The following is a 45,280-nucleotide window of genomic DNA, read 5'->3' as shown; positions in this document are numbered from 1 at the left end:
GCGACAAAGCTCCCCCGTTTGGGGGGGGGGGCGCCGGGGGGGGGGGGGGTTTTTTTTTTTTTGTCGGGGGGGGGGGGTTCCTTTTTTTTTTGTTTGGTTCGGTGCACCCCCGGGGCCCCGCCCCCCACCCAGGAAGCGTCGTCGCGGCATCGAGCGGTGGCGGTGCCGTGTGGCTTCGGCGCCGCGCCGCGTGGACGCGATGCCGCTACGGGGTCATCTCGTAGGCGCCGGAGAGCGCCTCGACGTGCTCCCAGACGCGCGCCGCCCGGGCTTCGTCCACGACCGGGCGCCGGACCGCGCCGAGCGCCCAGGTCTGCTGCTGCGGTGTGGCCGAGTCCTTGCCGTGCAACTCGACCGCGTGTGCGGAGAAGTCCCGGACGAGGACGGCGAACAGCTCGTCGAGCACGTCCTGGTCCAGGTCCGTGAGACGCGCCTGCTCCAGGATCAGCTGGCCGTGCACGACGAGCGCGAAGAGCTGGCCGACGGCGAGGAGGAAGTCGAGGTCGCGGCTCTGCTCCTCGCCGGGTGCTGCCGTGGTGACGAACTCGCACAGGGCGTCGGCCTGCTCCCTGAAGCGAGCCACGTTCGGCACGTGCGCGTATCCGTCGTAGGCGGGCCGCCAGTCGTGGAACCGCACGGATCCGAGGCCGCGGGCGGGACCCTGGCGGAAGAGGAAGTCGTCGTCGGCCGCGTCCAGCCGGGTCGGCACGGGCTCGTACTCGGCGGGGTTCAGCAGGTGGTTGCCCATGAACTTGAGGATCAGCGCCAGGTTGACGTGGACGGTTCCCTCCAGCTTGGGCAGCCCGCGGATCTCGGATGCCGCCTGGGCGAAGTAGGTGTCCTTCTCGAAGCCCTTGGCCGCGATGACGTCCCACATCAGGTCGATGACCTTCTCGCCCTCGGTGGTCACCTTCATCTTCGTCATCGGATTGAAGAGGAGGTAGCGGCGGTCGTCGGGACCCGCGGAGCGGAAGTAGTCGACGGCCCGGTCGCTGAACAACTTCATGCCGACCAGACGGACGTAGGCGTCGGCCAGTTCCCGGCGCACGTGCGGGAAGGCGGTCACCGGGCGACCGTAGAGGACGCGGTTGTGCGCGTGCGTCACGGCCTCGTACATCGCGTGCTCACAGATGCCGATCGAGGCCGTGCAGAGGTTGAACTTGCCGACGTTGACGGTGTTCAGTGCGGCGTCGAAGGCGGCTCGGCCGGTGTGCAGGACGTCGTCCGGGGCGACCGGGTAGCCGTCGAGGCGGAACTCGCTCACGTACTTCGAGGAGTCGACGACGTTCTTCACCAGGTGGTAGTTCGGGTGGCTGCTGTCCGCCGCGAAGAAGACGTAGCCGTCAGGCCCTTCGACGTCGGTGCGACGGCCGAAGACCGAGACCAGTCCGGCGGTGTTGCCGTTGCCGATGTAGTACTTGGAACCGCTGGCCAGGAACCCGCCGTTGCCGTCGGGCTCGAGCAGCATGTCGGTGGAGTAGATGTCGGCGCCGTGGGCCTTCTCCGACAGGCCGAAGGCGAACACCTCACCCTGGATGAGGAGTTCGGCCGCACGGGCGCGGGCCGCCGCGTTGTCGCTCTGCCAGACCGGGCCGAGACCGAGGATGGTGACCTGCCAGGCGTACCAGTAGTCGAGCCCGTAGAAACCGAAGATCTCGTTGAGTGCGGCGATACGCGCGGTGTCCCAGCGCTGGTCGTCGTCGCCCGCGGCGGCGGACGGGGTCAGGAACGTGGCGAAGAGCCCCTCCTTCGCGGAGAAGTCGAGGAACTCCGCCAGCCAGGCGCGCGAGCGGTAGTCCTCGATCAGCTTGCGCTTGCCGCGCTCCTCGAACCAGTCGACGGTGGCGCGCAGCAGCCTCCGGGTCTCGGCGTCGAAGTGCGCGGGGTCGTAGGTGCGCGGGTTGAACAGCAGCGGGACGGCCATGGGTGTCGCCTTCCGAGGGGTCGGGGTTGACGGTTCGGGGGTCGGTGGGTGGCGGAAGCGGATCAGGCAGACGGGTGCGACGCGCCCAGGCGGTGCAGCGTGGCGAGCACGTCGTCCAGCCAGGCGATCGTCATCCGCTCGTACGCGATGCCACCGCGCAGCACGACGTGCTGTAGTTCCTGACCGGCATCGAGCGGAACCGGGGCACCGGGCCCGGTGAAGTCACGCGCCTCGCCGCCGAGGTAGCGCGCGAGCCGGTCCTCGTGCGCCCTGCGGTGCCGCTGGACCTCTCGGATCAGGGCGGAGGGTTCGTCGAAGGCCGCACCGCGGATCTTCACGGCCAATTCGTGCCGGACGCTCTCCGGTTCGATCGGCTCGTGCAGCCACCGTGAGAGCTCGGCGCGGCCTGGCTCCGCGACCGAGTACACCTTCTTGTCGGGCCGGCCTTGCTGCGGCACGTCTCGCACGTCAAGCAGCCCCTCGCCCTCCATCCGCTTCAGGACGCGGTAGATCTGCTGGTGGGTGGCGGTCCAGAAGTAGCCGATGGACCGCTCGAACCGCCGGGCCAGCTCGTAACCGGAGCCCGGCTTCTCCAACAGGGAGACGAGGATCGCGTGGTCGAGCGCCATACCGTCGATCCTTCTATGCAACTCGTTGCATAGACAAGAGGCAGTGCCGCGATGAGACGGGGCTCACCCCGACGTCCGTCGAGAGCTCACGGCGCCGCGCACCCGGCACGGCGTCGCCGCACGGGGCTACGCTGCGGACCCTCCCCCATGGGCGGCGGCCGTTCAGGCGCCCGGTGCGTCCTGAGCAGCGGCGACCGGTTGCCGCAGCGCCCGGAGGGCAGCGCTCCGCGACCGCCTCGCCGCCCCGCGTCGGACGGTCACGAAACTGCTCGCCCCCCTGAAGACTTCCCTCCCTGACGTGCCGACCCGCACCCCGAGCCTGCCGGGGTCATCCGGCCCGGCACCCGTGGCGCGGGCGTCGCGTCCGGGCCGGTGCGGCCGGACGCACCGGCCGACTCACTGCCCCAGCTTCGCAATGGCGGTCACGAGAGCGTGGGCCGCTCTCCGCGCCCGCAGGACGGTCAACGGCACGGCATCCCCCTCGTGGTCCTCACCCTGCTCTTCCTGTCCGTGTCATGCGGCTCGCCCGGCTCCACTTCCCGAGCCGCCTGGATGTTGTGTCCGCCCCCCCCGGCGCGCGACGGCGGGCAGGGGTCATCGGGAGGCGTACGGGATCAAGGCCATCTCGCGGGCGTTCTTGACGGCACGGGCGATCTGGCGCTGCTGCTGGAGCGTCACGTGGGTCACCCGGTGGCTGCGGATCTTCCCCCGGTCGGAGATGAACTTCCTCAGCACTTCCGTGTTCTTGTAGTCGACCGCGGTGATGCCGGCGGCGTCCAGGGGGTTGGCGCGGCTGCGCCTCGGGACCTGACGGCGGGCTGGGCGACGGGACACTGTGGGACCTTTCGTGGAACGTACGGGTCGGGTCGGGGGAACGCCCGGAACACGGGGGCGACCACCGGGGAATCGGCGCGGGCGGGACTGCGATCAGGCAACCTGGTCGAGCAGGCCGTGGAAGGCACTCGGCAGCGCTTTCCACGCTTCCGGCCCCGCGGCGTACTCAGCCTCGGTGAGCAGACAGCCGTCAAGGAGCGCCAACAGACCGTCCCGGTCCAGATCGGGAGAGGTGAACGCGAGGTACTGACAGCGGTCGCCGTGATCCGGGTGCCAGTCCAGCGACGCCGCCACCCGGCGTTCGGCGGGCACCATCTCCCAGGCGGCGTCCGGGAGCGCGGCCAGCCAGGGGCCCGCCGACTCGACGCACAACGCGCCACCGGCGGCATCCCACGACAGCAGGGTGTCGGGCCGGTCTGCCAGCCAGAAGCGGCCGCGACTGCGCGCGGCGGCACACGTCAGGTCCTCGAGCGCCGCGTAGAGGCGTTCCGGGTGGAAGGGCCGGTCGCGTCGCCACGCCAGGGTGGTCACTCCGTGCTCTTCGGCTTCCTGGGGCAACAGTGCACAGGAGGGGTGCTGACGGGCGGCTGCGGCACCGATGTCGAATCCGGCCGTCAGGGCGGTGCCGAGCGTCCCCTCCCCGATGCGCACCTGACGTGCGGCAGGGGTGAGTTGGCCGAGCAGCGCGCGGTCGCCGTCATCGGCGGACTCGCCCGCGGCCCCGGGGCCCGCCACGGCGATCACCGTCGGGTACTCCACTTGGCGGGCGAAGGTGTCGGCGACCGTCCGCTGGTCCGTCGGAGCCGCCGCGAGCCCGGCGTCCACCAGGTCGTCGCCGTTGGACAGGCTCGGCAGGACGAGTGCCGGTTCGACGGCCACCGCCACCCCGCTCAGCACCAGAGGTGCGCCCCGGGCCGCGATCACCGCCGCCATGGCCTGCGGCTCGACCGAATCCCACAGTTCCACCAACGCCAGCCGGTGGTCACCGCCTTCCGCCAGGCGCACCAGCTCCGGCACGAGGTCTTCGCGCAGCGCGCAGCACGCGCAGTCGTTGACCAGGGGTGCGTCACCGCGGGAGAGAAGGCCGCGGGTGTCCCGTACGGTGCGGTGCACGGCACCGTCCGCCGCGGCGGACAGATCGTGGTGCAGCACGACGGAGCCGGGGACGGTGCGCAGGACCTCTTCGACGGCCGCCTGCCGCGCGGCGGCGTGCAGGCCGGCGACGATCGCTACGGGAAGCCGTGCCGCTTCGGTGTTCATCGCCCCCTCCCTCCGTATCGCTGTTCGAAGCGCTCCACACGGCCCGCGGTGTCCAGCACCCGCTGGCGTCCGGTGAAGAACGGATGGCTCGCCGAGGAGACCTCGACGTCGATGACCGGGTAGCTGTGGCCGTCCTCCCATACGACGGTGTGGTCACTGGTGGCCGTCGAGCGAGTGAGGAAGGCGTGACCGGCGGCCCGGTCACGGAAGACGAGCGGCCGGTACTCGGGGTGGATTCCGGGCTTCACGGAGGTCAGCGCTCCTCACGGAAGTCGACGTGCCGGCCGGCGACCGGGTCGTACTTGCGGAGAGTCATCCGATCGGGATCGTTCCGGCGGTTCTTCCGGGTCACATAGGTGTAGCCGGTCCCCGCGGTGGACCTCAGCTTGATGATCGGGCGGAGTTCGTTGCGTGCCATGGCCACAGCATACACGGAAGTGGTTTTCATTTTCATCTAGCTGATACGGTGCACCTCCGACGCCCCACCGAGACAACGGAGGAACCGTGTCCGCGCAGTGCCAACTCACCGGCAGGAAACCCGGCTTCGGCCACCGCATCTCCCACGCGCACCGACGCAGCAAGCGGCGCTTCGATCCCAACGTCCAGCGCCGGCGGTACTGGCTCCCGAGCGAGCGGCGCCACGTCCGGCTCACCCTGAGCACCAAGGGCATCAGGACCGTCGACGCCATCGGCATCGAGGCGGCCGTTGCGCGCATTCGCGCGCGGGGAGGCACGATCTGATGGCGAAGAAGAGCAAGATCGCCAAGAACGAGCAGCGGCGTGCGGTCGTCGAGCGCTACGCCCGGCGCCGCGCGGAACTGAAAGCGGTCATCGCATCACCCCACGCATCGGCCGGCGAACGCGACGCCGCGCAGAAGGAATTGCAGCGACAGCCCCGGGACGCCAGCCCCACCCGGGTGCGCAACCGCGACTGCGTGGACGGACGACCGCGCGGCCATCTGCGTGCCTTCGGCCTGTCCCGCATCCGCCTGCGCTCCATGGCCCACGCCGGTGAACTCCCCGGTGTCACCAAGAGCAGTTGGTAATGCGACCGGTTCGCCGGGGCCCGGGAACGGTGCCCCGGCGGCCGGTTCCCGTCACAACGGCACCGGGCGGGATCCGTTGCGGGTGACGCCGCGGCCCGGCCGGCCCCTTCCCGTAGCCCGTGGGGCGCCGGTGTGCCGCGCGGATGCTGCCGGACCGCCGGGCAACGGAGCACGAGGTGCCCGTGCACCCGGCGCCACCGGCTCCGGTGCGAGCGGACGACCGACGTCGCGGGGCTGTCCCCAGCACCGCACGGTCTCGCGACGGCTGTCGGCCACGCCCCGCGCCGCGCCGCGCCGCCCGAAGGCGAGGCACCCTCCGGCCATCCAGTCACCCGGAAATCGACGGCCGACCGGTCAATCCTGGGAGAATCGGGCCGCGGTGGGACGCCTCGGCACCCGCTCGGGCGCAGCCTGCCGGAAGTCCGGCGGCACGTTCGCGCGGAGAGGCAACCCGGCGAACCGCGGCCAACGAGCGATCATGGCTGGTGCACTGATCGCACCGACCGAAGCGGAGGAATGGACGGATGCCGAACGAGCGCGCGGGACGACCGGCGCAGCCGGAAGACCTCATCGACGTGTCCCGGCTGGTGACGGCGTACTACGCCTTGCACCCCGATCCGGCGGATCCCACCCAACGCGTCGCCTTCGGCACGTCGGGACACCGGGGGTCCTCCCTCCGCACCGCCTTCAACGAAGATCACATCGCCGGGGTGAGCCAGGCGATCTGCGAGTACCGGGCCCAGCAGGGCACGGACGGGCCGCTGTTCCTCGGGGCCGACACGCATGCACTGTCCGAACCGGCCAAGGTGACCGCCGTCGAGGTCTTCGCCGCGAACGGGGTCACCGTCCTCGTCGACGACGCAGACGGCTACACGCCCACCCCGGCCGTTTCGCACGCCATCCTCACCCACAACCGCGGGCGCTCCTCCGGGCTCGCCGACGGCGTGGTGGTGACACCGTCGCACAACCCGCCGGCCGACGGCGGGTTCAAGTACAACCCGCCGAACGGCGGGCCGGCCGGCTCCGAGGCCACCGGCTGGATCCAGGACCGTGCCAACGAGATCATCACCGGCGGTCTGAAGGACGTCCGGCGGGTCCCGTACTCAAGGGCTCTGGCTGCGCCCACCACCGGTCGTTACGACTTCCTCGGGTCCTATGTGCGCGACCTTCCGTCCGTACTCGACCTGGACGCCGTACGCAACGCGGGCGTGCGCATCGGCGCCGATCCGCTGGGGGGCGCGTCCGTCGCGTACTGGGGCCGGATCGCCGAGGAACACCGCCTGGACCTGACCGTCGTCAATCCGTACACGGATCCCACGTGGCGCTTCATGACGCTCGACTGGGACGGCAAGATCCGGATGGACTGCTCCTCCCCTTACGCGATGGCGTCCCTGATCGAGCAGCGCGACCGCTACCGGATCGCCACCGGCAACGACGCCGACGCCGACCGGCACGGCATCGTCACGCCGGACGGCGGGCTGATGAACCCCAACCACTACCTCGCCACGGCGATCGCCTACCTCTACGGCCACCGCGCCCAGTGGCCCGCCGACGCCGGGATCGGCAAGACGCTCGTGTCATCGAGCATGATCGACCGGGTGGCGGATGACCTCGGCCGGGAACTGGTCGAAGTCCCGGTCGGCTTCAAGTGGTTCGTGGACGGGCTGGCCGGCGGCACGCTCGGGTTCGGCGGTGAGGAGTCGGCCGGGGCGTCCTTCCTGCGCCGCGACGGTTCGGTGTGGACCACCGACAAGGACGGGATCCTGCTGGCGCTGCTGGCGTCGGAGATCCTCGCCGTGACCGAGCGGACGCCGAGCCAGCACTACGCCTCGCTCACCGAGCGGTTCGGCGAACCCGCCTACGCCCGCGTCGACGCCCCCGCGACCCGCGAGGAGAAGGCCGTGCTGGGCCGGCTCTCCCCCGAGCAGGTGACGGCGGACACGCTCGCCGACGAACGGATCACCTCGGTGCTCACCCACGCCCCGGGCAACGGGGCACCCGTCGGCGGCATCAAGGTGTCCACCGACAACGCCTGGTTCGCCGCGCGCCCCTCCGGCACGGAGGATGTCTACAAGATCTACGCCGAGTCCTTCCTCGGTCCGAACCACCTGGCACGGGTGCAGGAGGAGGCGCGTTCCGTCGTAGCGGCCGCACTGAGCGGCTGATCTGCGCCGTTCCGCCGTCTGTGGAACGCCTCGACGGCCACGCGGGTTCTGCTGGTTCCTCGGCGGGTCCTCGGAAGGGTCTGCGAGGCGTGCCGTGTCCGCCGTCCGGCCCGGGCTGACGGCGGAACGGCGGCGTCCGGCCCGGATGTCGGCACCGGGTGTCCGTCCACGGACCCGCCGTCGAAGAGGTCCGTGCAGTCGCCGCGGCATCGGCTCGGCGATGTCGAGGAGCCGAGTGGGCGGTGCAGTGCAGCAGTCGTACGCCCGTCGCCTTCCGCAGCTCCGCACCGGGGACGTCAGACCGGCGCATCCCTCGGGTGTTCCTCCCGTGTGCAACCCCTACGCAACGTCCCGCGGAGTTGGCTCGGACGACTGCCCCGACGCCGGGTGCCGGCCGGCTCGGGCGGCGGTCCGGCCGGGGAGAGGGAGGAGAGCACGATGCTCGAGCCGAGTACGGGTGCCGCCGGGCACCCGCGCGTGGAACTGACTCCTGCCGCCGCCGAGCTGGTGCGGCGGCTGCGCGACGTCCACGGTCCTCTGATGTTCCATCAGTCCGGTGGCTGCTGCGACGGCAGTGCGCCGATGTGCTACCCGGAGGGCGAGTTCCGGACGGGTGGTTCCGACGTGCTGTTGGCGACGCTGTCCGTCGAAGGAGTGGCAGAGCCCGTGACTTTCTGGATGTCGGCGAGCCAGTACGAGGTGTGGCGTCACACCCGTCTTATCGTCGACGTCGTCGAGGGCCGTGGCAGCGGCTTCTCGCTGGAGGCGCCGGAAGGCGTCCGTTTTCTGATCCGTTCCCGGCTGGTCGGTCCCTAGCTTCCCGCGTCTGGTCAACTCTCCGGTGAATGAACGGAGTCGACCAGACGACTGGGGACGATATGACGATCGGTCAAGCTCGCTTCCGGTGTGTGCTCAGCGTCATCCTGGCGTGGTGCGCCCTGGCCGTGACGGGACTCGCGTCGGCCGGCACGGCGACCGCGGCGACGACGTGGACGCGCGTCTCGGCCGGCGTGGTGTACCGGTGGTTCGACATCACCGCGGCCAAGGGCACGGCACGGGCCCACCTACTCTCCGTGGACCTTCGCGACCCCCGGGTCTCGGTCGGCCTGCTGTACCCGGGAGCGGTCGGCGCCAGAGCACCCGTTTCCGTACTCGCCGACCGCGCACACGCCGTCGCCGGGGTCAACGGTGACTTCTTCAACATCACGGAGACACAGCACCCCGGGGTCGCGGCGACAGGCGCCGCGGTCGGTCCCGCGGTCGTCGACGGGCAGGAACTCAAGGCGGCCGTACCGAACGGGCAGCGGTTCGGCCCCGCCCTGCCGCCCGGAACCACCACCCGTGACGTGCTCGGCGTCGGCCGCGACGGCACGGCACGGCTCGGACGACTGGCCCTGGACGGCACGGTGACGACGCCCACGGGCCGGATGCCGCTCGGTGGGCTGAACCAGTACGCGATCCCCGTGGGGTCGGTCGGGGCGTTCACCTCGGTGTGGGGCACGGTCTCCCGGCTCCGTGCGACATGCGGCACGGACACCGACAGAGCGGCGCCGTGCAGCACGGACACCCATGAGGTGACGGTGCGGGGCGGCCGCGTCGTCGCGTCGACCGGAGCACCGGGGAAGGGCGCGATCGCGGCGGACTCGGAGGTGCTGGTCGGCCGGGAGGCGGGTGCGGCAGCGCTGCGGTCGCTCCGCATCGGCGACGCCGTGACCGTGCGGCACCAGCTCGTCGAAGGGCGTTCACGCACCCCCTACCGCTTCGCGGTGGGCGGCTACCCGATCATGCGCGGCGGCACGCCCCTGTCCGGTCTCGACGTCGTCACCTCAGCGGTGCGCACGGCCGCCGGGATCGCCGACGACGGCCACGCGCTCCTGCTCCTGGCACTGGACGGGGACGGGGAGTTCCGCTCGGGCCTGACGGTCGCCGAGGTCGCGTCCGTGCTGAGGCAGGCAGGGGCCGTCGACGCGGTCAACCTGGACGGCGGCGGCTCCTCGACGCTGGTCACCCGGGCCAACGGCGCTCGCACCGTGACCGTGCGCAACCATCCCAGCGGTGGGACGGAACGCGCGGTCGCGAACGGCATCGGTGTCTTCTACGGAGGCTGATTCGCGGGTCGCCGAGCGGGTGGGCGCCCCGCTGGCTAGCGTGGCACCGAGGACCCTGCGGGGCGCCGGACAGCCGCTCCCGAGGCGGTCCTCGGACACTTCCGTACCGAGGAAAGAGTCACAGTCATGGCCGCACAACCTGAAGGAACCCCAATCTGGGCGGACGCGATGTTCTCCGACCTGGAAGGAGCGAAGAGCTTCTACTCCGCAGTCCTGGGGTGGACGTTCGGCGAGGCCACGTCGGAGTACGGCAACTACACGCAGGCGTATGCGGACGGCAAGGCCGTCGCCGCGGTCGTCCCGCCGATGCCCGGCCAGGAGGGCTCGTCGCAGTGGTGCCTGTACCTGGCGTCACCCGATGCCGCGGCGACCGCCGAGAAGATCAAGCAGAACGGCGGCACGGTCCTCATGGAGCCGATGCAGGTCGGTGACTTCGGATCGATGTGCCTGGCGCGGGACCCGAGCGGGGTGGCCTTCGGCGTCTGGCAGCCCGGCACCCACGAGGGGTTCGAGAAAACGGGCGAGCCCGGCTCCTTCGCGTGGGCCGAGGTGTTCACGCGCGAACCCGAGAAGTCCGACGCCTTCTTCCCCGCGGTGTTCCCGTACGGGACCCAGCGCATGGAGGACGAGCACATCGACTACCGGATCTTCAACCTGGGCGCGGATCGGCCCGTCCTCGGTCGGATGAAGATGTCCGAGGAGGAGTTCCCGCAGGAGGCCCGGCCGTGCGTCCAGGTGTTCTGGGCAGTCCCGAACTGCGATGAGGCGGTCTCCGCAGCGCAGGAACTGAACGGGAGGCTGGTCTTCGGCCCGATGGACAGCCCCTTCGGGCGCTTCGCAGCCCTGGTCGACCCGCAGGGAGCGGGGTTCGCGGTCATCGACATGTCGACTACGTCGGGGGCCGTGCCGAAGATGGTCTGACGCACCCCACGCGGGCCCGGAGCTGTGTGGGAGCTGCTCCGGGCACCCGCACGTCCGGGGCCCCTCCCCGGGCACACGGCCCACGAGGGTGCGCGTCGCCCGGCTGGTGAGCAACTCCACCGCGTCCGCCCGCACCGCTGCCCTGCCCAGGGCGGGCCTGGTCGGCACGATCCCCGTGGGTGCGCGGGTGCTGCGCCGACGGATCGCGCTCAGGACCGTGCCGTCCCCGGACGGGCCTCGCGGAGGCTCCCCGCGGCCTCCTCGTCCTCGTCGCGTACGGCGACGATGCCGTTGAAGACCCCCGCGTAGAGCGTGCCGTCCGGGCCGATGGTGATCGGGGCCCAATTGTTGTCGTAGCGCAGTCCGGTGCCCGTGAGACGGCTCCAGCGGCGTTCCCCTGTGCGGAAGTCGACGGCGGTGACGTACCAGGCGTCGATCCCCAGCGGGTGCGGCGGCTTTTCGTAGAAGTACACCAGGCCGTTCGCGGTGGAGAGTTTGGGGACGGTGGAGGGCGAGCGCACGTCGCTCTGCCAGACGGTGTCGCAGCCGCTGCCGTCCGCCCGCACGTCGATGCGGGTGGCACCACCCACCACGCTGCGGCCGAAGACGAGGGACGTCAGGTTCTCGTAGCCGTAGTTGTTCTCCACCACCAGGCTGTTCCCCCAGCTGATCAGGGAGTTGTCGGTGGTCGAGGCACCGCTGCCGAAGACGGGGACCTTGCAGACGAGTCGCCGCTTCGCGGGGACGTCCGTGCCGCGCCGGAAGACCAGGACGTTCATTCGGTCGTCCGCGTTGTCGGTGATCGCGACGTAGTCGTCGCCCTGGCCGAACAGGTCGGGCGTGGTGCCCGAACCCTGGTTCACCGAGCCGGGTTTGCTTCCCGTGCCCCGGTCGTACGTCTGCCGCCACTGGACGCGGGGGGTGCCTCCGGCGTCCCCGAGGAAGCCGTAGAGGGCGTGGTCGGAGACGACGAAGACGCCGTCCTCGGCGACGGAGAAGGAGTTCTGTATCTCTTCGCCGTCGATGCGTACCGAGCGGACGGTCCCGGTGGCGGGATCGACGGTGCCGACCCGGCCGAGACGTGTCACCCACCAGATCCGGCCGTTCCAGTCGGGCATCACGGAGGTGACGGGGTCGCAGGTGCCGCTCGGGAAGAGGTTGGTCCAGCTGATGCAGTCGTGCGGCACGTGCGCCGTCAGATCCCAGTCGTCCTCCACGGCGAACCGCCAGGAGCCGTCCGCCGCCCGTGCGTGCGCGATGCGCAGGACGTGCTGGCGGGAGTCGGCGAGGACGACGCGGTCCTGGTCGTCGAGGTAGAAGTAGGCTCCGCCGGAGGTGTCCTTGAAGATCTTCGAGAAGTCGAGGCGGGTGATGGCTTCGACGGTGGAGGAGCGCTGGGGCAACCGGTATTCGGCGAGGGTTCCGAGGGTACGTGGATCGAGGAGCTTGAGGAGGAAACCGGAGAAGGTTCCGCAGACGGTGAGGAGACGGCCGGCCGAGTCGAAGGTGGCCGTGGCGCATTCGCCGCCGATCGGGGCGATCTTCTCGCTGGTCACGGAGGGGCGGACACCGAGGGGACCCGAGTAGGGGTGGGTGCCGCTGCCCGCGGCGTCCGCGTGCATGCCGCTGCGCCCGTTCGTCGCGAGGTGGGGGTTCTGGGGCAGAGGCAGGCCCGGCACGGGACGTGGGGTCGCGGGTGCCCCGTCGTAGGGGCTGACGAGGCGGTGTCCGGGTGCTCGGGGGATCTCCTCGGCCCGCGCGGCAGTCGGGGGGACGACCGCGTAGGCGCAGAGGGCGAGCACCAGGGGCAGTGCGCGGGCGAGCGCTCTTCGGGACACTGCTGCTCCTCGTCGGACGTCACGTGGGTCGCACCGGGGCCCGACGCTAGGGCCGTTGGCGTCACGTGTCCATGCAGATGCCCGTGGTTTCGCGGTCACTTCAGCAGCGGCCGGCGGCGCGCCCCGCTCACCTGCGCGTGAAGGTACCGAGACCGTTCTCGTCGAGGTATTCGACGCGGAAGCTGCGGGAGGTCCCTTCGTGAGGGGAGAAGGTGACGCCGGTCAGGCCGACCGCGTTCTCCCCCTTCGTCCGGAAGCTGAAGGTGTCCCCGCTGTAGTGGGTGAGTCGGAACTTCTGCGGCGCGGGACCCAGTTCGAGGACGAGGCCGCCGCCGTCCTCGGTGACGACGGCCTTCCCGTAGTACGGGCTGTCGTACGTCCCGGTGTACGCGCGGTCGTCGCGGGCGGGCCGGGCGTTCGCGGGTGGCCGGGCGTAGTTCGTGCGGGAACCGTCCTGCTCGTCCATCTGCTCGTACAGTCCGGAGAAGAAGGACAGCCAGTCGATGGTCGGTCTGCCGTACTGGGCGGTGTCGAAGAAGTCGAGGGCGACGGCGTCGGCCAGCCCGACGGGCTGGCCGTTGGTGAGCACGACGATGCCGAGCCGTTCGCCGGGGAGCATCGTGACGTTGGTGTTGGCTCCGAGCTCGAAGGCACCGGAATGGCTGAGCCGCAGCCGGCCCTGGTCGTCGTACCCCACGTTCCACCCGATGCCGTAGAAGCCGGTGCGCCCGGCTGGTGCGCGGGGCGGCTGGGAGGGGATCTCGGGCAGGTGGGTGTGCTCCAGGCTCTGCGCGTCGACGAGTTGCCTCCCGTCGAGCTTCCCGTCGGCGAGCTGCAGGCGCAGCCAGCGCATCATGTCCCTCGCGGTCGAGCTGGCGCCACCGGCGGGTGCCTGGGCGTCCGCGTCCCGGACGTACTTCGCCTGCCAGCTGCCGTCCGCGGTCCGGACGTGGGTGACGGCCTTGTTCGCCGCCTTCTCGTAGTCGGCGAAGGCGGAGCTGGTGGCTTCCATGCCGGCCGGCTCGTAGAGGATGTCCTCGCTGAGCTTCTCCCAGCTGACGCCCTTCGCGCGGGCGACTGCCTCGGCTGCCGCGGTGAAGCCGAAGTTGGTGTACGCATAGGAGGCGCGGAACGGGGCGAGCGGCTCGTACCGCAGGTGGCTCAGGACGTAGTTCTGGTCGTAGCCGAGGTCTTCGAGCAGGTCGCCTGCGTGGTCCGGGAGCCCGCTGCGGTGCGAGAGCAGGTCCGTGATCGTGGCGTGACGGGTCACCCAAGGGTCCTTGAGTGCGAAGCCGGGCAGGTGCTCGGCGACCGTCGTGTTCCAGTCGACGGTCTTGTCGCCGACGGCCCCGGCGATCACGGTCGATGCGATCGGCTTCGACAGCGAGGCGAGCTGGAAGACGGTGTCGGGCCCCACCGCCTCCGGCTCCCCGACCTTCCGCTCGCCGAAGCCCTTGAGGTGGATCACGCGGTCCTTGTACACCACGCCGACGGCGACTCCGGGCACGCCCGTGCGCTTCCTCATGGTCTCGACGGTGCTGTCGAGCCTCGCGACGGCACGGTCCACGTCGGCCTGGGTGAGTTGCGGCGGCGGCTGTGGCGGCGGCGCCTCGGGGGTGGGCGACGCCGGGGGCGCTGCAGGATCTGGTGACCGGTCCGCTGGAGCGGCAGCCGACGTCAGCGCGATGATCACGGCGAGCGAAGCGGCCGTGCCGGTCGCGGCGTGGCGTGCACGGTTCAGTCGTACGCCCTTCGCACCACCCATACCGTCCATTCAACGCTCGTGGCGGGGTGTTGTCTCCCGCAGTCGCGGGCCGCATGCGGTCCGGGGCCGTACCCGGCCTTGGCCCGCGGCCCGGGGCGGCTTCCGCCGGCCCACCGCGACTACGCCGGGCGGTGACGTGAGCGCGGGTGTGCACTCGACGTCCACGCCCGGCACGGCGGGCGCCTGCTCGGAGCCCTCAGGGGTGCAGGCGCCCGACCACGTCTGCGGTTGCGGAAACACCGTCGTTGATGGTGGGTGCCATGTTCGTGCCCGCGAGGAAGAACCCGAGCAGGGCGCACACCAGCGCATGCGACAGCTTGAGCCCGCCGTTGCGGAGGAAAATCACCGCGAGGACGAGCAGCAGAAGCACCACCGAAATCGAAACCACCATGGTCGGCCTCCCTCCGCCGCACCCGGGAATGTGCGGCATTCGGGCGTCAGTGTGGCGGAGACGGGGCGCCGAACGGCCGACTGGCGTGGCCGCCGATCGGGTGGTCGTCGCGCTGCCGGTTGACCGGACCCGTGCACAACCGGCCGTCGGGTCCGTGCCGGATGCATCACGAGCCCGTGGGACCGCGGATGTCGGCGGGGTCGACCGGCGGCGGGAGTCGCTCGGGTGCGGCCGCCGGTGCGGCGCCCGCCGGGGGCGCCGCACCGGGCACGTTTCACCGGGGTGCGGGCAGCGAGACCAGGTCCGCCAGCAGTTCCTTGTGGCGCCCCGGGGTACCGAGCGCGATCTCGTCCGCCTTCGCCCGCTTCAGGCGGAGGTGGGCGGGGTGTTCCCAGGTCATGCCGATCCCCGCGTGCATCTGGATGCACTCCTCCGCGGCGTGCACGGCGACGCGCGAGCAGTAGGCCTGCGCGACGGACACGGCGAGCGGTACTTCCGCGCTCTCCGTCGCGAGTGCGTCCGCGGCGTTCCGTGCGGCCGCACGCGCGTGCGCGACCTCCAGCCACAGCTGCGCCAAACGGTGCTTCAACGCCTGGAAGGAGCCGACGGGCCGGTTGAACTGGTGCCTTTCCCGGGTGTACCGGACGGTCTCCTCCAAACACCACTCGGCCAGTCCGAGCTGCTCGGATGCGAGAAGCCCGGCTCCGGCGAGGAGTCCGCGGCGCACGGCCGTGCGTGATGTCTCCGCGTCGGCGAGTCGCACCCCGGGGGTGCCTTCGACGGTGACCGAGGCGAGTGGTCGGGTCAGGTCGAAGGAGGTGAGCGGTTCGACCCGTGCGTCCTCTCGCTGCACCATGCGGAGGCCGTCCGACCCCGGCACGAGCAGGACGTCCGCGATCGCGGCGTCCGCGACGGCGGTGGCTCCGCCTTCGGGGAGCGACGCACCGGGCGCGGTGGCGAGCGGGAGGGCGAGCACCGCGACGGTGCGGCCGGCGGCCAGATCTCCGAGGAGTGCGGTGACGGCGTCGCTCCGGTCGGCGAGCCCCAACAGGGTCTCGGTCGCGATGACGGAGCTCGTGAGGTACGGAGCGGGTGCGGCGGCTCGGCCCAGCTCCTCCAGGACCACGGCGGCCTCCCGGTGGGTGGCCCCCTGACCGCCCAGCTTCTCCGGAACGAGGAGGCCCGCGGCACCGATGTCCGTGGCGAGGGACGTCCAGAGCGCAGGGTCGTAGGGGTCGCCGGTCTCGATGCGGGCGAGCAGGCCGCGGGTGTCGGTGCGGTCGGCGAGCAGCGAACGCACCGCGGACCGGAGGTGGTCCTCGGTGTCGGTGTAGAGGAGGTCGGGCTGTGCGGTCATCGTGCGAGGTCCTTCCAGGCGACGTCCGTGTCGTTGCGCGGCTCGGCCGGCAGTCCGAGCACCCGTTCGGCGACGATGTTGAGCAACACCTCGCTGGTGCCGCCCTCGATGGAGTTGCCTTTCGACCGGAGGTAGCGGTATCCGGCGTCCCGTCCGGTGAAGTCGACGAGTTCCGGTCGGCGCATGGTCCAGTCGTCGTACAACAGACCCTCCTCGCCGCGGAGTTCCACTTCCAGGCCGCTGATCTGCTGGTTGAGCCGCGCGAAGGCGAGCTTCATCCCGGAGCCCTCCGGGCCCGGTTGGCCCGCCGCGAGTTGCTGACGGAGGCGTTCGCCGGTGAGCCGGGCCACCTCGGCCTCCACCCAGAGGGCGAGCAGGCGCTGGTGCAGTTCGTGGGTGCGGAGTTCGGGTCGGTCGCGCCAGGTGCGTGCGACGGGGCCGATCATGCCGCCTTCCCGCGGCAGGCGCATGCCTCCGATCGAGACGCGTTCGTTCATGAGCGTCGTCCTGGCGACGCTCCAGCCGTCTCCCACGGCGCCCAGGCGGTGTGCGTCGGGGATGCGCACCCCGCTGAGGAATACCTCGTTGAACTCCGCCTCGCCGGTGATCTGGCGCAGCGGCCTGACCTCGACCCCGGGGTCGGTCATGTCGCAGACGAAGTAGGTGATGCCGCGGTGCTTGGGGACGTCCGGGTCGGTGCGGGCGATGAGGATGGCCCACCGGGCGAGGTGGGCACTGGACGTCCACACCTTCTGGCCGTCGACGGTCCACGCGTCGCCGTCACGGACGGCTCGGGTCCCGAGCGCAGCCAGGTCTGAGCCCGCACCCGGCTCGCTGAACAGCTGGCACCACACCTCCTCGCCGGTCCACAACGGCCGCAGGAAGCGCCGCTTCTGTTCCTCGGTGCCGTACGCGAGGATCGTGGGTGCCGCCATGCCGAGACCGATGCCGATGCGGCGGGGGTCGTTGTCGGGTGCGCCGGCGGCTTCGAGTTCCGCGTCCACGACCGCCTGGAGCGAGCGGGGTGCGTCGAGGCCGCCGAGTCCGGCGGGGTAGTGCACCCAGGCGAGACCGGCGTCGAAGCGGGCGGTGAGGAAGTCCTCGCGGCTGGTGGTGGTCGGCGGGTGTGCGGCGAGCAGGTCCCGCGTCCGGGCCCGCAGTTCAGCGGCGTCGGTCATGCGGTGGCTCCTTCCGGGAGGATGACGAGTCGACCGGTCGTGGTGCCGTCGATCACGCGCTGCACGGCGCCGGCGGCGTCCTCCAGGCCGGCCCGTTCGCTGATGAGCGGTTTGACGAGGCCCTTGGCCGCGTAGTCGGTCAGGATCTCGTGGCAGCGCAGGACCGATTTCGGATCCTTGACGTTGTACAGGCCCCAGTGCAGGCCGACGATCGAGTAGTTCTTGACCAGCGCGTGGTTGAGTGCGGGGGTGGGGATGCTGCCGCTGGCGAAGCCGACGACCAGGATGCGGCCTTCGAAGGCCACGCATTTGGCGGACTGGGCGTAGGCGTCGCCCCCGACGGGATCGTAGATCACGTCGGCGCCGCGGCCGCCGGTGACGTCCTTCACCGCTGCGACGACGTCGTCGGTGCGCCGGTCGATGACGACGTCACAGCCCAGCTCGCGGGCGACGGCCGCCTTGTGCGGCCCGCCGACGACGCCGATGACCCGGGCACCCGCGGCTTTGCCGAGTTGGACGGCGGCGCTGCCCACGCCGCCGGCCGCGGCGTGCACCAGCAGGGTCTCGCCTTCCTGGAGGTGGGCCCGGCGATGGAGCCCGAACCATCCGGTCTGGTAGCCGATGTGCAGGGCGGCCGCTTCGGCGTCGTCCAGGGCTTCCGGGGCCGGCAGCACCGCGGCCGCCTCGGCCACGGCGTACTCGGCGAAGCCTCCGTGGGGCAGCGCGGCGGTGGCGATGACGCGCCTGCCGTCCTCGGTCCGGCCGCAGAACTCGACCCCCGGGGTGAACGGCAGGGGCGGGGTGATCTGGTACTGGCCCCGGCACAGCAGCGCGTCGGGGAAGTTGACGTTCGCCGCCCGCACCTCGATCAGGACCTGTCCCTCGCCCGGCTCCGGCATGTCGACCTCTTCGAGGTGCATCACCTCCCTCGGCTCGCCGTTCCGGTGGACTCGCCATGCCTGCATTGGGGCCTCCACAAAGACTCGACCGGTACCGAACGATCGCATACTAAGCGGTCGCTTGCCCCTAGGGGAACCACCCGCCCGGTCCACTTCGCCGGCAGGGGCTCCGCCCCGCCCCGGCTCCCGTGCCCCATTCTCAGGACGAGGCCATGGGGACCGGCCGCCGCACCCGGTCTCCCGCCCGCCCGGGCCGTGCCGACGCCCGCTCACACCGCAGTGCGAGGGAGGCCGCTCCGTCCGTGTGTCCCAGGTCGGTCAGCGGAGGGTCTTCCCCTCGCACCTGCCGCCCGCAAAACCGAAGGCGACGGGCCGGGGCGCGTTCGACGGGCCGCGCGGACGGGCGCCCCTCAGCGGCCGAACAGTTCGAAGCCCACGGCCGGACGCCCGCCGAACCGCTCCGCCAGCGCCTGGACGGTGCCGGTCAGGAAGGTACGGCAGTACGTCTCCGGCGGCTCGTCCGTCAGCGCCTCGAGGTACGTGCGGTGCGCCAGCAACGACCGGACGGCGCGCTCCAACCCCGGGGCCGCGTCCACGGCGTGGGTGGGCGTGGCGGAACCCGCCACGGCGACCCAACGCACCCCGTTCCACGGTTCGAGGCCCTGCTCGGTGAACAGTTCGGGGAAGATCCACCGGTTGCCGGCATCGGCGGCCGCATCGAAGACGGCTCGACCGACCGCGCGGTGATCGGGGGTGTTCCACGCACCTCCCACCGCGGGCCCCCAGGTGTCCCGGTGGTTGAGCGTGACAACCAGTTCGGGGCGGTGGCGCCGGATCACGGCGGCAATGTCCCGACGTAGCCCGAGCCCGTACTCGATCGCGCCGTCCCTGTGGTCGAGGAACTCGACCACGGACACTCCCACGACCGCGGCACCGGACCGCTGCTCGCGCTCCCGCAGCGGTCCGCAGACCGCCGGCTCGACGGTGTCGATCCCTGCCTCGCCACGACTCGCGAGCAGGTACACGACCTCCTTCCCGGCGTCCGTCCAGGAGGCCACGGCCGCGGCACACCCGTACTCGAGGTCGTCGGGGTGGGCCACGACGGCGAGACAGCGGGCCCAATCCTCTGGCATGGGCGCAAGCCGGGTTTCGGTCATGTCCGAGCCCTTCCCCGGCCGCACTACACCTCGTCGCGTACGAGGGCGAGCAGCCGGTCCAGCACCCGTGGACCGGAGGTGCGGACGCCGTCGTGCTCGAACTCGTCGGTCACCCAGGTGCGCAGTCCACGGATGGCCCGTGCCGTCGCGAGGGAGTGGCCGGTGTCGACGTACATGTCGTCGTGGTAGATCGCGGCGGCCACCGGGACCTCGTTGGCCGCGAGGCGCTCGGCGTCGTACAGCGCGGGCCAGTCAGTACGTGCGGCGAGGACGGCGGCGGCCTCCCGCAGTGGCCGCAGCGCCGGGTCGACCTCGAAGTGCCACGGGTGAACGGATTCGCCGGTGAACAGCAGTGGTGCGTCCCCGGCCAGTGTCTTGGCGGCGTCGAACTGCGGGAACTCGGCACGCACGCGCTCGGCCGCCCAGTCCGTCGGCGCCTCCCCTTGGGCGTAGATCGCCTCGTGAAGCACGGCGTACAGCGGATGCGCTGCGTACGACAGGGACGTGAGAACGCCTTCCCGGAAGGCGTCGGAGAGTTCGTTCCCGCCCGCCGTACGGACGAAGGTGTTCTCCAGCAGGTAGTGCAGTTGGTGGCTGCCGTCCCCGGTGCCGAGTTGGATCCCGAGCGACTGGAACGCCTCAGGGGTGAGGACGTATCCGCCGGGGAGCACGGTCCGGTGCTCGGCGAGGTGCTCGACGACGCGGCGGGCGCGTTCGACGTCCTGCGGGTAGCGCGCGTAGTGGGCTCGGTTCCTGCGCTCGATCCGCGGGTACGCGGCTCGGTAGACGTCTTCCGCGCCGGCGCGGAGCGACGGGAGCCCGCCCGTGATCAGAACGGTCCGCAGGCCCTCGGGGGCGGTCGAGAGGTAGTGGGTCGCGCAGAAGCCGCCGAAGCTCTGGCCCAGCACGGTCCAGCGCGCCCCGCCGGTCAGCTGGCGCCGCACGGCTTCACAGTCGCGGACGATGCCGTCCGCGCGGAAGCGGGCCAGGTAGCGGGCCTGCTCTTCCGGTCCGCCGCGCATGGGCAGGGTCTGGCGGTTGGCCGGGGTGGACAGCCCGGTCCCTCGCTGGTCGAGCATCAGCACCCGGTACTCCTGCACGGCACGCCCGAGCCAGGCATGCTTGCCCGGAAAGCGGCGCGCGCCGAAGCCCGGCCCGCCCTCCAGGTAGACCAACCAAGGCAGGTCGGATCCGGCACGGGCGCTCGAGACGATCTCCCGGCCGTAGAGTGCTATCTGCTCCCCCGCGGGGTCGGAGTGGTCGAGGGGGACGGTGAAGTGGCGGTCCGTGAGGACCAGGCCAGGTTGCCGGTAGCTGGTCAAAGCTGCTCCTGAAACCCTCGACGGCCGGTGGGCTGGTGTGCGCCCGCTTGGGCCCAGTGCACCACACGGGCGGGCGGCGGGCGCACCAAGAGGGCGGGGCCGTCCGAAACGACCCCGCCGGGTGCCCGGGCGAACGCGCCGCCAGGACCCGACGGGCGGGCCCTGGCGGCGGACGGCGGGCATGGGCTGTTCGGCGTAGAAGTGGCGGCCGGTGGAGTCCGCCACGGCCGGCGTAGAAGTGGCGGCCGGTGGGTCCCTCACGGCCGGTGGATGCGCGTCAAGCGGGAGATCGCTCGTCGTCCTCGCGAACCACGCACAGGGCCCAGATGACGGCGATGCAGAGCGCGATCGCCACCAGGGACCACAGTGGGTAGTAGGGCAGGGAGAGGAAGTTGGCGATCAGCAGCAGCCCCGCGATGACGATGCCCGCGACCCGGGTCCACGTGGCGGGCCGGAAGAGGCTGAAACCCACCACGATGGCGATGACTCCGAATATCAGGTGGATCCAGCCCCATGCCGTGAGGTCGAAGCGGAAGACGTAGAGGGGCGTTGCGACGAAGACGTTGTCCTTGGCGATGCCCATGATCCCCCGGAAGAGATCGAGGATCCCTGCGACGATGAGTATCACTGCGGCGAAGGTCACGAACCCGCCGGCGACGGCATCGCGCCCGGAACGTACGTGGGTTGTCTGCTGCGTCATTGGTGTCACCTCGTGCTGCCGGTCGGCCCGCGCTTCGGCTCAGCGCAGGAGCTTCTGCTTGGCCTGCTGGAATTCCTCGTCGCTGAGGTCTCCCTTGGCCTTGAGTTCGGACAGTCTGGCCAGTTCGTCGGTGGTTCCGGAGCCCTTCGCGGTCTGCCGGATGTAGTCGTTGAAGGCCTCCTGCTGTTCCCGGGCCTGCTGGACCTCGCGCTTCCCCATGTCCCGGCCGCGCACGATCACGTACACGAGGACGCCGAGGAACGGGACGATCAGCACGAAGAGCAGCCAGGCCGCCTTGGCCCAGCCGTTCATCTCGTGGTCGCGGAAGAGGTCCATGATGACCCGGAAGAGCAGGATCAACCACATGACCCAGAGGAAGATCCACATCACGGTCCAGAACGCGCCCAGAACCGGATAGTCGTACGCGAGGTAGACAGTGCCGCCCATCGCCGTCCTCCTGCCGTTTCGTTTCGGACGTCAGCCGTCCGCTCGCCGCCAGTGTGGGACGGCTGAACGGCGGTTCCCTCACCCCCCACGGGTGAATCGGCCCCGGGTGCCGACCCCCGTACGACGGTCGGGAGCCCGCGTGTCGGTGGTGTGACGCGCAGCCCGGTGACCGAGGATGAACGCTCCGTGACTTCGCACATCCGGTGGGTGAGGCATGTCAGACAAGCGAGGCGCCGGAGGCGACCGGTCGGACGACGGCGTCCCCAGCGGTCCGCGGCACGGCGCCGCTGGGCCGGGCGAACGACCGTGAGCGGAGGGAACGCCTGGACGGGCGTGGCCGTCGCGGCGGTCACCGCGGGCTATGCGCTCGTCTCGAAGCGGATCACGGTCACGCCGGTCACCGCCGCAATGGTCTTCACCGGCTGCGGCGTGCTGATCGGTCCCGCCGGCATCGATGTCCTCGACCTCGCGCGCAACGCGGGTCCCGTGCTGGTACTGGCCGAAGCCGCACTCGCCCTGGTGCTCTTCACCGACGCAATGGCGGTACGCGGCCGGGACCTGCACCACGGAGGCTTCCTGCCGGCCCGGCTCGCCGCCGTCGCCCTCCCGCTGATGATCGGGGCCGGGTGGCTGCTGGCGTGGCCGCTGCTGCCGGGGCTCTCCCTGTGGGAGCTGGCGCTCGTCGCCACGATCCTGGCGCCCACCGACGCAGCGGTCGCCCGGGCGGCGATCAGCAACCCTCGGCTTCCGCTGCTCGTGCGCAACGGACTCAACGTGGAGTGCGGCGTCAACGACGGCGTGGTCCTCCCCTTCTTCATCCTCTTCCTCACCGCACTTCCCGGTACGGCGGCGGCCGAGCAGGGTCTCGTGGGCATCTTCTGGCGCTCGCTGGTCCTCAGCGCGGCGATGGGTCTGGTGATCGGACGGGGTGGCGGCTGGCTGCTGCGCCGGGCAGGGGCGGCCGACTGGGTGGGTCGCGAGGGGAGCCAGCTGACGATGCTGTCCGCCGCACTGGCCGCGTACGCCGCGGCGGTAGGCATCGGAGGCAGTGGATTCATCGCCGCGTGGACGGCCGGGTTCGCCTTCGCGGCGCACCTGCGCCTGGGGATGCTGCCCGGTGAGCGGAACGGGGACGCGTACGGCGGGCGGCCCCACGAGTTCGCCGAGAACCTCGCCTCGCTGCTCGCTGCGATGACGTTCCTCGCGTTCGGTGCGGTGTTGCTCGGGCCGGCGCTGGCGCACCTGGACTGGCGGGTCGTCCTGTACGCGCTCCTGAGCCTCACCGCGGTCCGCATGGTGCCGGTCGCGCTCGCACTGGTCGGCAGCGGGCTACGCCTCCCCACCGTGGCGTACGTGGGCTGGTTCGGCCCGCGAGGTCTCGCATCGCTGGTCCTCGGGCTGATCGCGGTGGAGGAGCACGTCCCGGGGGCGGGGGTACTGGGCGAGGTCGTCGCCGTCACCGTGGGGCTCAGCGTCCTGCTGCACGGGGCGTCCGCGGTGTGGCTGAGCGAGCGCTACGGCGCGTGGTTCGAGCGGACCGTCCGGCGCAACCCCCACCTGCGCGAGGCAGGACCGGCCGCGGTCGGCTCCGGCTGACCGCATCACCTTAGGCGCCCGTCAGTCGGGCAACCGGCGCAGCTCCACGACGTGCAGGCCGAGGTCCTGGAAACGCAACAGCAGCCCGTAGAGGTGTGCTTCGTCGGTGACGGGACCGAACAGGACGGTCTCCTCGTGCACCATCGCCTCGTCCAGCTCAGGGAACGCGCCGGCGAGTGCCGGGGACAGGTGACCGGAGACACGGAACTCGTATCGCATGCGCGTACTCCCCCGTGGGCTAGGGGCTCCCCTTCCCCGAGGGCGAGGGGCTCTTGCACCATGCTCCACGGCGCGGGACCCGCCGCGCATCACCCGGAGGAGGTGACCCCGCCGGCCACGTGCCGGGGGCACCGGCGCGGCCGGGAGCGGCCGTCAGATCAGTCCGGCGTCCCGGGCACGCCGTACCGCCTCGTTGCGACGGGACACCGACAGTTTCCGGTAGATGCTCTTCAGGTGCGTCTTGACGGTGTTGACGGACACGAACATCTCCGCCGCGATCTCTTCCGTCGACATCATCTGCGCGGCACACCGCAGGACATCGCATTCGCGCGGACTCAGGTGTTCGACGAGGAGCGGTGGGTTTTCGCTTGCCGCCGTGGAGCCGTGCCGGCCACCGGAATCCGTGCCGCGTTCGGTCAACCAGGTGTGCGCGGAGCTGAGTTCGGGCGCGCGCGCGAGCAGGTGGCGGAGCCATGGGCCGGCTTCGGAGAACGGCTCGCGCAGTTGCTGCGGGCGTGCGGTGCGCAGCGCTCGGCCGAGGAGCACCACCGCACGGGCTGTGTCCTCCTCGGTCGTCGCGGCCCGGGCCTCGACGAGCTGCGCGCGGACCCGATCGCCAGGACCGATTCCTTCGTGATCCAGCCGGGCCAGCAGACGGCGTGCCCTTTCCGGGTCGCCGCCAGCCAAGTGGGCGCCCGCCGAGGCGATGACGTGGGCGGGCCCCCGGCCGGGGGCGTGGCGCAGCGCGGCACGGGCGGCGTCCGCGTCACCCCGGGCGAGGTGTACGACGGAGCGGGCGACGGCGACCCGGCGTGCGGCTTCGCCCCCGCCGTACGGCGCGCCGGGGGCGACCGGCACGTCCTCCAGCGCTGTCAGAGCGGCTTCCGTCCGTCCGTGCGCCAGTTCGAGACGGGAGCGGAGGACCGCCCCTTCGGCCGCGGCCAGCGGATCCTGGGCCGTGCCTCCCGCGGCCTCGAGGTGCCGACGTGCGCCCTGGAGGTCGCCCCGGCCCGAGGCGACGGTCGCGAGCGCAAGATGGCACAGGGCCGTGCGGTGACCGACCGGAATGCCGTGTTCCTCCGCGGTCTTCAACCCCTCACCGGCGTGTGCAGCGGCCTCCTGGAGCAGGCCGTCCACGGCTTCGGCCAGGCCGAGGGCGCCCAAACAGTGATAACGGACCGTCAGGGTCCGGGCATCCGTGGCCGCGGCCAGGGCCTCGTCGAATGCCTGCCGCGCCTCGCCCCGTCGGCCCGCCGCCAGGAAGGCCCGGGCCCTGCCGTAGCGGCACAGCGCTTCGATCTCGGGGTGCTGCGCGAGCCGGGTTCCGGAGACGCGCGACATGGCCGCGCGCGCCTCGCGGTCGGGATGGTCCGCGGGGCAGGGACCGGTGTCGCCCGACGCCTCGGTGCCCGGTTCGGCCGGCGCGCCGGCGAGCAGTCGGAGCAGTGCCCGGGTCAGCGACCGTTCGGGGACCTCTTCGGTGTCGTCGTCAGGGCCGGACGGAGCGGTCTGGGCGCCGTCGAGCTGCTTGCGGCCCTCCTCGACGTCACCGCAGGCGAGGGCACACGCGGCGGCGGCGAGTGCCGGGGCGGCCCCGGACACGCCGACGGGCATACCGCTGAAGAGCCGTTCCAGGCGGTGACTGTCCGGCCCGGTGAGCAGGCGGCCGACGGCGAGCCGGTCGACGAGGAGGGCCGCGGCGTACTCCCAGTCCTCCGCCGCCGCGGCGTGTTCGAGGGCGTCCGTCAACCTGTCGTGACGGGCGAGCCAGTGTGCCGCTTCCCGGTGCATACGGGTGCCGAGCGAAGGGGACCGGCTGCGCAGATGGGCGCGCAGGACTTCGGCGAACAGGGGGTGGCAGCGGTACCAGGGGGTGTCACCGATCGGCTCGACGAACGCGTTCTCGCGCGCGAGCCGGGCCAGGACGGGCCCGGAGTCCTCCCGTCCCGTGAGTGCGTCGGCAAGTCGTGGGTGGATGTGCGAGAGGACGCTGGTGCGCACGAGCAGGTCCTGGGTCTCGGCCGACTGGGCATCGAGCACCTCCGCCATCAGGTAGTCGGCCACGGCGTTCTGCGACGCGGCGAACGACCGGGCGAAGTCCTCGGTGTCCTCGGCCCGTTGCATGGCCAGGGCGCACAGCCGGAGTCCCGCCGCCCAGCCCTGGGTGCGGTCGGTGAGCACGCCGACGTCCTCCTGCGGGGGCGTCAGTCCGTGGCGGCGCAGCAGTTGGGCGGCCTCACGAGGTGTGAAGGCCAGCTCGGATCTCCGGACCTCGCAGATCCGGGCTTCCGCACGGTAGCGGTGCAGCGGGAGCGCAGGATCGACCCGGCCGGTGAGGACGAGCCTCAGGGACGGCCCGGCATGGGCCAGGACGAACTCCAGATCGGTCGCCACGCCCGCGGCTGCTGCGTGTTCGAGGCCGTCGAGGACGAGGACGACGGGCTCGGGCTGCTCCGCCAACGCGGCTGCGAGCCGGACGATCAGCGCGTGGTCGACGTCGTCCGCCCTGGCGGGACTGCCGATGCCCCCGGGCAGCGGGACCCGGTGGTAGCGGAAGGCCCCGAGGACGTACGCCCAGAAGACTCCGGGGGCGTTGTCCCCCCTCTCGACGGTGAGCCAGACCACGGGGCCCGGCGCCGCCTCCGCCTGCGCCCACGAGGACGCGAGCGTCGTCTTGCCCGCACCGGCCGGGCCGGTGATCACGGTCAACGGACCCCGTGTGCCCTCGGTGAGCCGGTCCACCAGGCGCTGCCTCGCCACGAAGGTCTGCGGTACGGCGGGCATCGCGAACTTCGCGGCCAGCAACGGGTCCCCGCTCGGATTCAGCTCGGCTTCCTCAGCCATGGGTCCCACCGTTGTGCGTCGGTCAGGACCCTCATGATCGCAGCGCCCCGTCAAGATCGCCATCGGGTGCCGCCCGGAGAGTGGGTGCCGCCCGGGGAGGCGGGCCGGCCCCACCGGTTGTGCAATGGCCGTAGGGAGACCGGAGGTGACATGGACGGCAAAGGCCAGCCGGCCCGCACGGTCCGCACACAGCGCCGGTGGGCACTCCTCGCCCTCGTCGCCGCCACGGCCGCGATCACGCTGCTCCTGGTGGGCGGCGGGCTTCGGGGAGTCGGCCTGATGCTGGTCGGGCTTGCGGGGGCAGCCGTCACCGCGGCCGCCGTGTGGTGGGCGCTGACCCGGCGCGGCCCCGCGCGGGGGTGCGCTGCGGCGCTCGCACTGGCGGTGCCCGGCGTCGTGATCTGGCTGAACGTCCGCTCGGGGCTGTTGTGGGTGGTCGTGCTCTGCCTGCTACTGGGGGCACTGGCCACCTGCGCCGGCTGGGAGGCACTGGCCGCCGACGTACGCCGAACGGGTCGGCCGGCGGTCACGGCACCCGCTCCCGAACGCCCCTTCCTGATCATGAATCCTCGTTCCGGAGGCGGCAAGGTCGAGCGCTTCGGCCTGCAGGAGAAGGCGGAACGCGCCGGGGCCAGGACCGCGCTCCTCGATCCGGCCCGGCACACCGACGTCGCTGCGCTGGCCCGCGAAGCCGTGGCCAACGGTGCGGACCTGCTCGGCGTGGCAGGAGGCGACGGCACGCAGGCCCTCGTCGCCGCCGTGGCGGCCGAGCACGGTGTCCCCTTCATGGTGATTCCCGCGGGAACCAGGAACCACTTCGCCCTGGACCTCGGGCTCGACCGCACCGACCCGGCGACGAGCCTGGACGCCCTCACCGACGGCGTCGAGCTCACGGTCGACCTGGGACTCATCGGCGAGCGGGTGTTCGTGAACAACGCGTCGTTCGGTGCCTACGCCTCCGTGGTGCGCAGCGACGCCTATCGCGACGACAAGCTGCGCACGGCCCTCCAGCTCTTCCCGGACGTGTTGACGCACCGAGCCGGACCGGTGCTGACCGTACGGGCCGCGGGCACCACGCTCGCCTCGCCGCAAGCCGTGCTGGTGAGCAACAACCCCTACCGGATGGGGGACCGGACCGCCGTCGCACGCCGTGACCGACTGGATTCCGGGTTGCTCGGCGTCGTGGGCATCACCGTCGACAGTGCGGCGCAGGCGGCGCAGTTGTTGGGCGGCGAGCGGTCGTCCGGTCTCACCGTGTTCACCGCCCGGGAAGTCGTCGTCGACACCGACGGGCCCGTGGTCCACGTGGGCGTGGACGGTGAGGCCCTCACCCTGCCCGCACCGGTGCACTGCCTCATCAGACCGGCTGCGCTGCGGGTCCGGGTACCGCGCACCCGCCCCGGAGTGCCGAGGCCGCGGCCGCGGTTGGACTGGCACCGGCTGATGGTGCTCGCGCTCGCCCGCTGACGCCGGGCGTCCTGCTCGGGGACGCGTGCGGCGTCAGTCCCCGGCAGTGCGCGTCCTGTTCTGTCGACCGACGGCGGCACGGTCCGCTACCCACCCTCCGTCCCCGGCGCGAGGATCCCGCTCCCCCCGGCCGGGGCGACGATGCGGCGCCCCGCCTCACACGAGTGCAGCCGTCCGGCCGTCGGCTCCCGGCAGTGCCTGCTCGGTCCAGATGGTCTTGCCCGAGCGGCCGTAGCGCGTCCCCCAGCGCTGGACGAGCCGGGCGACGATGAACAGCCCCCGGCCGCCTTCGTCGTCGGCGGCGCTGTGGCGCAGATGGGGTGAGGTGTGACCGGCGTCCGCCACCTCGCACACGAGCGTACGGTCGTGGATGAGGCGCAGGGACAGCGGGCCCTCCGCGTACCTGACGGCGTTGGTGACCAGCTCGCTGACGATCAGTTCGGTGGAGAACACCAGCTCCTCCAGCCCCCAGTCGCGCAACCGTTCGGCCGCGACCTCGCGGGCGTGGCCGACCGCGACCGGCTCGGCGGGAAGGCCCCAGGTGGCGACGCGGTGGCCGTCGAGCTCACGGGTGCGGACCACCAGCAACGCCGTGTCGTCGGTCGTCATGCCTTCCGGCAGCAGTTCGGCGACGATGCGGTCGCAGATGTCCGCCAGGGACCCCCGGCCGTCGCCGAGCACCGCCTTCAGGGTTTCGAGACCCAGGTCGACGTCCCGGTCGCGGTTCTCCACGAGACCGTCGGTGAACATCGCCACCAGGCTGCCGACCGGTAGCTCGATCTCCAGTGATTCGAACGGCGCACCACCGACCCCGAGCGGCGGGCCGACGGGGAGGTCCGGGAAGACGAGTCCGCCGTCGGGGTGGACGATCGCCGGGGGCAGATGGCCCGCACGCGCCATGGTGCAGCGCCGTGACACGGGGTCGTAGACCACGTAGAGGCAGGTGGCCCCGGTCGCCACGTCGTCGACGCCTTCGGCCGGCGCCCCTGCGGCGCCCGTGCGGTCCTCCGCCGCCTGCCCCACCAGGTCGTCGAGGCGCTTGAGGAGTTCGTCCGGAGGCAGGTCCATGGGGGCGAGCGCCCGCACGGTCGTGCGCAACCGTCCCATGGTGGCCGCGGCGTGCAGCCCGTGGCCCACCACGTCCCCGACGACGAGCCCCACCCGCGTCCCCGACAGGGGGATGACGTCGTACCAGTCGCCTCCCACTCCCGTCACGTCGTCCGTGGGGAGGTACCGATGGGCAAGGTCCACCGCCGAGTGGGACGGGAGGTGCTGCGGTAGGAGCTGCCGCTGGAGGGCCAGTGCCGCCGCCCTCTCACGGGTGAACCGGCGCCCGTTGTCGATGCAGACCGCGGCCCTCGTGACGAGTTCGTCCGCGAGGGCGACGGCGCTGCGGTCGAACACGGCCGCCGACCCGCCGACCCGCACGAAGGTGACGAGTCCGAGCGCGTGTCCCCCGGCCCGCAACGGCACCACCATGGTGTCGTCGTCGCGGACGAGCCCGCCGGAGGCGAGGCTGCGGTGCTGTGGCGATCCGACCGGATACACCACCGTCCGGTCCTGCCGGAACAGCGGCCCGGCGGTCTCCGTTCCCGGCCCGGTGGTCGCCGTCGAACGGCGGGCCGTCCGGATGAGCTCCAGTCCCTCCTCCCCTGCGCCACTGGGAAGTTCACCGTCCAGTACCGCCGCCGCGATGTCGACCTCCACGGTGTCGGCGAACCCGGGCACCGCCACCCGGGCCAGCTCCTGCGTCGTCATGACGACGTCCAGGGTCGTCCCGATGTGACGGCCGGCTTCGACCAGCAGGTTCAACTGCCGTTGCGCCTCGTACCGGTCGGAGATGTCGAATGCGTCCTCGCAGACGCCGAACACGTAGCCGCCGGGGTCCTGCAACCGGTAGTAGGAACAGGACCACAGGTGGTCCGTGCCGGGGTCGCTCGGCTGCTCGCCCAGGAAGTGCAGGTCGAGGAACGGCTCACCGGTCTCCAGCACGTGCCGGATGACCGCGTCGAGCGTTTCGGGGTACCCCGGCGTGACGAACCTGCCGCCGGGGTAGAGCTCGTCGCCCCGCATGCCCCGGAACGCCGAGAACGGCCGCCCGATCTCCTCCTCGTAGGCGGCGTTGCACCAGGTGAGCCGGAGGTCGGTGTCGTGGATGGCGAGGCCGACGGGCGACTGGGTGGCCAGACCGTGCAGCATGGCGAGCCGGGACTCCCACAGGATGAGCCCCTCGCGCTCGGTCGCCACCAGCACGCGTCCGGCCACTCCCCCGCCGGCCAGCGGACAGACGGCGACGGCGAGCAGCAGCCGGTGCCCGTCACGGTGGACGGCCACGTACACGTCGCTCTCCTCGACGAGCGACGGAACCACTGCTTCCGGGCGACCGCGACGGCCCGCGGGCCGGGAAGCGGGTTCCAGGATGGTTCCGACCGGTCGCCCGATGACCTCCTGGGGCCCGTAGCCCAGGAGACGCTCCGCAGCGGCGCTCCAGCCGATGACCACACCCTGGCCGTCGAGCACCACGGTAGCCGCCCTGGTGACGTCCAGGGGGCTTCGGAACTCGCCGTCCCCGGCGGCCTTCCCTGGACTCATGGCGCCTCACCGGCCCGTTTCATCACGTTCCAGAATCCGCCCGCCACCCGCCCGGCGCAACAGCGGCGGAGGCCCCGGAGCGGCCCCGAGACGGTGCGGTTCGCCTGGCTGACGGTCCACCGGGACGCGGGGTCACAGCCGGACGACGACGAGCGCGATGTCGTCCCCCGCACCGCCGCTGACGCCCAGTCGCGCGAGGACCGCGTCGGCGAGCCGCTCCGCCCCCAGCCGGCGGTTCGCCGACAGTGCGTCGGTGAGTCGGCGGATCCCTACGTCGATGTCCTCGCCACGACGCTCCACCAACCCGTCGGTATAGAGGACGAGCGCGGCGTCGCGAGCGTAGCTTCGGGCGGTCTGGGGTCTGGCGACGTGATGGGGCCGTGCGCCGAGCGGGGGGTCGGTGGCCCGGTCCAGGAGTTCGCAGCCGCCGTCAGGACGGACCAGGACGGGCGGCGGGTGTCCGGCACTGCTGTAGGTGATCACCCGGTGCTCGGTGTCGATCACCGCTTGGGCCGCCGTGGCGGCCAGGGCCCCTTCCACGGACCGCGCGTACAGGCCGAGCACCTCCAGCGCCTTCGCGGGTCCCTCGCCGGACCGGGTGGCGGCGCTCAGCGCGCTGCGCAGCATTCCCATCACCGTGGCCGCCTCCAGTCCGTGGCCGACGACGTCGCCGACCGCGACGGCGAAACTGCCGTCCGGGAGGTCGGCGACGTCGTACCAGTCGCCGCAGACGTTCAAGGAACCGACGGCGGGCAGGTAGCGCACGGCGACGTCGCGGTGCCTGTCCAGGTCGGGCGCGTGGAGCATGGCCTCCTGCAGGGTGACGGCGACCTCGCGTTCCCGGGCGTGCGCGTCGCGGAGTTCCTCGTTGAGCCGCTGCAGCTCGCGGGCCCGGACGTAGAGTTCGGCCTCCATCTCCTCCTCCCGTTCACTGCGTCCGGCTCGCGCGTTGCGGGAACGGATGAAGGCCGTCACGTCCTCGACCCTGTGGATGATCCACGCCACGCTGCCGTCCGCACCGTGCACGGGGGTGTTGATCGTCGACCACCACCGCTCCTCGAACTCTCCGGGCCGGTCCACGAGGGGGATGTCGTAGCGCTGCAGGGCCATGGACTCGGCCTCCCCGGAGGAGAGCACGCGCTGGAGGGAGGAGGTGAGGTTCGACACCCCCTCGATGTCGGGGGTCGCGGGGTTGTCGGGGAACGCCTCGAAGACGTACTTCCCGACCAGGTCCGCGCGGGTACGCAGCGTCGCCAGCAGGTAGGCACGGTTGACGTCGACGATGACGAAGTCCGTGTCGAGCACGAGGTAGGGGCTCGGGGTGGCGGCGAATAGCGCTGCGTAGTCGAGGTTCATGCCATCACGCGCCTACCGTTCGTGCGGTTCCACGGCCCCGCTCCCTGATCAATCTACGAGGCTTCGGGCTCTCCCGCGCGGGGGGTCAGTCGGCGGCGACGACCTTGTTCAGCACCGCGCCGTCGAAGTCGGCGGCGAGGTATCCCGTCCCGCCGTAGTCGTCGATGCGGTAGACGTTCACGGTCGGCACCCGTTCGAACAAGGGCGGGCGCACGATCACGTAGCGCATCGTCGCCTCGGGGACGCCCAGCTCCTCCTCGGCCTTCTTCAGCAGCGCCGGGAGGGTGTCCCACTTGATCTTGCTGACGTCGACCGGCCCGGCGTCCGATCCGATGACCGTTCCCCCGGGGCCGTCCTTCGAGGCGTAACCGTTGCGGTACACGTACCGGTCGTACTTCTTCTGACTGCCGCGGACCGGCACGCTCGCGATCGCGTACTCCTCGTACACGGTGAACTCGAGGAACTCGGTGGTGTGCGCGGTGTCCTGCATGGCTTCGATCACCTCCCGCACGTTCTTCGGCGTGAGGAGGTCCTTGGTCTCCTTGGACGGCGGCAGCGTCGTCCCGGTCGACCGTCCCGCGTCCGTGTCCGCTCCGGTCCCCCGGCCACTCCCGCCCTCCACGGCCCCGCTGGTGGCGGTGGCCTCGTCCTTCGCCTTCCCGTCCGCCGTGCCGCCGGGGAACGGCAGGACGTCCAGGGCGAGGAGCGACACCACGGTGATCGCCAGGGCCACGGCCACCGCGATCGCGGGCTTCTTCCGGGACTTCCGCTGCGGCTCCTGCCGGTGCGGCGGCGGAAAACCGGGTACCTGGGCGTCCGGGACGGTGCCGGGCGCCGGCGGCGGGCCGAATCCGGGAGGCGGGGTCGGGGGCAGGTGGGCGGGCGGCACGCCGTACGGCCCCGGGGCCTGCTGCGGCACCGTCACACCGCGCGCCGCTCCGGGACTTGCTGCGGGCCCGGCAGCCGGGAGCGGGGAAGCCGCGGGTGCAGGCGTCGCGGGGGGTACGGCGTCGCGCCCGGCCTCGTCGAGCATCCGCTCCAACTGCGCGGCATCCGGACGCGCCGCCGTGTCCCGTACCAGCACGGCGTTGAGCAGGGGGGTGAGCGGTCCGGAGCGCAGCGGCGGCGGAACGGGTTCGTCGAGCACCGCGACCAGCGTCGCCATGGTCGTGCTGCGCCGCAGGGGGTGTGCCCCTTCCAGTGCGACGTAGAGCAGCATGCCGAGAGACCACAGGTCGGAGGCCGGGTTCCCCTCCTCGCCGCGGATGCGTTCCGGGGCGATGTACTCGGGAGAACCGATGAGGTCGCCTGTGGCGGTGAGGTGGGTGGACCCGCGCAGTGCGGCGATGCCGAAGTCCGTCAGCACCGGACTGCCGTCCGGTCGGAGGAGCACATTGGCGGGCTTGACGTCGCGGTGCTGGATCCCCTCCGCGTGGGCCGCCCGAAGGGCCGCGAGCACGCCGCTGCCCACCCGGAGCGCCTCCTGGACGGTCAACGGCCCGTCTGCGAGCCGGTCGTGGAGCGACTGCCCGCGGACCAGCTCCATGACGATCCAGGGGTGGGGGCCGTCCGAGCCCTCCACGATGTGGTGGATGGTGACCACATGGGGATGCGCGAGCCGGGCGAGCGCCCGCGCCTCACGCAGCACGCGCTCGCTGAGCATCCGCGAGCGGGTGGGATCCGCCTCCTGCATCGCGGGATCCGACGGCCGCACCTCCTTCAGCGCCACTTCGCGCTGCAGCATGATGTCCCGGGCCCGCCACACCGTGCCCATGCCGCCGCTGCCGAGCCGCCCCAGCAGCTCGAAACGTCCGTCGATGAGGCGTCTGTCAGCCCCCCTGGTATCCATAGCGGGTCAGCTTACGAGGGTCCCCGGGACTCGTGCGCAGCGGACCGCCCCGGTGGTTGTGGCGGGTGCCGGGCGACGCAGTCCGAGGTCGGCCCGATCTCACCCTCCCTGGTGCGTTCCGGAACGTTCCGGCCACTCCGTGTCACGGAAGGCGTCCTGGCCAGCGCGGAAGGGAGGCAGCCGAGCGTCGCCGACGGGTGGCAGGAGCCCTCCGGACGGACGCAGCCCGCCGATGTCCGCACAATGGATGACGACGGCGTGTGAGACCCGTGCCGCGCGGTGCCGTGGCCGGTTCGGGGCGGTGCGCGCCCGGGGCGAAGGAGGCCTACGGTGCCGACGGACCGGTCGGGCGGTGAGCTGGCTCCCGGCCCATTGTGGTCGGAGCCCGGTTCCCTGCTCGAACGCGTGCCCGTGGCGGTCTTTGGCATCGACGGCGACGACCGGATCTGCTACTGGGGGCCCGGGGCGGAGCGCCTCTTCGGGCACGACGCCACGACCGCCCTCGCCAGCCCCGCCGGTGTCCTCTTCGCGGACCCGACGGGAGGCGGCCTGGACACGGCTGCCCGTCTGGCCGAACGGGGCCGCTCTCTCGGCTACTGGCGCGGTCGTCTGTCGGCACGACACCGCAGCGGAGCGGTCTTCCACTGCGGCTTCCGGGTCTTCCCACTGGCCGGGACGGACGAACGGTCGGTGGTCCTGGCCCTGGCCAGCAGGAGCGACGAACTCGACCGGGTCAAGGACAACCTGGCCTTCCTCGACTCGATCTTCGAAACGTGTCCCATCGGTCTGGTGATGCTCGACGAGGACCTGCGGTACGTCCACCTGAACCAGGCCCTCGCCGACATGGACGGCCTCCCGATCGAGGCCCACCTCGGGCGACGGGTGGACGAGATCATGCTCACGTCCGACGAGGGCGAGTACGAGCGGATGCTGCGCACGGTCGCCGCGGAAGGACGGCCCGTCGTGGGCGCGTTGGTGGGCATGCGCACGGCCGGCCACCCCGACCGGGACCAGGTGCGGTCGGTGAGCTTCTTCCCGCTCAGCGAGGCGGTCGGCACCCGTTCCGGGCTGGGCGGGCTGGTGGTGGACGTGACGGACCGGGAGCGGGCCATCATGGAAGCCACCGCCGGTCGCCGGCGCCTGGCACTGCTCGACCGGGCCGCCGCCCGGATCGGCACCACACTGGAGGTGGAGAAGACCGCCCGGGAGCTGGTCGGCGTCGCGGTTCCCGACTTCTCCGACGCCTCGGTCGTGGAAATCGTGGAGTGGATGGACGAGTCCGCGGCGTTCGACCCGAAACTGCCGCTGTTCACCCGGCGGATCGCCTCGGGGACCGTGCTGAACCCGACCGCCACCGAGCTGGTCGGCAGGCTGGAGAAGGTGACCTACCCGCCGGGTTCCGCCATCCACCGGATGCTGCTGTCCGGCCGCCCGATCAGCGTCCCGGTCAACGACGAGTTCATCGCCCGCACCGTGGTGGACCACGAACGCGCCCGACTCCTCTCGGACAGCGGCTTGGCCTACATCCTCATTGCTCCCCTCGTCGCCCGGGGCACGGTCCAGGGCATCGCCATGTTCGGGCGCTCGGCGGCCCGGCCCGCCTACACCGAGGACGACCTCAGCCTTGCCGGCGAGCTCGCCTCCCGCGCGGCGCTCTGCCTGGACAACGCACGCCTGTACAACCGGGTCCAGGACATCGCCCTCACCCTGCAGCGCGCCCTGCTGCCCAGCGTGCTGGCCACGAACCCGTACGTGGAGGTGGCCCACCGCTACGTCCCCGGCAGCCGCATCACCGAGGTCGGCGGCGACTGGTACGACGTGATCAATCTGCCCGACGACCGGGTCGCCCTGGTCGTCGGTGATGTGATGGGGCACGGGGTGCCCGCCGCCGCGGCGATGGGACGGCTGCGCATCACCACGAAGGCGGTCGCGAGGCACAGCCTGGAACCCGAGGACCTGCTCGCCGAACTCGATGCCTGTGCCCTCGAAGCGGGCATCGAACTCGCGACCTGCCTCTACGTGCGGTACGACCCGTCGACCGGGCGCGCCCGCATCGCCAGTGCCGGTCACCCTCCGCCGCTGGTACGCCGTCCGAGCGGAAGGGTCGTCACCCTCAGCGACGTCCTCGGGGTCCCACTCGGGATCGGCGGCCACGCCTTCACGACGATGGAGACGGAACTCCCCGAAGGATCCGTCCTCGCGCTCTACACCGACGGCCTCGTGGAGGCGCGCGGCCGGGACATCGAGGACGGGCTGGACGGCGTGCGGGACGAACTGCGCGGCATGGGAAGCTCGTTGGACGCGACTGCGGACCGCATCCTCGCCCGTCTGTTGCCGGACCCCCCTGACGACGACACGGTCCTCGTACTGGCCCGCGTGCTTCGCCGCCCCGGCCCCCCGGGAGCATGAGCGAGCCGGCGCCCGGGCCTGCGCCCAGCCACTCCGAACTCGACTACTCCGGGCTCAACTACTCCGTGGGAGTGTGGGTGCGCGGCTCGAGTCGAGCCGGCTTGCACGCCTTCTCGAACTCCTCCGGTGTTCCGGGCTCGATCCGCAGCGTCGCGACCCGGACGTACGCCACGTGCACCAGTCGCCTCCTCTGCCGGGCCCTCAAGTGGTGAGCAGACGGCTGAAGAACCCCCGGTACCTCTGCAGGGCCATGCGGAGTTCCTCCGTGCCGACCGTATCCCCGCGGTTCCACTCCCCTTCCAGGGCACGCTTGTGTTCGGCGAACGTCGTGGCCGGCGTCTGGATCACGGCGGCCACAAGGGTGTCGGCCGATCGGACGCCGGAAGGAGGGGTGCCCCCACGTGCGCCCGCCGCCTCGCCGCCGCTCCCGGATCCGGGGCTGGCGCGCGCGGGCGCGCGCTCACCAGTAGTGGCGACGGCCGCCGACGGCGTGCCCCACCATCCCGAGGACCCACAGGATGAGTCCGATCACGACCAGAATGATGCCGATGGTCCACAGGATCCCAATGTCGGCCACGGCTCCGACGACGAGCAGGATGAGTCCTAGAATGATCATGTTTCCCTCCGGGGTGCGGAGTGATCCCCCACCGGGAAGCTCCCCAATTCCTTGAGGGGCAAACTACGTGTGTCGGACATTACGCCCCCGCTGGGGAGACGGTCCGTTGCCACCGTTCATCCCGCCCGGAAGGCCCGGCAGGCCGGTCACCGCACGGCCGGTCACTGCACGGCCGGTCACTTCCCCACAAGGACGGCCGCTCCGGTGACGCGTCCTGCGGCCAGGTCTTCCAGCTCCCGGCCGGCCCGGGCCATGGGGTAGCGCGTCACCCGCACACTGGGCCGCAGTTTCGCCGCTTCACGGAGGAACGAACGGCCGTCCTCGCGCGTGTTCGCCGTAACGCTCCGCACCGTCCGCTCCTGGAACAGGTGCCGAACGTAGTCGAGGGGCGGGATGGCGCTCAGATGGATACCGGCGACGGCGAGCGTGCCGCCGCGGTCCAGGGCCTCCAGGGCCGTCGGAACGAGGCTGCCGGCAGGGGCGAACAGGATCGCGCTGTCCAACGCGACCGGGGGTTCGCCGGACCCCGCCGACGCCGCCCCCAGTTCCCGCGCCAGCTCCTGGGCCCGCGGTGACCGGGTGACGACATGGACCTCGGCGCCGCGGGCGACGGCGAGTTGGGCGGTCAGGTGGGCCGCTGCGCCGAAGCCGTAGATCCCGAGTCGCCCGCCCGACGGGAGGTCCGCCCGCCGCAGCGCCCGGTAGCCGATGATGCCCGCGCACAACAGCGGCGCGGCGTCCTCGTCGCTCCACCCGTCCGGAAGTCGGTAGGCGTACCTGGCGTCGACGACGACGTAGTCGGCGTACCCACCGTCCGCGTCCCAGCCCGTGTAGCGGGATTTCGGACACAGGTTCTCCCGTCCGGTGCGGCAGTGGCGGCAGTGGCCGCAGGTCCCCGCCAGCCAGGCGGCACCCACCCGGTCACCGACGACGAAGCCGCTGACGGCCGGTCCTGCGGCCGTCACCTCTCCGACCACTTCGTGGCCCGGCGTACAGAGCGCCCGGTGCGGCGGCAGGTCCCCCTCAGCCAGGTGCAGGTCGGTCCGACAGACCCCGCACGCCCGGACGCGGAGCAGCACGTCGTGCGGGCCTGGTTGCGGCGTTGCGCGCTCGAGCAGCCGCAGCGGCGCGGTGGTGATCGGGCCCGGTGTCCCGACGACCCAGGCGCGCATCGCGTCCGGCGTGGCCGTCATGGCCCGGCCGTCGGTGCGGTGACCTCCACCCGTGCGGGACGCAGCAGGTGGTCGCCGCCCCGGTAGCCCAGGCGCAGGACCGCGGGCCTCGGCGGACAGCAAGCAGGAGAACGTTCGACGCGGTCCGACTCTCGGTACGAGTCGGCCTCGTGCACGACCGGGTCGAAACACTCCCCCAACCCGCTGACGGCTTCCGGCCCGAGCGATGCGAGTTCCGCGTCCAGCAACCGGGCCACGTGCCCGAACCCACCAGTGACTTCGCCCTGCTCGTCAGCACCCGCGAGTGCGTCGAGCACCGGGAGGAACCGGCGGAGCACGTTCGCCACGGCGATCTCGCGCACGGCCTGGCGATCGCGGCGCACCCGCTTGCGGTCGTTGTCGTACTCGGCCTTCAACCGTTGTAGATCGGCGGTGAGTTCCGCGGTGCGCTCGCGCTCGTGCTCATGCAGTTCCTCCTGAGGTCCGGCTCCCCGGATCCGGACCGGCCCGCGCGCACGCCCCGACGGTGCGTCATCCGGTGGGTCGCCCCGGCCCCGCCCGCCGTGGGCGCGCTCGGCCCCGGGGTCCGGCCGGCGCTCGCCGGGCCGGTCGGGGACGAGCGTCAGGAACGGTTGCCCGCACCCATGGGCTCCGGTCGGCCGGTTCATGTCGCGCCGCCCTTCTGGTCCTTCTCGTCGTCGACGATCTCGGCGTCGACGACGTCGTCGTCGGCCTTCGCATGGGAGGCGCCGGCCTCACCGGCACCGCCCGCGGCCTGCGCGTCGGCGTACATCGCCTGACCGAGCTTCTGGGAGACGGCCGCGACCTTCTCGGTGGCGGTGCGGATCTCCGCGGTGTCCTCGCCCTCCAGCTTCTCCTTGAGCTCGTTCACCGCCGTCTCCACCTCGGTCTTCACCTCGGCGGGCACCTTGTCCTCGTTGTCCTTGAGGAACTTGTCCGTCTGGTAGACGAGCTGCTCGGCCTGGTTGCGGGTCTCGGCGGCCTCGCGGCGGCGGTGGTCCTCCTCCGCGTACTGCTCGGCCTCCTGACGCATCCGGTCGACCTCGTCCTTCGGCAGCGACGAGCCGCCGGTGACGGTCATCTTCTGCTCCTTGCCCGTGCCCAGGTCCTTGGCGGTCACGTGCATGATGCCGTTGGCGTCGATGTCGAAGGACACCTCGATCTGCGGCACGCCGCGCGGCGCCGGCGGAAGACCCGTCAGCTCGAACATCCCGAGCTTCTTGTTGTACGCCGCGATCTCACGCTCGCCCTGGTAGACCTGGATCTGCACCGACGGCTGGTTGTCCTCGGCCGTCGTGAAGACCTCGGACCGCTTGGTCGGGATCGTGGTGTTGCGCTCGATCAGCTTGGTCATGATGCCGCCCTTGGTCTCGATGCCGAGGGACAGCGGGGTCACGTCGAGGAGCAGGACGTCCTTGACCTCACCCTTGAGGACACCGGCCTGGAGCGTCGCACCGATGGCAACGACCTCATCCGGGTTCACACCGCGGTGCGGGTCCCTGCCCGTGAGGTCCTTCACCAGCTCGGTCACCGCGGGCATCCGGGTCGAACCGCCCACCAGGATCACGTGGTCGACATCGGACACCTCGGTTCCGGCATCGTGGATCGCCTGGTGGAACGGGGTCTTGCAGCGCTCCAGGAGGTCCGCGGTCAGCTGCTGGAACTGGGCGCGCGTGAGCTTCTCGTCCAGGTGCAGCGGGCCCTCGGCGGAGGCCGTGATGTAGGGCAGGTTGATCGTCGTCTCCGTCGAGGACGACAGCTCGATCTTCGCCTTCTCCGCGGCCTCGCGCAGCCGTTGGGTCGCCATCTTGTCCTGGGACAGGTCGACGCCGTACGCGCTCCTGAACTGCTTCACCAGGTGGTCGACGACGCGCTGGTCCCAGTCGTCACCACCGAGGTGGGTGTCGCCGTTGGTGGCCTTCACCTCGACGACGCCGTCACCGATCTCCAGCAGCGAGACGTCGAAGGTGCCGCCACCGAGGTCGAAGACGAGGATCGTCTGGTCGTCCTTGTCGAGGCCGTAGGCGAGCGCCGCTGCCGTCGGCTCGTTGACGATGCGCAGGACGTTGAGGCCCGCGATCTTCCCGGCCTCCTTGGTGGCGGTGCGCTGCGCGTCGTTGAAGTACGCCGGAACGGTGATCACGGCATCGGTCACGTCTTCGCCCAGGTACGACTCGGCGTCACGCTTGAGCTTCTGCAGCACTCGCGCGGAGATCTCCTGTGCGGTGTACCTCCGCCCGTCGATGTCCCCCCGGTCGGGGAAACGCCAGTCCGATTCGCCCATACGGCGTTTGACCGACCGGGCGGTGCGCTCGACGTTGGTGACGGCCTGCCGCTTGGCGACCTCGCCGACAAGTACGTCACCGCTCTTGGCGAAGCCCACCACCGACGGGGTGGTCCTGGCGCCCTCGGTGTTGGTGATGACGGTCGGTTCACCGGCTTCCAGAACGGAGACGACGGAGTTCGTCGTTCCGAGGTCGATACCCACTGCACGTGGCATGGTCTTCTCCTCAGCTCGCGGTCGCTCCCACAGCGGGACGGGCCACTCGGCTCAGCCGACAGACCAGCTCCCTCACACCGCGCTCACCTGCCGTTATGGGGCAGACCTCGCTCACTCTCCGGGATAGAACGCGGCCGTACGCCTGTCAAGGCGGCACCATGCGTGCCGCCCGTTGCGCCCCGTGCACACGTGCACCGCGGCCGGTCCGGCTGTTCAGTGCGACAGGTGGTCGAGGAGGGCCGGAAGGTCGGCGAACGAATCGAGGACGTGGTCCGGGGTGCCCGAGGCGGACTGATGGGTCTCGGGCAGGTACTTGCCCGTCCGCACCAGGGCCCCGGTGAGCCCGTGCCGCTGGGCGGCCAACACGTCGGACTCGATGTCGTCGCCGACCATCAGGGCCTGCGCGGCATCGGCGCCGAGGTGGGCCAGCGCTGCGTCGAAGAACGGCCCCGCCGGCTTGCCGACCACCTCGGCCTGGGTGCGGGCCGCGCGCTCCAGACCCAGCAGGAAGGCGCCGGTGTCCAGCTGCAGCCCGGAATCCGTCCGCCAGTAGAGGTTGCGGTGCATGGCGACCAGGCGGGCGCCCCGCTGGAGGTGGGCGAAGGCGCGGTTGAGCGCTTCGTAGCCGAATTCCGGTCCCGCGCCCCCCACGACGACTACGTCCGGCTCGGTATCGGGCCCCACGAGGTCGACCCCCGCGAGGTCCTCGCGGATGTCCCCGCTGTTGAGCAGCAGGCAGCGGGCTCCCGGGAAGTGCTGCCGGAGGTACGCCGCCGTCACGGCCGGGGCGGTGAAGACGTCCTCGGCCCCGACGGGGAATCCCGCACCGGCCAGGAGCCCCGCGACGGACGACCGGCTGCGCGAGGTGGTGTTCGTCACCAGTGCCAGCGGAACCCCCTCGGCCCGCAGTCGTCCGAACGCCTCGAGCGCGCCCGGCAGAGGCTTCCAGGACACGGTGAGGACCCCGTCGATATCGATCAGGACGGCGTCGAACCGTTGCATGTACCGACCGTATCGAGTGCCGGCAAGGGGACCAACCCGGACGCCGGCGGAGCTCCCGGGCCCGGTGCGGCGCTGCCACCCCGTCGCCGACGGGCACCGGGCTGCCCCCTGCGCCCCGCCCGTGGGGCCCGGCGGTCCAGGCCGGGGATCCGGGGATTTCGAGGGTTTCGCGAAGGGCCCGCCCGCCACACGGATCAGAGCCGCTCGGTGCGGGCCGAGGTGCGGTATCCAGGGTGCATGGGATCCGGACGACTCCGCTGGGAACGACCCCACGGGACGGAACGCGCACTGCTGGCGGTGCCGCTCGCACTGATCGCGGTCGTGACGGTGGTCGACGTGCTGGCCCCACCGGAGGTCCATCTCGGGCCCTTCCTGGTCGCCGCCCCTGCGATCACGGCGTCCTTCGCCGGGGCGCGCACGACGGCGCTCGTCGGCGCAGCCGCGGTGCTCGCCCAGGCGCTGGTCGGCATGGTGCGCACGAACCTCACCGACCTGAACCACACCTTCCAGCTCATCGCGCTGATCCTGATCTCGGTGATCGTCACCTTCTTCGCGCATCGGCGGGAACGCCACGAGAAGGAACTGACACAGCTGAGGTCGGTGGCGGACGCGGCGCAACAGGTGGTGTTGCGACCCCTGCCCCACCGGATCGGGCCGCTGCACATCGCGTCCGTGTACCTGGCGGCCGAGGCCGAAGCGCAGATCGGCGGCGACCTCTACGCCGCCGCCCGCACGACGCACGGGACCAGACTGATCATCGGTGACGTACGGGGAAAGGGCTTGGAAGCCATCGGGGACGCAGCCCTCCTCCTCGGCGCGTTCCGGGCCGCGGCGCACCGCCAGGCCGAGCTGCCGCTGCTCGTGGCCTACCTGGAAGGCACCGTCTCATCGGACCTGACGGACCCGGGGGCGCTCGGCGGTGCACCGGCGGACGGCGAGGACCCCGGCGAGGCCTTCACCACCGCGGCCGTCCTGGACGTGCCCGACGACGAGTCCGCCGTCCACCTGGTCAACTGCGGCCACCCGCCACCGTTGCTGCTGCGCCGTGGCCGCGTCGTCCCGCTCGAGGTGGAGCACCTGGCGCCGCCCCTGGGACTCACCCAGTTCATGGGGTCCCCATTTCCTCCCGAGACCTTCCCCTTCGAGACCGGGGACATCGTGCTGCTGTACACGGACGGTGTCATCGAGGCCCGCGACGGATCCGGCTCCTTCTATCCCCTGGCCGAACGGGTGTCCGCCTGGTCGGGCAGCGGCCCTCACGCCCTCCTCGCACACCTGTGCAGCGACCTGCTCCGCCACGCAGGCGGACACCTGGGCGACGACGCCGCCATGGTGGCGATCGAGCGCGTGCCGTTGGACACGCGGAGCGCTCCCGCCGGCGGACGGTCCGGTTCCGTCAGGGCAGGACCGACCGATCATTCGAACACACGATCTGACGGGTCATGAGCAAAGCGGCGCGAAACACCGGCGCCAGGGCCGAAACCGCCAAGGAGCAATCACCACCCCATCGATGGTCCTCCCCGGTCACGGAAGCAGCCCCGGAGGGTCACTGCTCCCTCACCCGGACGGGCTAGCAAGCGCTGTAGGGCCCGTGCCCCGATTGGGCTCCGTCCGGGCCGGAGTTGCGGGGCACCGACAGCCATGAGTCGGTTGGAGAGGTGCTCTACCAGCTCTCACCCCTAGGAGGAGACATGAGCGCTGAGAAGAACGGCCGTTCGGCCGACAAGCTGTCCGTCGTGTACGCCGTCAAGGTCATCGAAGGCGGCGAACAAGGCTTCCTGGACATGTACGAGCGCATCCGAAAGTCCGTCGCTCGCGTCCCCGGACATCTGATCGACCGACTGGGAGAACCCGTCGACGACTCCCGTCAGTGGGTAATCACCAGCGAGTGGGAGACCCCCGAACACTTCTTCGCCTGGCAGCAGAGCGAGGACCACCGCGAACTCGTGGCCCCGCTGCGCCAGTGGGTCGAGGGGACCCAGTCGCTGCGGTACCGGGTCATCCAGGAGACCGTGGGGGTGAGCGCATGACGCGCCCCGACGGCCCCGTCGCCGTTCTCGGCCTCGGCACGATGGGCTCTGGCCTGGCCGCCCGGCTCCTCGCCCAGGGCGTCGAAGTCCGGGTCTGGAACCGCTCGCCGGAACGGACCGAACCGCTTGCCCGCGCCGGCGCCCACCCCGCAGCGCACCCCGCCGAGGCGGTGGCGGGCACGAGTGCCGCCATCTGCACCGTGGCCGATGCCGACGCCCTCGGGACCGTGCTCCGCGGCCCCGACGGGATCCTGGCACGGAGCCCCTATCCCGGCGCACTGGTGTGCGCCAGCACGGTCGCTCCTGAAGAGGTCGTCCGGCTGACCGACGACGTGCCGTCCGTGATGGACGTCGGCATGCTGGGCAACCGCGAGCACGCACGGACCGGTGAGCTGCGACTCTTCGTCGGCGGTGAAGAACACGTGTTCACCGCCGGACGGCCGCTCCTCGACCTGATCGGCAAGGAGGTCGTCCACCTCGGCGGGCTCGGTTCCGGGATGCGGATGAAGCTGCTCCTCAACCTCCTGATGGGGATAGAGGTGCAGGCACTGGCCGAGGCCGTCGAATTGGCCGACGCCTCAGGACTCGACCGGGGCCGGGTCCTCAGCACCATCGCCGGCAGCGGCTTCGCCTCACCCGTCATGGCGTTCAAGGCGAAGCGGCTGGCCTCCGGGCACTTCGACGAGCCGGACTTCCGGCTCCGTCTGATGGCCAAGGACCTGCGTCTGGTCGCGGACCAGGCGGCAGCGGCCGGACTGCGACTCCCGCTCGCCTCTGCGAGCGCGAAGACCCATGCCCGCGCCACCGAGCTGGGACTCGGTGACAAGGACTGCGTCGCGGTCGCCCGCGCACTCTCACCCAAGCGGGGAGCCGACGCATGATCATCGACATCCACGGGCACCTCTCACCGCCGGAAGCCGCCCAACGCTTCCCGATGCCCCCCAGCCTGACCGACGTGGACGGCATGCTCACCGCCCGGGCCGAGGCCGGGATCGACCTCACCATCATCGGCAGTCCGGTCGGTGCCGGCGCCATGGCACGCGTCCCGGGTGTCGACAACTTCGCACAGCCGCGCGATCGGCTGCGCCGCTTCCACGACTGGATGTCGGGCCTGATCGCATCCTTCCCGGACCAGCTGCGCGGTTATGTCTACGCCAACCCGTTCGGCGACGACGATCACCTGGACGGAGTCAGGGAGACTCTGGCGGACCCCGGCTTCGTCGGTCTGATCACCCCGTCGAGCGTCCACGGGGAGCTGCTCGGCTCCCCACGGGCCGACTCCTTCTTCGCGCTGGCCGCCGAGGCGGGGGTGCCCGTCCTCGTGCACGCCCCGGCCGAACCCATCGGCACGGAGCAGGTCGACGAGATCGGGTTCGTCGAGCAGATCGGCCGGTTCGGCGACGTCACCATGGGCATGGCCATGGTCGCGTTCGCAGGCTGGCTGGACAAGTACCCCGACCTGCGGCTGATCGGTGCCACGGGCGGCGGAGCACTCGCTTTGCTGCCCGAACGCCTGCAGACCGCCGCGGGGCCCCCCCCCCTGGGGGGGGGGGGGGAAACACCCCCCCCCCCGGCACACGGACGTTGCGCACCCGTACCGCGGCGAGCAGCGCGGCGCTCACGGCGAAGCTCGCCCCGTCGAGGACGAACGCCCAGCCGGGCCCGG

Annotated in this window: 40 protein-coding genes; 13 read left to right on the top strand and 27 right to left on the bottom strand. The window is 71.5% G+C overall.

The genetic code is table 11. The features are described from left to right. Positions 1-205: 205 nt before the first annotated feature. From ACFXOM_RS24530 to rpmG, 6 genes are all read right to left on the bottom strand, one after another. The gene (locus ACFXOM_RS24530) at positions 206-1,924 is read right to left on the bottom strand and encodes an acyl-CoA dehydrogenase family protein (RefSeq protein ID WP_384941174.1); all 1,719 of its coding nucleotides are present in this window, start codon (positions 1,922-1,924) and stop codon (positions 206-208) included. Between the two features lie 62 nt (positions 1,925-1,986). Continuing rightward, a complete protein-coding gene (locus ACFXOM_RS24525; RefSeq protein WP_384941172.1) occupies positions 1,987-2,553 on the bottom strand; it encodes a PadR family transcriptional regulator in 567 nt (188 codons plus the stop codon). A gap of 594 nt (positions 2,554-3,147) precedes the next feature. Next, complete coding sequence (gene rpsR / locus ACFXOM_RS24520; protein ID WP_384941170.1) at positions 3,148-3,387, bottom strand: 30S ribosomal protein S18; 240 nt, start codon at positions 3,385-3,387, stop codon at positions 3,148-3,150. 93 nt (positions 3,388-3,480) lie between these two features. After that, on the bottom strand, positions 3,481-4,647 hold the full coding sequence (locus ACFXOM_RS24515; RefSeq protein WP_384941168.1) for a GTP-binding protein: 1,167 nt from the start codon (positions 4,645-4,647) through the stop codon (positions 3,481-3,483). Further along, positions 4,644-4,895, bottom strand: a complete 252-nt coding sequence (locus ACFXOM_RS24510) for a type B 50S ribosomal protein L31 (RefSeq protein ID WP_385039270.1) — start codon at positions 4,893-4,895, stop codon at positions 4,644-4,646. The genes ACFXOM_RS24515 and ACFXOM_RS24510 overlap by 4 nt, the downstream gene beginning before the upstream one ends. Before the next feature lie 5 nt (positions 4,896-4,900). Further along, positions 4,901-5,065, bottom strand: coding sequence for a 50S ribosomal protein L33 (rpmG, locus tag ACFXOM_RS24505; protein ID WP_043238828.1), 165 nt, complete (start codon positions 5,063-5,065; stop codon positions 4,901-4,903). Between the two features lie 86 nt (positions 5,066-5,151). Here rpmG and rpmB point away from each other — a divergent pair, with 86 nt between their 5' ends. The 6 genes from rpmB to ACFXOM_RS24475 all read left to right on the top strand — a co-directional run bounded on the left by rpmB (position 5,152) and on the right by ACFXOM_RS24475 (position 10,887). Continuing rightward, positions 5,152-5,388 (top strand): 50S ribosomal protein L28, encoded by a 237-nt coding sequence (gene rpmB, locus ACFXOM_RS24500; protein WP_384941164.1) that lies wholly within the window; start codon positions 5,152-5,154, stop codon positions 5,386-5,388. After that, the gene (gene rpsN, locus ACFXOM_RS24495) at positions 5,388-5,693 is read left to right on the top strand and encodes a 30S ribosomal protein S14 (protein ID WP_384941162.1); all 306 of its coding nucleotides are present in this window, start codon (positions 5,388-5,390) and stop codon (positions 5,691-5,693) included. Before rpmB ends, rpsN begins: the two co-directional genes overlap by 1 nt. A gap of 524 nt (positions 5,694-6,217) precedes the next feature. Further along, positions 6,218-7,858, top strand: coding sequence for a phosphoglucomutase (alpha-D-glucose-1,6-bisphosphate-dependent) (pgm, locus tag ACFXOM_RS24490; RefSeq protein ID WP_384941160.1), 1,641 nt, complete (start codon positions 6,218-6,220; stop codon positions 7,856-7,858). 438 nt (positions 7,859-8,296) lie between these two features. Beyond that, a complete protein-coding gene (locus ACFXOM_RS24485) occupies positions 8,297-8,674 on the top strand; it encodes a DUF779 domain-containing protein (protein ID WP_384941158.1) in 378 nt (125 codons plus the stop codon). Positions 8,675-8,736: 62 nt separating this feature from the next. Continuing rightward, positions 8,737-9,966, top strand: coding sequence for a phosphodiester glycosidase family protein (locus ACFXOM_RS24480; RefSeq protein ID WP_385039414.1), 1,230 nt, complete (start codon positions 8,737-8,739; stop codon positions 9,964-9,966). Between the two features lie 126 nt (positions 9,967-10,092). Continuing rightward, complete coding sequence (locus ACFXOM_RS24475; RefSeq protein ID WP_385039267.1) at positions 10,093-10,887, top strand: VOC family protein; 795 nt, start codon at positions 10,093-10,095, stop codon at positions 10,885-10,887. Positions 10,888-11,096: 209 nt separating this feature from the next. Here ACFXOM_RS24475 and ACFXOM_RS24470 read toward each other — a convergent pair whose 3' ends face one another. The 10 genes from ACFXOM_RS24470 to ACFXOM_RS24425 all read right to left on the bottom strand — a co-directional run bounded on the left by ACFXOM_RS24470 (position 11,097) and on the right by ACFXOM_RS24425 (position 21,941). Then, positions 11,097-12,725, bottom strand: a complete 1,629-nt coding sequence (locus tag ACFXOM_RS24470) for a hypothetical protein (protein ID WP_385039265.1) — start codon at positions 12,723-12,725, stop codon at positions 11,097-11,099. Positions 12,726-12,852: 127 nt separating this feature from the next. Continuing rightward, positions 12,853-14,490 carry a serine hydrolase gene (locus ACFXOM_RS24465; protein ID WP_384948611.1) on the bottom strand — a complete coding sequence of 546 codons (1,638 nt, stop codon included), beginning with the start codon at positions 14,488-14,490 and terminating at the stop codon, positions 12,853-12,855. A gap of 196 nt (positions 14,491-14,686) precedes the next feature. Then, the gene (locus ACFXOM_RS24460) at positions 14,687-14,881 is read right to left on the bottom strand and encodes a hypothetical protein (protein WP_384941150.1); all 195 of its coding nucleotides are present in this window, start codon (positions 14,879-14,881) and stop codon (positions 14,687-14,689) included. Between the two features lie 274 nt (positions 14,882-15,155). Beyond that, positions 15,156-16,238 carry an acyl-CoA dehydrogenase family protein gene (locus ACFXOM_RS24455; RefSeq protein WP_384948610.1) on the bottom strand — a complete coding sequence of 361 codons (1,083 nt, stop codon included), beginning with the start codon at positions 16,236-16,238 and terminating at the stop codon, positions 15,156-15,158. Then, positions 16,235-17,416, bottom strand: a complete 1,182-nt coding sequence (locus ACFXOM_RS24450; protein ID WP_384941146.1) for an acyl-CoA dehydrogenase family protein — start codon at positions 17,414-17,416, stop codon at positions 16,235-16,237. The genes ACFXOM_RS24455 and ACFXOM_RS24450 overlap by 4 nt, the downstream gene beginning before the upstream one ends. After that, the gene (locus ACFXOM_RS24445; protein ID WP_384941144.1) at positions 17,413-18,381 is read right to left on the bottom strand and encodes an NADPH:quinone oxidoreductase family protein; all 969 of its coding nucleotides are present in this window, start codon (positions 18,379-18,381) and stop codon (positions 17,413-17,415) included. The genes ACFXOM_RS24450 and ACFXOM_RS24445 overlap by 4 nt, the downstream gene beginning before the upstream one ends. A gap of 344 nt (positions 18,382-18,725) precedes the next feature. After that, positions 18,726-19,472, bottom strand: a complete 747-nt coding sequence (locus ACFXOM_RS24440) for a PIG-L deacetylase family protein (protein WP_385039262.1) — start codon at positions 19,470-19,472, stop codon at positions 18,726-18,728. A 23-nt stretch (positions 19,473-19,495) separates the two neighbouring features. Continuing rightward, positions 19,496-20,794: an alpha/beta fold hydrolase gene (locus tag ACFXOM_RS24435; RefSeq protein ID WP_384941140.1), complete on the bottom strand. Its 1,299-nt coding sequence runs from the start codon at positions 20,792-20,794 to the stop codon at positions 19,496-19,498. A 277-nt stretch (positions 20,795-21,071) separates the two neighbouring features. Beyond that, positions 21,072-21,494, bottom strand: a complete 423-nt coding sequence (locus tag ACFXOM_RS24430; RefSeq protein ID WP_384941139.1) for a hypothetical protein — start codon at positions 21,492-21,494, stop codon at positions 21,072-21,074. A 39-nt stretch (positions 21,495-21,533) separates the two neighbouring features. Beyond that, positions 21,534-21,941, bottom strand: coding sequence for a PLDc N-terminal domain-containing protein (locus ACFXOM_RS24425; protein ID WP_384941137.1), 408 nt, complete (start codon positions 21,939-21,941; stop codon positions 21,534-21,536). Between the two features lie 306 nt (positions 21,942-22,247). On the opposite strand from ACFXOM_RS24425, the gene ACFXOM_RS24420 reads away from it, so the two are divergent. Then, positions 22,248-23,537, top strand: a complete 1,290-nt coding sequence (locus ACFXOM_RS24420) for a cation:proton antiporter (RefSeq protein ID WP_384948601.1) — start codon at positions 22,248-22,250, stop codon at positions 23,535-23,537. Between the two features lie 21 nt (positions 23,538-23,558). On the opposite strand, the gene ACFXOM_RS24415 is transcribed toward ACFXOM_RS24420, so the two are convergent. Further along, on the bottom strand, positions 23,559-23,756 hold the full coding sequence (locus tag ACFXOM_RS24415) for a hypothetical protein (protein ID WP_384941134.1): 198 nt from the start codon (positions 23,754-23,756) through the stop codon (positions 23,559-23,561). A 153-nt stretch (positions 23,757-23,909) separates the two neighbouring features. Beyond that, positions 23,910-26,600, bottom strand: coding sequence for a LuxR C-terminal-related transcriptional regulator (locus tag ACFXOM_RS24410; protein ID WP_384948598.1), 2,691 nt, complete (start codon positions 26,598-26,600; stop codon positions 23,910-23,912). Positions 26,601-26,750: 150 nt separating this feature from the next. Between ACFXOM_RS24410 and ACFXOM_RS24405 the strand changes: the two genes are divergently transcribed. Continuing rightward, positions 26,751-28,067, top strand: coding sequence for a diacylglycerol/lipid kinase family protein (locus ACFXOM_RS24405; protein WP_384941131.1), 1,317 nt, complete (start codon positions 26,751-26,753; stop codon positions 28,065-28,067). Between the two features lie 156 nt (positions 28,068-28,223). Here the strand turns inward: ACFXOM_RS24405 and ACFXOM_RS24400 are convergent, their stop codons facing one another. The 3 genes from ACFXOM_RS24400 to ACFXOM_RS24390 all read right to left on the bottom strand — a co-directional run bounded on the left by ACFXOM_RS24400 (position 28,224) and on the right by ACFXOM_RS24390 (position 33,864). Continuing rightward, positions 28,224-30,659, bottom strand: coding sequence for a SpoIIE family protein phosphatase (locus ACFXOM_RS24400; RefSeq protein WP_384941129.1), 2,436 nt, complete (start codon positions 30,657-30,659; stop codon positions 28,224-28,226). A 132-nt stretch (positions 30,660-30,791) separates the two neighbouring features. Beyond that, a complete protein-coding gene (locus ACFXOM_RS24395) occupies positions 30,792-32,015 on the bottom strand; it encodes a PP2C family protein-serine/threonine phosphatase (RefSeq protein ID WP_384941127.1) in 1,224 nt (407 codons plus the stop codon). 85 nt (positions 32,016-32,100) lie between these two features. Next, entirely contained in the window at positions 32,101-33,864 is a 1,764-nt protein-coding gene (locus tag ACFXOM_RS24390; RefSeq protein WP_384941125.1) for a serine/threonine-protein kinase, read from the bottom strand. 330 nt (positions 33,865-34,194) lie between these two features. Here ACFXOM_RS24390 and ACFXOM_RS24385 point away from each other — a divergent pair, with 330 nt between their 5' ends. Further along, positions 34,195-36,273: a SpoIIE family protein phosphatase gene (locus tag ACFXOM_RS24385; RefSeq protein WP_384941123.1), complete on the top strand. Its 2,079-nt coding sequence runs from the start codon at positions 34,195-34,197 to the stop codon at positions 36,271-36,273. Positions 36,274-36,474: 201 nt separating this feature from the next. Here ACFXOM_RS24385 and ACFXOM_RS24380 read toward each other — a convergent pair whose 3' ends face one another. The 6 genes from ACFXOM_RS24380 to ACFXOM_RS24355 form a co-directional block, all read right to left on the bottom strand. Further along, positions 36,475-36,621, bottom strand: a complete 147-nt coding sequence (locus tag ACFXOM_RS24380; protein ID WP_384941119.1) for a hypothetical protein — start codon at positions 36,619-36,621, stop codon at positions 36,475-36,477. 112 nt (positions 36,622-36,733) lie between these two features. Beyond that, positions 36,734-36,889 carry a DUF6131 family protein gene (locus ACFXOM_RS24375; RefSeq protein ID WP_384941117.1) on the bottom strand — a complete coding sequence of 52 codons (156 nt, stop codon included), beginning with the start codon at positions 36,887-36,889 and terminating at the stop codon, positions 36,734-36,736. Between the two features lie 176 nt (positions 36,890-37,065). Then, positions 37,066-38,082: a zinc-dependent alcohol dehydrogenase family protein gene (locus ACFXOM_RS24370; protein ID WP_385039260.1), complete on the bottom strand. Its 1,017-nt coding sequence runs from the start codon at positions 38,080-38,082 to the stop codon at positions 37,066-37,068. After that, positions 38,079-38,729, bottom strand: a complete 651-nt coding sequence (grpE, locus tag ACFXOM_RS24365; protein WP_385039257.1) for a nucleotide exchange factor GrpE — start codon at positions 38,727-38,729, stop codon at positions 38,079-38,081. The genes ACFXOM_RS24370 and grpE overlap by 4 nt, the downstream gene beginning before the upstream one ends. After that, positions 38,726-40,582 carry a molecular chaperone DnaK gene (dnaK, locus tag ACFXOM_RS24360; protein ID WP_385039254.1) on the bottom strand — a complete coding sequence of 619 codons (1,857 nt, stop codon included), beginning with the start codon at positions 40,580-40,582 and terminating at the stop codon, positions 38,726-38,728. Before dnaK ends, grpE begins: the two co-directional genes overlap by 4 nt. 213 nt (positions 40,583-40,795) lie before the next feature. Then, entirely contained in the window at positions 40,796-41,584 is a 789-nt protein-coding gene (locus tag ACFXOM_RS24355) for an HAD-IIA family hydrolase (RefSeq protein ID WP_384943253.1), read from the bottom strand. Positions 41,585-41,821: 237 nt separating this feature from the next. Between ACFXOM_RS24355 and ACFXOM_RS24350 the strand changes: the two genes are divergently transcribed. From ACFXOM_RS24350 to ACFXOM_RS24335, 4 genes are all read left to right on the top strand, one after another. Further along, on the top strand, positions 41,822-43,030 hold the full coding sequence (locus ACFXOM_RS24350; protein WP_384943251.1) for a PP2C family protein-serine/threonine phosphatase: 1,209 nt from the start codon (positions 41,822-41,824) through the stop codon (positions 43,028-43,030). Positions 43,031-43,275: 245 nt separating this feature from the next. Then, the gene (locus ACFXOM_RS24345; RefSeq protein WP_384943249.1) at positions 43,276-43,614 is read left to right on the top strand and encodes an antibiotic biosynthesis monooxygenase family protein; all 339 of its coding nucleotides are present in this window, start codon (positions 43,276-43,278) and stop codon (positions 43,612-43,614) included. Beyond that, entirely contained in the window at positions 43,611-44,495 is an 885-nt protein-coding gene (locus ACFXOM_RS24340) for an NAD(P)-dependent oxidoreductase (protein ID WP_384943247.1), read from the top strand. Before ACFXOM_RS24345 ends, ACFXOM_RS24340 begins: the two co-directional genes overlap by 4 nt. Then, a partial coding sequence (locus ACFXOM_RS24335; RefSeq protein WP_385039252.1) for an amidohydrolase family protein occupies positions 44,492-45,280 on the top strand: 789 nt, incomplete at its 3' end. The genes ACFXOM_RS24340 and ACFXOM_RS24335, both read left to right, overlap by 4 nt.

This window comes from Streptomyces sp. NPDC059169 (assembly GCF_042755225.1).
GTDB lineage: Bacteria > Actinomycetota > Actinomycetes > Streptomycetales > Streptomycetaceae > Streptomyces.
Note: the sequence above shows the minus strand (reverse complement) of the source record. Positions and strands in the feature narration are given on the sequence as shown.

What these genes read in the sequence shown, in the direction of transcription:
- ACFXOM_RS24530 (WP_384941174.1), bottom strand. Translation starts at nt 1,924, where the DNA reads ATGGCCGTCCCGCTGCTGTTCAACCCGCGCACCTACGACCCCGCGCAC.
- ACFXOM_RS24525 (WP_384941172.1), bottom strand. Translation starts at nt 2,553, where the DNA reads ATGGCGCTCGACCACGCGATCCTCGTCTCCCTGTTGGAGAAGCCGGGC.
- ACFXOM_RS24515 (WP_384941168.1), bottom strand. Translation starts at nt 4,647, where the DNA reads ATGAACACCGAAGCGGCACGGCTTCCCGTAGCGATCGTCGCCGGCCTG.
- rpmG (WP_043238828.1), bottom strand. Translation starts at nt 5,065, where the DNA reads ATGGCACGCAACGAACTCCGCCCGATCATCAAGCTGAGGTCCACCGCG.
- rpsN (WP_384941162.1), top strand. Translation starts at nt 5,388, where the DNA reads ATGGCGAAGAAGAGCAAGATCGCCAAGAACGAGCAGCGGCGTGCGGTC.
- pgm (WP_384941160.1), top strand. Translation starts at nt 6,218, where the DNA reads ATGCCGAACGAGCGCGCGGGACGACCGGCGCAGCCGGAAGACCTCATC.
- ACFXOM_RS24485 (WP_384941158.1), top strand. Translation starts at nt 8,297, where the DNA reads ATGCTCGAGCCGAGTACGGGTGCCGCCGGGCACCCGCGCGTGGAACTG.
- ACFXOM_RS24480 (WP_385039414.1), top strand. Translation starts at nt 8,737, where the DNA reads ATGACGATCGGTCAAGCTCGCTTCCGGTGTGTGCTCAGCGTCATCCTG.
- ACFXOM_RS24475 (WP_385039267.1), top strand. Translation starts at nt 10,093, where the DNA reads ATGGCCGCACAACCTGAAGGAACCCCAATCTGGGCGGACGCGATGTTC.
- ACFXOM_RS24465 (WP_384948611.1), bottom strand. Translation starts at nt 14,490, where the DNA reads ATGGGTGGTGCGAAGGGCGTACGACTGAACCGTGCACGCCACGCCGCG.
- ACFXOM_RS24460 (WP_384941150.1), bottom strand. Translation starts at nt 14,881, where the DNA reads ATGGTGGTTTCGATTTCGGTGGTGCTTCTGCTGCTCGTCCTCGCGGTG.
- ACFXOM_RS24455 (WP_384948610.1), bottom strand. Translation starts at nt 16,238, where the DNA reads ATGACCGCACAGCCCGACCTCCTCTACACCGACACCGAGGACCACCTC.
- ACFXOM_RS24450 (WP_384941146.1), bottom strand. Translation starts at nt 17,416, where the DNA reads ATGACCGACGCCGCTGAACTGCGGGCCCGGACGCGGGACCTGCTCGCC.
- ACFXOM_RS24445 (WP_384941144.1), bottom strand. Translation starts at nt 18,381, where the DNA reads ATGCAGGCATGGCGAGTCCACCGGAACGGCGAGCCGAGGGAGGTGATG.
- ACFXOM_RS24440 (WP_385039262.1), bottom strand. Translation starts at nt 19,472, where the DNA reads ATGACCGAAACCCGGCTTGCGCCCATGCCAGAGGATTGGGCCCGCTGT.
- ACFXOM_RS24430 (WP_384941139.1), bottom strand. Translation starts at nt 21,494, where the DNA reads ATGACGCAGCAGACAACCCACGTACGTTCCGGGCGCGATGCCGTCGCC.
- ACFXOM_RS24425 (WP_384941137.1), bottom strand. Translation starts at nt 21,941, where the DNA reads ATGGGCGGCACTGTCTACCTCGCGTACGACTATCCGGTTCTGGGCGCG.
- ACFXOM_RS24415 (WP_384941134.1), bottom strand. Translation starts at nt 23,756, where the DNA reads ATGCGATACGAGTTCCGTGTCTCCGGTCACCTGTCCCCGGCACTCGCC.
- ACFXOM_RS24410 (WP_384948598.1), bottom strand. Translation starts at nt 26,600, where the DNA reads ATGGCTGAGGAAGCCGAGCTGAATCCGAGCGGGGACCCGTTGCTGGCC.
- ACFXOM_RS24405 (WP_384941131.1), top strand. Translation starts at nt 26,751, where the DNA reads ATGGACGGCAAAGGCCAGCCGGCCCGCACGGTCCGCACACAGCGCCGG.
- ACFXOM_RS24400 (WP_384941129.1), bottom strand. Translation starts at nt 30,659, where the DNA reads ATGAGTCCAGGGAAGGCCGCCGGGGACGGCGAGTTCCGAAGCCCCCTG.
- ACFXOM_RS24395 (WP_384941127.1), bottom strand. Translation starts at nt 32,015, where the DNA reads ATGAACCTCGACTACGCAGCGCTATTCGCCGCCACCCCGAGCCCCTAC.
- ACFXOM_RS24390 (WP_384941125.1), bottom strand. Translation starts at nt 33,864, where the DNA reads ATGGATACCAGGGGGGCTGACAGACGCCTCATCGACGGACGTTTCGAG.
- ACFXOM_RS24375 (WP_384941117.1), bottom strand. Translation starts at nt 36,889, where the DNA reads ATGATCATTCTAGGACTCATCCTGCTCGTCGTCGGAGCCGTGGCCGAC.
- ACFXOM_RS24370 (WP_385039260.1), bottom strand. Translation starts at nt 38,082, where the DNA reads ATGACGGCCACGCCGGACGCGATGCGCGCCTGGGTCGTCGGGACACCG.
- grpE (WP_385039257.1), bottom strand. Translation starts at nt 38,729, where the DNA reads ATGAACCGGCCGACCGGAGCCCATGGGTGCGGGCAACCGTTCCTGACG.
- dnaK (WP_385039254.1), bottom strand. Translation starts at nt 40,582, where the DNA reads ATGCCACGTGCAGTGGGTATCGACCTCGGAACGACGAACTCCGTCGTC.
- ACFXOM_RS24355 (WP_384943253.1), bottom strand. Translation starts at nt 41,584, where the DNA reads ATGCAACGGTTCGACGCCGTCCTGATCGATATCGACGGGGTCCTCACC.
- ACFXOM_RS24350 (WP_384943251.1), top strand. Translation starts at nt 41,822, where the DNA reads ATGGGATCCGGACGACTCCGCTGGGAACGACCCCACGGGACGGAACGC.
- ACFXOM_RS24345 (WP_384943249.1), top strand. Translation starts at nt 43,276, where the DNA reads ATGAGCGCTGAGAAGAACGGCCGTTCGGCCGACAAGCTGTCCGTCGTG.
- ACFXOM_RS24340 (WP_384943247.1), top strand. Translation starts at nt 43,611, where the DNA reads ATGACGCGCCCCGACGGCCCCGTCGCCGTTCTCGGCCTCGGCACGATG.